We start from the raw sequence: 57,671 nt of genomic DNA on the forward strand, positions 1-57,671 counted from the left end.
TCGTGCCAGACATGAATGATTGAAATATCGTAAAAAAGATACTGCCATTGGTTGGTACTTTTCCTTTTTTCTTAATCTCCGAAGGCTTGATGCGTACCATCGCGTCATCATCAAATGCTGAAAATGAGTTATAAGCCTGATTAGCCAGTATATTTCTATCTGCCAAAAATAAAATGCGAGGCTGTCTTTTACCATCACGACTTAAAGTCCATCGACTGTAAAATAATTTCCAAGCAATCTGAAAGGCAATCGCCGTTTTACCCGTACCTGTAGCAAGGGTTAATAAAAGTCGGCGTTTATTTTGTGCAATAGCCTCTAAGGCATTCTTTATCGCAATTTCTTGATAATATCTTAATTGCCACGAACCTGATTTATCCTCAAACGGTATCAATGCAAATTTTTCTCGCCACTGGTTTAGGTCGCCATAAACCTCATCCCAAAGCTCATCAGGCGTTAAAAAATTATCAACTGTTTTTTCTTGCCCAGTTTTAAGGCAAATTTGATAAATGCTTTTACCATTGCTTGAATAAGTGTAATCCAGCCCTAATTTTTGAGCATAAAGTTTGGCTTGTGCCACGCCCTCGCCCACTTCTAGTTCATTATTTTTTGCCTCAACAACTGCTAATTTAATACCTTTATAAACCAAAATATAATCAGCAATCAATGGCTTTGCCCTGCCACCACCGACTTGTATTTTGCCATCAGTAATCTTACAGACATCCCGCTCACGCAAAATTTTCGACCCCTCAATCACACCCCAGCCACAAGCGGTAAGTTGTGGGTCAATTAATTCGGCTCTTGTTTCTGCTTCGTTCATAATGCTTATTCTAGCCTTGTTTTGTTACCATCAGCCAAATATTTTTGTTTTGAAATCACGCTTCTACCTAACTCTTTTTCAGTTTCCTTACGAGCATTTCCCGCAACTCCGCCCCCTCTTTTTGCTACATTTTTATTTTTGGCAAAGGTATTAGGCCTTTCTTCTTTTGAGATTTCAGTGGTTACTCGTTCGCCTAGCATGGCAAAAATTAACTCTAAATCGTCCATATTGTCTCGCAGATTGGCTTTTGATTTTTCAGGCAAGTTTTTAAAGTTTTTATACTCAGCGGGGGTCATACCAAAAGTGGCCTTAGATATTTCAGCGGTTAAAATCGCATAATCTTTTTGCTCGGTTATGCCTCGCTGTTGCCATTCATCCGTTAAATTTTGGCGAATAGCAATACCGCGCAAGCGTTTATCAATCCAATCTTTGGGGTAGCCTTTTTGCTCATAAATGGATTTCATTCGCTGTTGCGCCAGCTCTGGGTTTTCTATTTCATCTAAGCGTTCTTTGCCGACTTGGGCGAGCCATAGTTTAAAGGGTTCGGCTTTTTTGGAGGGAATGGATTGAATTAAGCGAAAAATATCTTTGGTATCGGCAACATCTGTTAATCTCATTTTTCCATCAGCGGAGAGCATTTTCAAACGGTTACAATTTGTAACCGTTTCATTTCCCTCTTTTACCAGCCTGTGTTTTAAAACTTTCCAGTAGTTTCTCGCTCCCTGATAGTCTTTTTGCTCAGTTAATATTTCAACAATATCAATGATAGAAAAAAACCATTTTTCCAGCTTTTTATCCCAATGGGTTCTGATTTTTTGGTTTTGAAACAGTTGTAATTTATATGGATTTTTCATAATTCTCCATTAAACGCTTTTTGTAAGATTGATTTTTTAAGTTCGGATAAGTTTGTAATTTTTTGCTGATAAATAATTTCTAGTTTTTTAGTTTGGACTTGTAAATAGTTGAGTTTTTGAATAATTTTCTGTTGTTCTTGAATAGGAGGAATTGGGATAGAAAAATTCCTTAAATCTTTTAAATATAAATGCTTAAGAGCAGCTCCCTTAGGTTTAATTTGCTTTTGAATTAAAGGTGAAATCAAAATATATTTCAGAAAAAGTGATATTTTTCTATTTATTGGCTTAATAAGAGCAAGAGACACAAAAATTGAAAACTCAATGTCTGTATCTATAATTCTAACAATACCAATCGTCCCATCTTTAGTAATAAGTATATCGCCCTTTTCTGGTCTTGTTCTTTTACAATATAACTCATGGTCTTCTTTTGATATGTAACTAACTTTATCAAAAGATATTCCATCTCCTTTTGTTAAATTATTTATTTTAAGAAAAGGAACTCCTTTAGATATGTAATTAGGCTTCTGATGCACTCCATCAGTTATTTTTGTGCAAATATCATTCAATTTTTTTTCTTCCCAATCATTGCCTTTATCCTTAAAAACATTATTCAAATAACTTTCAAATAATTCTTTGGCATTTTGTAAATTGGTTTTGGCGATGGCTTCTGCTTTGGTTATTTCTGCAAAGGTTTTATCAAGAATTGCCACGATGCATTTTTGTTCGGGGAGTGAGGGAAGTGGGATATTCAATTTTTTAAATTTCGCCATAGAGACACCGCCAATTATTCCTGTCATTTGACCTTGAAAGTCTTTTTGAAAATTATCACTAAAATAATAATAATAAATATACTTGTTGCTAATACCATTTTTTACAATTAAAGCGAACAGTTTATTTCCAAAGCAAACTTCTTGACTAGTAAAGCCAATTTTTCTACCAGCACTACCTCCTTCGGCACAAATTAAAGTTGTATTTTTTGGAACAAATCTAAAATTTTATTTTTCTTCAAAAGGAATACTAATGCCATTACTGTAATCAATTATATTTTCACAAGAAATATCTTTTGTTGCTATATAAGGCATTCCACCATTAATATTTAAGTATTTTTCCTTTTTAATAGTTGCGTTTATACTATTACCATTAAATATTTTACCTATATCTCCCAAGTTCTTAACTTCCCACCCTTTCGGCAACGGTTTATTTTCATTCATTATGATCACCCCGATAAAAAACCTCACCCATTCTGTCAATATGCTCTAAAAGGCTTGGGTTATTAATATTTTCAAATAACTGTATATCGCACAAATAAGGGAAATCACTTTCTATAATGTTGTCAATTAAATCCTCAACTTGGTGGAGACTCAGGTGGGTTTCTTTTAAAGTCAAATCTATGTCGCTATATTTTGTATAGGTGTCTTTGACCCTTGATCCATAAACAATAACTACTCCTGTTTTAAGATGTTTTTTAAAAATACTTTGTAGTATTTGTGTTTGAGCTGTGTTTAATCCAAAAGTCATTCGTTTAAATCTTGTTCTATAAAATCCAAATAAAGCGTCTCCAGATGAAAATAATAGGTATCTTGCAAAGCCTTTAAAACTTTATTAAAGTTGGCAAAGTTATAAGTATGGCTCATTAGGTTTCTATCGTTTATCATTGCCATCCAAATTTCTATATCACTGATGTATTGACTGTTGTAGGCTAGTTTTAATATAAATTTTGGGCTGATTTTATCTATAATAATGCCGTCTTCTTGCATTTTATCTTTGAGTGTTTTCCATGCCAATTCAAGGGTGAATTCAAAGCGTTTAATCAGCCCTTCTTTTTCTAAATCGGACAAAGTTAAAATATCTTCATTGTCTTCAATCACAAGTCGCAATAATGCAAATGCTTTTGAATAATTTTGAAATCTTAGCTTCCATCTAATGTCTTTTTTTTGGTTCATAATAATGCTTTAATTGTTTTCAATAGCTCCTCGCTTTCTTTATCTAATTTTGCCATATTTTCTAAAATTTCTTCGGGCGTTCTCAAGGGCGCTTCTTCGGGCGTATTTGGGTTTTTAACAGACAAATCAAAGGTCGTTTGGTCAATATCTTTGATAGCGACTGTCCATGAATTTTCGCTTTCGGCGTTGGTTTTTTGTAATCGGATAAAGTCGGCTAAATCTTGCTCATTAAGTGGGTTGGTTTTGCCTAGGTTTCTGTCTAAATTAAGCTGATAAAACCAAGTTTTTTGCGTGGCTTCGCCTTTGTTAAAAAACAACACCACGGTTTTTACCCCTGCCCCTGTGAATGTTCCGCCAGGTAAATCCAACACGGTGTGTAGATTACAAGCGCTCAATAATTCCTTTCTCAGGGCAATAGAGGCATTATCGGTGTTGCTTAAAAAAGTGTTTTTGATCACCACGCCCGCACTACCACCTGCTTTGAGTATTTTAATAAAATGTTGTAAAAACAAACTGGCAGTTTCACCCGTTTTAATTGGGAAATTTTGCTGCACTTCTGAGCGTTCTTTACCGCCAAAAGGTGGATTAGCAAGCACTATATCATAGCGGTCTTTTTCTTGAATATCGCTTAAACTTTCAGTCAGTGTGTTGGTGTGAATAATATTAGGAGCTTCTATTCCGTGCAAAATCATATTCATAGTGCCAATAATATAAGCGAGGGATTTTTTTTCTTTACCGTAAAAGGTGTTTTTTTGCAAAGTGAGGGTTTGCTTTGTGGAAAGATTAGCTTGATTAAGATAATTAAACGCTTCTACTAAAAACCCAGCCGAGCCAACTGCCCCATCGTAAACAGTGTTGCCTATTTTGGGTGAAACCACTTTAACAATGGTTTTAATCAACGCACGAGGTGTGTAATATTCACCACCATTGCGTCCAGCATTGCCCATGTTTTTAATTTTGCTTTCATATAAGTGACTCATTTCATGTTTTTCTTGGTGTGTTCTAAAATGCAACCCATCAACAAGTGTTATCACTTCTCGCAGGTTGTAGCCACTTTGAATGCGATTTTTTAATTCTGAGAAAATTTCGCCAATTTTGTATTCAATGGTATTGGCGCTTGTGGCTTGTGCTTTGAATTTTTTTAGATAAGGAAATAACGCATTATTAACAAAATCTAATAAATCATCACCTGTTAAAGCGTTATGGTCAACAGTGCCATTATCAAGTTTTGGTGCTGCCCAAACTGACCATTGAAATTGAGCGGAAATAATGGATTGATAGGTCTTTCCAGTAAGTTCGGCCGCTGTTTGCTTGTCTTGCTCTAAATTGGTTAAATATTTTAAGAACAATACCCATGAGGTTTGCTCTACGTAGTCTAGCTCACTGCCACAACCCGCATCTTTATGCAGAATGTCGTCAATATTTTTAAAGGTTTGTTCAAACATATTATTTACTGAATTAATGGTGGTAACAATTGCGCCTTATTTTAACCGACATGTAAATACAGAAATTTGTAAAATTTCGGAAATAATGGAAATGGGCTATTTTGTAGCACCAACGGTCAAAACAACCAGTTTATCCATGTTAATCAGTCGTGCGTAAGCTTTTTGGATGTCTTGTGTGCTAATTGGCTTTATTTTGTCGATAAAAGTGGCTAAAAAGTCCAAAGATAGGTCATAAAATCCAATAATGGATAGATAAGTAAGAATATTCGCATTACTTGCAACCTCTAATGCAAAACCACCAATGATATTATCCTTGCCATCTTGGAGTTTTTGCGCATCAATCGCATTATTTCTGAAATTTTTCAACGTTTCTAAAGCGATTGTTTTGGCTTCATTTGCTTGTGAATTTTTGGTTTGTAGTTTGATTAGGAATAATCCATTTGATTTCATCTTGCTAAAATAACTCACCACCGAATAAGCCAAGCCTTTTTTCTCACGCACTTCATTGCTCAATATAGAGCTTAAACCACTGCCACCCAAAATATGATTACCCAAATATAGTGCGTAATAATCAGCATGATGGCGATTAATCCCAGTTTGTCCAATCAACAAATGGGTTTGCTTAGAGGGAAACTCAATGTGAATATTGTGTGAGTTTTGCAGTTTTTTAACCAACGGATTTTTAGGTGCTTTTTTGCCCATATTGAGCCCATGAGAAATTTGGCGTGCAATTTGCTTGGCCTTGGTTTTGCTAATATCACCCACCAAAGCAATGGTAAGATTTTTGGCCACATAATATTGATGGTAAAAATTTTGTAAATCGGCCAACTGAATATCTTTGATACTATCCTTAGTGCCAATTTTTGAGTGAGCATAAGCATGACCAGCAAACACCAGTTGATTAAATTTTAAACTGGCTACTCGCCCAGGGCTTTGCTTAGCTGATTCAATGGCTTGATAAATTTGCTTCTTTTCGCGACTTAAATACGCCTGTTGAAAATCTACTTTAGCTATTACTTCACTAAAAAGTGATAACGATTGTCTCAAGACTGAATCTCTCGTTAAGCTACGCATTGAGATAATTGCCATATCTTTTAAACTGGCTGCTGAGAACTCACTACCGAGTGATTCAAACTGGTTGATAATTTGCTCTTCAGTCATGCTTTGAGTTGCTGTACCAATTAAGCCACTGGTTAGCGATGCAAGACCAAATTGTTCGCCATCACGACTACTGGCTGCATCAAACACAGCTGAAATATCAAGCATGGGCAGGCCTTTAGTTTGGGTGAACAATACCTTGGCACCTTCAGGCGTATACCACTGAGAAATATCAAGCTCAGCTTGCGCACTACCAATTAGCGATATCAATACAATTAATAATTTCATTAAAATCCTTGAGGTAGTAACTCTACCGTATTTACGTTGTCAAAATTTAAATACATGTTGGCGACATTTGATAAATCTTTATCGGTTACTTCGTTCATTTTGTCGACATATGTAAACATTTTATCAATACCAAGGCCAACTGTTTCTAGCATGCCTAAATAGTATGATTGTGTTGATATTTGATCCTGTTCAAAAACAAAATTAGCCTCTAATTGCGCTTTTGTACGCCTAATTTCATCTTTCAATAAATTAGGGGTTTTAATCAATTCTGCCACTTGTTGTTTAATGGCATCAATAATTGTGTTGTTTTCAATCCCTTGAGCGGCAATAAAACTAATGTTAAATTGAGTTTGATATTTATCATACAGTCGATAACTGACACTAATACTAGTAGCAATCTGACGATCTCTAACTAGAGTTTTTGATAAACCATTATCCAAAACATAGGCCAGCATTTCTAGCTGATATGCCTGCATTTTGTTTTTAGCACTGACCAAGCTTGGCACGTGAAATGCCATGGTATATAACGGTAACTTGGCTTTTACTTTAAGTTGTTTACTTTGTTTTATTAGTGCAATAGGCGGCTTATCTTTAAGCGTATCAATATTTGGATTAAACGCATAACTTGAAAAATATTGCTGCGCATAACCAATCACTTGCTTTGGATCAACATCACCCACAACAACTAGAGTTGCATTATTAGGCGCATAGTATTTTTCATACCAATTCCTCAAATCACTCAATCGATAAGTCTCAATATCAGCCTGAAAGCCAATCACAGGCGCATGATAAGCGCCCGATTCATCATAAGAAATAATACGCAATTGTTCAAATATTTTCGCATTGGGATTATCCTCAACGCGTAGTCGCCTTTCCTCAATGACCACTTGCCTTTCTTTATCCAGTTCACGATTAGAAAAGGTTAGATTGCGCATTCGATCAGCCTCCATCTTAATGGCTAATTCTAATTTTGAATTGTGCATTTTTTGATAATAAGCCGTATAGTCTTTAGAAGTAAAGGCATTTTCATCACCGCCATTTTTAGCAATAATGCGTGAAAATTCACCCACTGGATATTGGCGTGTACCTTTAAACATCATATGTTCAAGCATATGAGAAATACCCGTATTAGGCCTAGATTCATTACTAGCGCCCACTTTATACCAAAGCTGAGAGATAAATACTGGTGCCCTGCTATCAACTTTGACGATAATTTTTAGCCCATTTTTCAAACTTGCTTGAGTAATTCCTTCATAGGCAAGACCTATAACGGTAGTGTTAGAATTTGAAATTGCTTGGGCGCTTAAAAAAAAGGCTAGTAAAATTAGTATCTTCATAGTTCAATCATTATAGCGAGAAGCCTTGTTTAGTTTTTTTAAAAAAGACAAATCTACTAAAGTAGAAAAACCTCAATCTCTCAAAGAGCGTTTATTCAAATCACGAAAAAAACTCGGTTCAGGGTTGGCCTCTTTATTATTAGGTAAAAAAGCCATTAATGATGACTTACTTGATGAATTAGAGATGTTGTTAATCACCGCAGATATTGGCATTAACACGACAGATAAAGTGTTAGAATCTGTTCGTCAAAACGCTTCGCGAAAAATTTTAAAAGATTCAGATGGTGTTTATGAGTTTCTAAAAACCGAGCTTGCTAAACTCTTAATTGAGGACAACCAGCTTGATACCGACATCAATGGAACTTATGTTATTTTGGTAGTGGGTGTGAATGGCGCAGGAAAAACCACCACCATTGGTAAAATGGTCAAGCATTTTCAATCTCAAGGTAAATCTGTCATGCTGGCAGCTGGCGACACCTTTAGAGCGGCAGCAGTAGAACAGCTTAAAGTTTGGGGTGAACGCAACGATATTACCGTGGTTGCCCAATCAACTGGTAGTGATGCAGCCAGTGTTATTTTTGATGCGTATCAGTCGGCACAAGCTAAAAATATTGACATCTTAATTGCTGATACCGCAGGTCGGTTACACACTCAAGGTAATCTAATGCAAGAATTAGAAAAAATTAAACGTGTCATTACCAAGCAAAACGAAGCTGCTCCACACGAGGTGATGCTGGTTATTGATGGCGGTGCAGGGCAAAATGCAGTTAACCAGGCTAAAGAATTTAATAAGACGGTTAAATTAAGTGGCTTAAGCATTACCAAACTTGATGGCACCGCCAAAGGTGGTGTACTGTTTGCCATTTCTGATGAGTTAAAATTACCAATTCGTTTTATTGGTGTGGGTGAAGGTATTGATGACCTTAAGCTGTTTAATACAAAAGAATTTATCGATGCCTTATTTGACTAGCCAATAGTTGAGTAAAAGGCGCAGTTGCTTACAATTCAAATACCTGCTATGATTATGATTTCATGTGGCAAAAAATGTCATAATTACTTGAGGAGTAAATCATATGAGAGTTTTTTTCATTCTCAGTCTATTAATGTTATTAAGTCCTGTTCATGCTTCAGAGGCTTTATTTAATCAACATTTTAATGATTATTCAGAAAATTTAGATGATGCCAACGAGGCTGGCAAAGAGGGTATTTTTGTTTTCTTTTTTATGGATGACTGCCCCTTTTGTCAAAAAATGGAACGTCAAGTGCTGAATCAAGATTCGGTAACTAGCTATTTTAAAACTCATTTTTTAAACTACAAAGTGAATACCGAATCTGATTTGGAATTGGTGGATTTTGAAGGTAATGATACTGTTGAACGAGTATTTGCCAAACGCCATAATAGAATTGGTGCTACGCCAGTATTGGCTTTTTTTGATCTAAACGGTAAACGCGTGGTTAGGCGTACGGGTTTTGCCAACAAAGAAGAGTTTTTACTACTGGGAAAATACATGGTGGAAAAAGCCTACTTAGATGAAAACTTTGTTCGCTATAAGCGCAAACATCGATGAAAAAAACCATATCTCTGTTAATGTTAGCCCTCAGTGCAACTTGGATACAAGCATTGCCAAATCCGCTTAAATTAGATCAGGCTATTAAGATTTCTGCCAAAAAAAATCTATTTCAACAGCAGCAGCAACTTAATATTGATCATACCCAGCTACAATTGAATGATTTAAATAATCTTTATGGTACTGAAGCAACTCTTGACCTTGAGCTTGCTAGTCGTAGCAACTATAGCGCAGCTAGCAATAATTCCCATGCATTTGTTTATTTGAAAAAAACCCTATTTGACCAACAAATTGAAATCAATAAGTCTGCACAACTAAGTAATATTGCCAACGCTATCTCAACCCTAGAACAAATACAGCACGACAAAACGCTTGATATTATGCGTGGTTTTTTTGATGTCGTGTTGGCTGATATGACTTATGAAACTGCCTTAGAAAAACTAGCCATGGCCGCTATTCGAGAAGGTCGCGTTAAAGATGATTATGATGTGAAAGATGCATCAGAAGTGGAATTATTAGAAAAACAAACCCATACTCAGGTCAGTCAAATTGAACGAATTAAGGCTGAATCTGCACAAATTAAAACACGTGCAAAACTCGCTCAACTGCTCGACATCGATTATGCTAATCGCCCTGATGATGTGGTTAAACCCGATTATCGTCAACTTTTCAAAAAAGAAATTTTTGAATTCGAGCACTACCAACAAGCGCTTAATAACAACCTAAAACTCAAACAACTGCAACAATCCCTAACGGCCATTAAAGCTCAAATTTCACAAGAAAAAGACAACCTAGGTATTGTATTGAGTTCGAATGCCAGATTAGGTGATCAAGCTTATCAGCGTGAAAAAAATGGACATTGGCGTGTAGGTCTAAACCTCTCTATGCCTTTTGGAACAGATACCAAGCAAACTAATAAAATTTCAAAACTACAACTTAACGCCAGACAAAAACAACTTGAAATTGAGCAATATCAGCAAACAATAGAAGCAACAGCACTTGATTATTATTTAGCGCTTAAATCATTAAGACAAATTCATAAAGCGCTACTGATTGAGCTTGACTACCGAGACCTTTATTTAGAAAAAGCGCGTGCCAATTATGAAATGGAAATTAATAGCGATATTGGCCATGCCATGGTTAACGTCACCGACAGCGAACGAAAACTAGCTGAAAATGAATTTAACTACGTTATCACCCTTAAACAATTGCACCACCTCATTGGAGAAAATTATGAAATTTAACCATTATTTAACTGCTGGGATATTGCTATCAAGCACAGTTTTAGCGTTAGATATTTACCCTCAAGTAAGTGCCAATATTATTGAGATAAAAGCAGTTGGTGAAGCTGTAAAACCTGGTGATATTCTGGTTAAGCTTGATAATAGACAGGCCACACTCAAACTACAACATTTGCAAGTAATCCAAAAAATTAAACAACAAGCTTTTGATGATGCCGAGCGTGAATTCAACCAAACGCAAGAACTATACGATCGCATGGTGGCCTCTCATCGTGATGTGGATATTGCCAAAATCACTTTTGATGAGAAAAAACGTGAACTTGATGCGCATAACTTAACCATACAAATTCAGAAAATCGAGCTAGAAAAGTACCGTATCACTTCACCAATTTCAGGAACCATTAAAACAATACCTAATTCAAGAAATGCTACCAATCATTTTTCACCAAAGCCATTGTTAATTATTGAATAACAATCTATTTTATCGATTAATACCATCTGAATATTTCATTTTACTATATCGGTCTGTTCTAATATAATTCGTAGCACTATTACTTTGAATACTTAGTGGCTACTGCTAGCTACCAAGTATTGCTAATAACTATTTTTCCAATCGCATTACCTTGTTCAATTAGTTGATGTGATTGGGTGATGGTTTTTAATGTAATTGGCTTAAGTTGTTGCTTCATTATTGAGATGATGCGTTTTTGATCAATCAGTAGCGTAACTTCGTCTAATAGCTGATGTTGTGCAATCATGTCTTCTGTTTCAAACATAGGGCGTGTGAACATCATCTCCCAAACTAAGGTGATGCTTTTAGTCTTAAGTAAATTAAGATCATAAGCTTCTTACGTATTGGCTAGCAAGCAAATACTACCTTGAGGCTGGATTACTTCAAGCATATCTTTGAAGTAATCATCAGGCACACCCATGCATAAAATATAGTCTGGATTTATCAATGACTGCTGTTTGAATTGCTCAGCTAGATTTTGATGCTTTAGTACAACATCAGCGCCCAATTCTTCACACCATCTTTTTGATTCTGGCCGTGAAGCTGTAGTAATAACATTCATACCAATTATTTGTTTGGCAAGCTGAATCGCCATTGAACCCACACCACCTGCTGCACCAATCAATAATAAAGTTTTTTCCTTATCTTTTAAAGTGATTTTCAACCGATCAAATAACGATTCCCAAGCAGTAATACCAGTAAGCGGCAAGGCGGCAGCCTGAGCAAAATCAAGCGTTGTTGGCTTGAGTGCTACAATTCGCTCGTCCACTAATTGATGTGTAGCGTTGGATCCATCACGACTAATGTCACCCGCATAATAAACCTCATCATCGACGTTAAACAAATTTACCTTGTCACCAACAGCTTGCACAATGCCGGCACAATCAAAGCCTAAAATTTTAGCTTTACTACCTTTAACAACCGTTTGTTTAACTTTACTATCAATCGGGTTAATAGAAATTGCTTTAACCTCTACCAATAGATCTTGGCCCTGAGGCGTGTTAATCTGCTTATCAAACTCAACAAACTCACTGCCGTTATAGCCAATTGCTTTCATAGATTATTTGCGTGTATTTTTTTCAATACGAAGCATGGCCAGCATCATCACAAACATGATGAAAAATCCAAGTGCCACAGCAGCCATTAATAAAGAAATAAAGCCTGTCATTTGATCTACCCTAGCAGAACCCATTTTCATTAAATTTTGCTGCGCTTGATGATCTACCTGTTGGGCAAATTCTTGATCATGCCAATGTAGAAAATCATCAATATTTACTTGGTCGCCGCCCACGTTAACCAACTGCCTAGTCAGTGTTGCTAGTGACTCAATATAACTCAACTTAAGTGCTTGTGAATAATTACTGGCCTTGATTTTAATCATCACCTTAATTTTAAATTGAAGGTCAGATTGATCAATTACCCCTTTAGGCAATGATTGTAAATTAGTCATGATATGCTCAACTTGCTGATCAAATTCTTTACTAAAAACTGACTGAGATTCAATCGCTAATTCTGGCTGATTAAAATTACTCTGTAAGCTTAAGCTAATAGGATTTTGATATTTAGCCAACTCAATCACTGGGGTATTGATTTGATCAGTCGCTCTGCTGGATATTTTTTCATAACCAAACACACCTAAAAAAACAATCAAGGCTAACGACAGTAGTGCAAACAACAGGCCAATGCGTCGTACAATTAGAAAAAAATTATTTTCGATAAATTTCAACATAAGGCTTCCTTTATTTGGATATTTTCTTAAAAATTACATTCATTTTCTCAGCAAGCTCAAGATCTAACTCGCTAATACAACCCTGGGAATGGGTTGTTAAATCAACATCAACAAGCTTATAAACATTTGACCATTCAGGATGATGGTTCATTTTTTCCGCAACTATAGCCACTTGACTCATAAACTCAAAAGCTTGAACAAAATCTTGACATTCAAATCTTCTATGAAGTTTTTGATTAACAATTGACCAATCTGGTAATTGCTTTAAGATCTCTGAATGAATCATTATTAAATGTTTAGTATGTCTTTAGCACCCATCTCAATGAGCTTGTCAGCTAAAGTTGCTCCTAACAATTCAGCCTCATTCACCGGGCCCATTACTTGATGTTTCAAGATAACACCAGAATCAACATTACCCACTAGTCCCGTTAAGGTAATTTGCTCATTATCAATGGTTGCATAACCTGCAATTGGCACCGAACAACCGCCTTCTAAACGTGCATTCATTGCGCACTCAGCACTCACTCTATAAGTAGTTTGCTCATCAATTAACGGCTTAATTAATTCTAAAATTTCTTTGTCATCCTGACGAATTTCAATGCCTACTGCACCTTGACCGACTGCCGGTAAAGAATCAATTGCTGGTATTTCTTGCTTAATTCTATCTTCAAACTTAAGGCGAATAAGCCCTGCACATGCCAGAATAATAGCATCATATTCACCATCATCTAATTTTTTAAGTCGGGTATTAACATTACCGCGTAGGTCCAAAATCTCTAAATCTGGACGTCTAGCCTTAAGCTGAACAATTCGTCGCATTGAACAAGTGCCCACTTTAGCGCCTTGTGGCAAATCATTAATACTGTCAAAATTATTAGAAACAAAAGCATCAAATGGATTTTCACGCTTTAAAATTGCGCCAAGCTCAAATCCTGGTGGAATCTCATAAGGCACATCTTTCATAGAATGCACTGCAATATCTGCCTCACCCTCCATCATGCCAATTTCTAACTCTTTAATAAACAAGCCTTTTCCACCAATTTTTGACAAAGGAGAGTTTAAAATTTGATCTCCTTTGGTCATCATCTTTACTAAAACCACCTCAAGCTGAGGATGGTGCGCTTCCAGCCTAGCTTTAACGTGTTCTGCTTGCCAAAGTGCCAATGGAGATTTTCGAGTTGCAATTTTGAGGGTTTTATTCATGTTTCAAGGAGTTTGTATTAAAATAACGTTAATGTTTAGATTTTATCTATTAGTCAGCGTCTTTTTGTCAAATTTTGCTTTAGCGCAAGAATTAACTCTGCCGCCTGCAAAAAACCTCTTTATCGATTCGCAAAAAGTCTGGGAAAACCAAACTCCTATTTTAATAATGTTTTCCATTCCTGATTGTGGATATTGCAAAAAAGTCAAAGAAGATGTTATTGGCCCAATGGCTGACATGGATGAATACCAGAAAAAAATTATCATTCGCCATGTTAATGCCAATAGTTTTAATGAACTGAATAATTTTTACAACGAAGAAGTATCTCACAATGGGTTTTCTTTGAATAACGTCATTAGTTTTTTTCCAACCGTATTACTGGTTGATCAATATGGTGTTGCACTGGAAAAAATGGTTGGCGTTACTAACGAGGACTATTACTGGACGGATTTAGACGAATTAATCGATTCTGCGACTAACAAACTAATTAATAAAATGAAGGCAAAATTATGAGTGAACAAACTAACCAATCTTGGGGTGGACGTTTTAGCCAGCCTACTGACGAATTCGTCAAAATCTTTGGCGCTTCTGTCTTTTTTGACAAAATTCTAGCGCCTTATGATATTGCTGGCTCTCGAGCGCATACGATTATGTTGCAAGAAGTGGGTTTATTAACCGAAAATGAAAAAGATCAAATCCTAACGGGGTTAGACCAAATTTTAGTAGAGATCGATGCTGGAGAATTTGAATGGTCTGTTACGTTAGAAGATGTACATATGAATATCGAATCACGCCTAACCAAGCTGATTGGCAATGCAGGCAAAAAACTACACACAGGACGCTCTCGTAATGATCAAGTGGCAACAGATATTCGCCTATATTTACGTGATCAAGTTGATGGTATTCTTGCTGAAATTAATCGCTTACAATTGGCCTTACTTGACTTGGCTGAAAAGGAAGCGAACACTATCATGCCTGGCTTTACCCATCTTCAAGCAGCACAACCTGTTAGTTTTGGTCATCACATGATGGCCTATTTTGAAATGCTAACGCGCGATGCTGAGCGTTTGATTGATTGTCGCAAACGTATGAATTCTATGCCATTGGGTTCTGCCGCTTTAGCAGGCACTACTTACCCAATTAACCGTGAGCGCACTGCAGAACTATTAGGCTTTGATCGCATTTGCTTAAACTCTTTAGATGGCGTTAGTGATCGAGATTTTGCCATTGAATTTTTATCAACTGCAAGCATTATTATGATGCATCTATCACGCTTTTCAGAAGAGCTAATCTTGTGGTCAAGTGCACAGTTCCACTTCATTGAATTGCCAGATAGTTTTTGCACTGGCTCATCAATCATGCCACAAAAGAAAAACCCAGATGTGCCGGAGTTGGTACGTGGAAAAACTGGTCGCGTGTACGGTAATCTAACCTCTATGCTGACCATTATGAAGTCACAACCTTTGGCATACAATAAAGATAATCAAGAAGACAAAGAGCCATTATTTGACACAGTTGATACGCTTAAAGCCTGTTTGCGCGTGTTTGCTGACATGGTGCCAACCATTGAAACGCAACGTGACACCATGTACAACTCAACCAAAAAAGGCTACACTACGGCTACAGACTTAGCCGATTATTTAGTTAACAAAGGTTTGGCCTTTAGAGATGCGCACGAAGTGGTGGGTAAGTCAGTATCTTATGGCATTGAGCATCAAAAAGATTTATCAGAGCTTAGCTTAGAAGAGCTTCAAGCCTTTGATGATCATATTGAAAACGATGTATTCGAGGTGCTTTCTTTAGAAGGCTCACTCGCTGCACGAGACCATTTAGGCGCAACATCACCTAATCAAGTCAAGCAAGCCATTCAAACTGCTAGAAATAAACTGAAATAATGAAGCTTATTTTTGCAGGAACGCCTGATTTTTCAGTCGGCGTACTTGAGGCGCTACATCAAGCTGGACATGATATTATTGGCGTCTATACGCAACCAGATCGTCCCAAAGGTCGTGGTCAAATATTAACAGCCTGCCCTGTTAAAGAAAAAGCATTGGAGCTTAGTCTGCAGGTTTTTCAACCTGAAAGTCTGCGAGATACTGACACTCAAAAAGAGTTGTCCAACCTTGATGCTGAAGTCATGGTGGTGGTGGCTTATGGTCAAATCCTGCCTGTTGAAGTGTTACAAACCCCTAAATATGGTTGTCTTAATATCCACGCTTCATTGCTACCACATTGGCGCGGTGCCGCACCGATTCAGCGCGCCATTATTTCTGGTGACACGCAAACGGGTATCGGCATCATGCAAATGAATGAAAGCCTAGATACTGGTGATATATTACTGGAAAAAACTTGTGATATTTTACAAACGGATACAGCGCAATCTTTGCATGATAAATTGGCAATATTGGGCGCACAAGGTATTGTTGAAGCACTTGATAATATTGAGAAATTAACCCCAACCATTCAAGATGAAGCAGGTATTACTTACGCCAAAAAACTTAGTAAAGAAGAGGCTTGGATTGATTGGTCAAAATCAGCAGTAGAAATTAACCAACAAATTAGAGCGTTCAACCCTTACCCTGTTGCTCAAGCACATGCAAAAAGTGACAAATTCGATGATAAAGTTTTACGTATTTTATCTGCTTGTGTCATAGACCTTGCCTATGACGCAAAACCAGGAGAAGTGGTTGAATATGACAAAGGAGTTTGTATCGTCGCCACAGGTGACGGCACACTCAGTTTAAAACAAGTACAGTTAGCTGGCAAAAAAGCAGCTAATATTAAAGATTTTACCAATGCTTATAAATTAACAAAATTCAGCTGACGCCAAGCTTCATAAGCCACAATTGAAACGCAATTAGATAGGTTTAAACTTCTAGAACCCTCTTGCATGGGTAGAGTAATACCTGGATATTGATCCAAAATCTCTTGAGGTAGGCCGCGAGTTTCAGGCCCAAATAAAAATGAATCTCCCAATTGGTATTCAACCTGGGCATAATTTTGTGATACTTTCGAACTCACTGCAAACAAGCGCTCTGGCTTTGCTCTGGCTAAATAATCCTCAAAGTTCTCATACTCGACTACTTTGGCTAATTCTTTATAATCAAGCCCTGCGCGTCGAAGGCGTTTATCGGTAATCTCAAAGCCGAATGGTTTAATCAGGTGTAAATTCGCACCCATATTGGCACTCAAACGAATAAGACTGCCGGTGTTATTAGGAATTTCGGGTTCGAATAAGACTAAATTTAACATAATATTTTATTTTTGACCTTGAATATAGCAATATCATCCCATAGATAGGGTGTAACTTAAATAAAACAACAAACAAATCGATGAATATTGAAAAATTAACCTCTCAATTTCAACAAGACTTAAGCTCAGCACAGTCAATCGCAATTAGCCATAATAATAGTGCAATTGAAGGGCTTCATGTTTTAAGTGCTATGCTTAATGATAACGGCTCTAGTGTCAGTAATGCCTTAACAGCTGTTAAGGTAGAAACTAGCAAGCTAAAAACTCAAGTTGATTTAGAGATACAAAACCTGGCAGTTGTGAATAATCCCAATAGTGATATTGGCATTTCTCAAAGCTTATTACGCCTACTAACCTCAGCTGAAAAAATAGCAACCGATAAAGGAGATAGCTACCTATCGACTGAGCTATTTTTATTGGCAATTATTCAGGGCAATGATACAACTACAAAACTATTAAAAAATGCCGGTACTAATGAACAAGTGCTAACCCAGGCAATTAACACCCTTAGAGGAGGACAAAACGTGAACGAACAAAATGCAGAAACACAACGCGAAGCGTTAAACAAATACACCACTGATTTAACCCAAATGGCCATTGATGGCAAGCTCGATCCAGTTATTGGTCGTGATGGTGAAATTCGTCGTGCTATTCAAGTCTTGCAACGTCGTACTAAAAATAATCCGGTACTGATTGGTGAGCCAGGTGTGGGAAAAACTGCCATTGCCGAAGGCTTAGCTCAGCGCATTATTAATAATGAAGTGCCTGAAGGTATTAAGGGTAAGCGCGTATTATCATTGGATATGGCTTCATTGGTAGCTGGCGCTAAATACAAGGGTGAGTTTGAAGAGCGCCTTAAAGCCGTATTAAAAGAACTTGAAGCTGAGCAAGGGCAAGTCATTCTGTTTATTGATGAAATTCACACCATGGTTGGCGCCGGTGGTGGTGGTGCTATGGATGCAGGCAACATGCTTAAACCAGCACTTGCACGAGGTGACTTACACTGTATGGGCGCAACGACGTTAGACGAATACCGTCAATACATTGAAAAAGATTCAGCACTTGAACGTCGATTCCAAAAAGTGTTGGTTGATGAGCCAACACAAGAAGATACAGTCGCAATCTTGCGTGGACTTAAAGAAAAATACGAAGTGCATCATGGTGTTGAGATTACTGACCCGGCTATTATTGCTGCCGTTAACTACTCTACTCGCTATATTACTGATAGGCAACTCCCTGACAAGGCGATTGACCTAATTGATGAAGCGGCTTCACAAATTCGCATGGAAATTGATTCAAAGCCTGAGTCAATGGATAAGCTCGATCGTAAACTGGTTCAACTTAAGATTGAGCGCATGGCACTTAAAAAAGAGAAAGATAAGGCCTCTAAAGAGCGCCTTAAAGAGTTAGTATCGGTAATCAAAGAACTGGAAAAAAAATACGCCGATCTTGAAGAGATTTGGAAAAAAGAAAAATCTCAAGTTCAAGGTGCACAACACCTTAAAGAAGAGTTAGAGCAAGTTAAAGCTGAACTTGAAGCTGCCTCACGTAACAATGATTTGGCAAAAATGAGTGAGCTTCAGTACGGAAAAATACCCGAACTTGAGGCAAAAATTACTCAAGCAGAATCCGCTGACAATGAAGAAATGACCTTGTTACGCAACAAAGTAGGCGAAGATGAGATTGCTGAAATAGTTGCACGCTGGACTGGAATCCCGGTAGATAAGATGATGGAAGGCGAGAAAGATAAACTTTTACAAATGGAATCTATTATTCAGAAGCGTTTAGTTGGACAAAACAAAGCTGTTAAAGTTATTTCTGATGCGGTACGTCGCTCTCGTGCTGGGCTGTCTGATCCTAATCGCCCCGATGGTTCGTTTTTATTCATGGGCCCTACTGGCGTAGGAAAAACTGAGCTAACCAAAGCTTTGGCAGATTTCTTGTTTGATACTGAACAAGCAATTGTGCGTGTGGATATGAGTGAGTTCATGGAAAAACACTCTGTTTCTCGCCTTATTGGCGCACCTCCAGGCTACGTAGGTTACGAACAAGGTGGGGTATTAACCGAAGCAGTGCGCCGCAAGCCGTATTCAATTATTTTGCTAGATGAAGTTGAAAAGGCGCATCCAGATGTCTTTAATATTCTTCTGCAAGTGCTTGATGATGGTCGCTTAACCGATGGCCAAGGTCGTACAGTTGATTTTAAAAATACCGTAATCATAATGACTTCGAACTTAGGATCGCATCTGATTCAAGAGAACCCTGGTAAAGATATATCCGTTGAGCTAATCAAACTCGTAGGCGAACACTTTAGGCCAGAATTTGTTAATCGTATTGATGAAATTGTAACTTTCAATAGTCTGGGCAAAGAGCAAATTTCAGGTATTGCTAAAATACAAATTGAAATTCTAAAATCTAGATTAGCTGGTCTTGATCTCAAGCTAGATTTAAATAATGAAGCTATGAAAGTAATTGTTGATCGAGGTTATGACCCAGTGTTTGGGGCAAGACCGTTAAAACGCACTATTCAACAACTACTAGAAAATCCACTTTCTCAAAAAATTTTAGCAGGTGAATTTTTACCAGGAGCAACCATTAAAGCCAGTGTTGTTAATGATGAGATTGTGTTTTCTCAATAAGAAAATATTGGAAATAATGGAAATCAACCAACTTGGCACCGTCAAAGTGCCAAAAACTATTAAAAAATCCCCTTAACCGGGATTTTTTAATAGTTAGATCCTTATTTAAATGCTAGAAATAAGGCGATTTAAGAAAAACTCTAAGTATTTTTAAAAATTGACTGTTGTTAAAGCATTTATTGGTAAAAGTTATTGATATAATCAATCTTAATGGAAGATTACATCAAAATCATTAAAAACGGCCTTTGGACCAATAACCAAGCACTCGTTGCATTGTTGGGTCTATGTCCTTTACTGGCTGTAACTAATAACATTGTTAATGCGATTGGCTTGGGGCTTGCCACAACCTTTGTGCTAGTAGCTTCGAATGTAACTGTCTCTATTTTTCGCAATCAAATCCGCAAAGAAGTACGTATTCCTATTTTTGTATTGTTAATTGCCTCATTTGTGACTATTGTAGAATTATTAATGCAATCGTACTTCTATGATTTGTATTTAATTTTGGGAATTTTTGTACCTCTTATTGTGACCAACTGCGCAATTCTAGCTAGAGCTGAGGCTTATGCAAGTAAAAACACTTGGGGAAAATCAGCACTCGACGGACTAATGATGGGTATTGGATTTTCCGTTATTCTGATCGTACTTGGCGCTATGCGTGAGCTAATTGGCTCTGGCACCTTATTTGACCAATCAGCTCTGATTTTGGGCAGTCTAGGTGACACTCTCAGTATTACCGTGTTTGATGATTACCAAGGCACGTTACTGGCCGTCTTGCCGCCTGGTGCCTTTATCGGACTCGGGTTAATTGTTGCGCTGAAAAATTATTTTGATTTGAAAAAAGTTTAAAAAAAGAGGAGAGAAAATGAAAAAACTATTGGTTTTGTTTATAAGTGCGCTGGCACTTAACGCATATTCTGAAGGAGAAATTACTAAAGAGGTATTTATATCTCCCGGTGTAGTTTCTGTTGACATAAATCATCAAAATAAAGTGATTAAACTACAGCGTAATCAAGACAAAGATAATGAAATTTCTGATTTTTATCTAAAAACAACCCGTGGAAAAATACAATCCATGCATCCATTTACACCGCATTTAGTTGAAACCATTGGTGAACTTGATGTGATTAAATACGTTAAACAACGCTCAGCTGGTGATGAATCAATTCTAATCATTGATACTCGCACGCCTAATTGGCTAGTGTTTACCGGTGCCATCCCAACAGCCATTAATATTCCTTACACTAAATTTAAAAATAAAGAAAAAGCCATAGAAATTATGGAAGATCAGCTTGGTGTTCAAGTAGACGACGTGTATGATTTTTCTTATGCAAAAACGCTAATCATGTATTGCAATGGCATCTGGTGTGGACAAACCCCTGCTGCAGCCAAAGCGCTGCTTAAATATGGTTACCCAGCATCTAAGATTAAATATTACCGTGGCGGCATGAATGCTTGGAAATCTTTAGGATTAACAACGGTTAATTTATAAGTTTTGAAAACCATTCAAGATTATTTAAACAGTGGCGCAGTTGATATTGCGCCACTGTTGTCTCTAGTACTTAATCAAAGTAACGTTGAGTTAATCACCCAGAGTGATTACCAGCTAACGCCCACTGAAAAACAAAAACTGGATAGCTTTATTCAACAACGCATTGATGGTATGCCATTTTCATATATCAGTGGCACCAAAGGTTTTTATCATTTGGATTTCAAGGTAACTCCTGACACTCTAATCCCTAGACCAGAAACTGAGCTATTGATCGATATCAGTCTTGAATTATTTAGTAAAAATCAAAAATGTCATGTATTGGATTTAGGCACAGGTAGCGGAATTATTGCCATCACTTTGGCTGATATTAAGCCACGCTGGACATTATGTGCAACAGACTTTTCTCAAGCGGCACTCAAGGTTGCCAAAATAAATGCAACAACTGATATTGACTTTTTTCAAGGAAATTGGTTTGATGCAATCACCGATAAGCGTTTTAATTTAATTATCTCTAATCCTCCCTATATTAAAGATGAAGATTCTTATCTAAATGACTTAATTCATGAACCAATTAGTGCCCTAACTGCAGGAAAAGATGGTCTTAACGATATTCGAATTATTATCGATCAAGCGCCTAAATATCTTTTGAAAGATGGGTATTTACTACTTGAACATGGGCATGACCAGCAATCAAAAATTGTCAAATTATTATCTAAAAACTTTACTAATATTCAGACTTTCAAGGACTATAATTCCAACGACCGTGCCATTTTGGCGCAGGTTAAATAATACATATCTCAAGAGGAGAAAATATGAAAAAACTGATGCAATTATTTGCAGCGGCAGCACTCATTGTTACAGCTACAGGCTGTACTGATGACACTAGCCAATCTACAAATGCAACACAAGACAATAAAATTTACACTTTGACAATGGCTGAAACTTGGCCTAGCAACTTCCCAATTTTTGGCGATTCAACCAAGAAGTTTGCTCAATTAGCTAACGACATGTCCAATGGTCGCTTAGTGATTAAAATTGATTCAAAAAATAAACATAAATCGGCTTTAGGTATTTTCGATTTTGTAAAATCTGGTCAATATGATTTAGGCCATTCAGGCTCTTATTATTGGAAAGGCAAAGACATCAATACTTTGTTCTTTACCTCAATGCCATTTGACATGACTGCCACTGAGCAGCACGCTTGGTTTGAGTATGGCGGTGGCCAAGAATTAATGGATAAGGTTTATGCAAAACACGGCATGAGATCTATTATTGGCGGCAATACAGGCAACCAAATGGGTGGGTGGTTCAAAAAAGAAATTAATACAGTTGAGGATCTTCAAGGTCTGAAAATGCGTATCCCAGGGTTTGCGGGTGAAATTATGGCAGAAGTTGGCGCTAAACCAACTAACATCCCTGCAGGTGAACTTTATACAGCTCTAGATCGCGGTACAATTGATGCACTAGAATGGGTAGGTCCTTCGCTTGATTTACGCATGGGTTTTCATAAAGTTGCACCGTATTACTACACGGGTTGGCATGAGCCTGGTTCAGAATTACAATTCTTAATTAACCTTAAGACTTACGACTCTTTGCCAAAAGACTTGCAAACTATCCTAATTACTTCAATGAAGTATGCAGCGTATGATATGTTTGTACACTCTAACGATGAAAGTGCAAAGAACTGGGCAAGCATGAAAAAGGATTACCCTAGCATTCAAGTTAAGACATTCCCTAAGCCAGTATTTGATGCACTTAAGACTGCAAATAAAAAGCTGTTAGCTGAATTGTCTGCAAAAGATCCTTTGTCAAAAGAGATTATTGAATCAAGACACAACTATCTTAAAGATATTCGTGCTTGGACTCAGATCTCTGATCAGTCATACTTGAACTCTTTGAGTGACTAAGATTCGATCAACATACACCCGATGGCTAGAAAATCTAACTGTCGGGTTGTTACTATTGACCATCTTTAATGTCTTTATTGACGTCGTACTTCGTTACGTCTTTAATAATTCATCTATCGCCCTGCAGGAAATAGAATGGCACCTATTTTCTACGCTTTTTTTACTCGGAATTTCATACACATTACAAAGTGATGCGCATGTACGAGTCGATATTTTTTATGCCAACCTTACACAAAAAAAACAAGCCCTCATCAATATAACTGGCTTTGTTATTTTTATTCTACCCATTAGTTTATTAGTTGCCTATTACGGCATTGATTATTCTTTCAATGCTTTTGAGATTAGTGAAATTAGTGGTGATCCGGGTGGATTAACACACCGTTTTATTATTAAGAGCGTTATTCCTCTAAGTTTTATTTTGGTGATTATTTCTGGCTTTATTTTTGCACATGATAATTACAAAAACCTCAAAGGAGAAAACACATGATTGGCTTAATCATGTTTGGTGTAACACTCATGTTGCTCATGGTAGGCTTTCCAGTGGCGTTTACTTTTGCAGGTGTGGCTGTAATTTTCGGCACGCTAACTGAAGGCATTGATCTATTTGGTTTTATGCCGTATCGCATTATGAGCGTGATGCAAAATACCATTTTAATGGCAGTACCTTTGTTTATTTTTATGGGTATTGTTTTGCAAAAAACTCGCCTCGCCGAACAACTGCTTGAAGCCATGGGAGATTTATTTGGTGGTATTCGAGGCGGCTTGGCTGTGTCTACCATCTTAGTAGGCTCGTTACTTGCAGCGTCTACTGGCGTAGTAGGTGCAAGTGTGATTGCCATGGGCGTAATTTCACTACCCGTTATGCTCAAGCATAACTACAAAAAAACACTTTCAACCGGTGTTATTTGCGCTTCAGGCACACTGGGGCAAATTATCCCGCCATCAATTGTCTTAATCATCCTGGCGGATGTATTGGGTGTACCAGTGGGGGATTTATTTCGTAGTGCAGTGCTGCCATCTCTAGTGTTAGTGGGTAGTTATATTTTGTATGTATTGATTGTTGCTCATTTTGATAAAACTGCCGCTCCTACTTTTGAGAGTAAAAACAGTCACTTATCAAGTACTCAAAAATATCTCTTGGTAGCCAAGGCTATCGTTCCACCATTAACGCTGATTATTGCAGTGCTAGGTTCGATTTTTACTGGCATTGCCACGCCAACCGAATCTGCCTCTATTGGTGCTGTCGGTTCATTAGTTTTAGCACTCATCTACAAACGACTTAATTGGAATATGGTGCGAGAAGCTAGCATTGAAACGGTTAAAGTTACCTCAATGGTATTTGCAATTTTGGTGGGTGCAACCGCATTTTCAATGGTATTTACTTATACAGGTGGTGATACTTTGGTAGAAGAATTTATCATGAGCTTGCCTGCCAAGGAAATGAGTTTTATTTTGATTTCAATGCTCATTATTCTTATCCTAGGATTCTTCATTGACTTTGTGGAAATATCACTCATCATTGTGCCAATCTTCTATCCAATTGCTCTGTCACTAGACATTGACATGGAGTGGTTTGCAATTCTGATTGCCATGAATTTACAAGCCTCTTTCTTAACACCTCCGTTTGGATTTAGCTTGTTTTATCTCAAAGGTGTGGCGCCCGCTTCCATTAAAACAACCGACATTTACAAAGGGGTTCTGCCTTTTATTGTGATACAAGTCAGCGTCCTAGCCAGTATTATTATCTTTCCAGCGTGGTACGGATTTAACGGTTTTTAAGTAAGCTCTGTTTGAGTTTTTTGCTGTAAACAGAATCCACTTCACAGTATTTTTCTTGTTGAGTAAAGTAATCCTCTTCAACCCAAGTGCTCGATGCTTTAAACACAGGTGCTGTATTTTTGCCCGTTTGCACAACAGTGTTATCCGTATAGATCGTAACTTTATCATCCATGTAAAAAATCTCTTTATCGGCAAATACATTAGCCGATAAAGTTATAAATCCCACAAACAATATTTGAATATTTACCCTCATAAGTCTATTCTACAACAAAACAGATAAAAGTCTTAATAATTCACTTTTTACAAGTATTTTGCCTTTATGCAAGGCATTTTCAATGTGATCGAGGGAATGTGGATAAACCACATGACTGAATGAACAGAGAAAATAACACGGCAGAAAAGTAAAAGACGCCGTAAAAAAGGAGAAGTCAGTCTATAAGCCGGGTTCTGTAATAGATAGTCATTCATCTACGCGCATTGTCACCAACACACTTTAGCACTCTACCCGCTACCTTATGCGAGCCGCATCAATGGTAGCCTATTTGAGCTTGCTCCAAGTGGGGTTTACCTTGCCACGGTTGTTACCTTCCGCGCGGTGCGCTCTTACCGCACCTTCTCACCCTTACCTATCGAAATAGGCGGTTTAAATCTCTGCAGCACTTTCCATTAGGTCACCCTACCTAGCTGTTAGCTAGCACTTTGCTCTATGGAGCCCGGACTTTCCTCTGACAGGTAAACCTGCCAGCGACTATCCGACCAACTTCAAATGCTAATTATACTAGCTAAGTACTGTCATGGCTATACTCACGTAGAATATCAACCACTTGAACTTTATAAGATTTGTACCACTGCTGTTGACCTAACTCTTGAGCTTTTAGATGTGTTGGATCCTGTTTCCAGCGCTGTATTTTCTCTTGAGAGTCCCAATAAGAAATAGAAATTTCTTTGCCTTTTTTAGAAACTGAAATGAAATCTATACAACCGTATTTGTCTGCCAATGCTCTTACTTCATTAGCAAATTTATAATACGCTTGCGGTAATTCACCCACTTCCGCTGTAAAAATAACTGCAATCATTTTAGGTGGATTTGCAAATTTTAAAAAATATTATGAATGTTGTTTCCGTCACTATTCACCGCTACGGTTACTGGCATATTTTCCACTTCAAATTCGTAGATTGCCTCCATACCCATTTCTGCAAAAGCTATTTTTTTAGCTTTTTTAATAGATTTAGAAATCAAATAGGCCGCACCGCCGACTGCAATTAAATAGCTAGCCTTGTGTTTTTTAATACTAGCAACCGTCTGTTCGCCGCGTTCTGCTTTACCAATCATGCCTAGAATGTTGGTATTTTCAAACATCATGTCAGTATATCGATCCATTCGAGTGGCCGTTGTTGGACCGGCAGGACCAATCACTTCATCACCCACTGCATCTACTGGGCCAACATAATAAATAAATTTATTATCAAAATCCACGCCTTCAGGTAGGCCTTCGCCATTATCAAGCATTTTTTTAAGTCTTGCATGTGCTGCATCACGACCAGTAATAATGGTGCCAGTTAGTAGTAAAGTGTCACCAATATTCCAATCAAACATTTGCTCGCGAGTGAGTGAGTTTAAATCAACTTTTTTATAGGCTGAATAGTCCATCTCTAAATCAGGGTAAATATCCATATCTACTTTAGGTAGTTGTGCCACGCCTGAGCCATCCAATGAAAAATGCAGGTGACGTGTCGCCGCACAATTTGGAATCATTGCTACCGCTTGAGAAGCGGCGTGAGTTGGGTAATCTTTAATTTTGACATCTAGTACCGTCGTTAATCCACCTAAACCTTGCGCACCAATACCAAGTTTGTTAATTCGCTCTAACAGTTTTAGACGCATTTTTTCGATATTGGTCGGGTTGGTTTTTTGTGCAATATCGGTAATATCAATTGGATCAAGTAAACTTTCTTTAGCCATAAGCATGGCCTTTTCAGCTGTACCACCCACACCAATACCAATAATACCTGGTGGACACCAACCTGCACCCATGGTCGGAATCATATCAAGCACCCAATCGGTTACACTTTCAGAAGGATTTAAAATGGCAAATTTAGCTTTATTTTCAGAGCCACAACCTTTCGCTGCAACAATGATATTAAGCTTATTTCCTTTGACCACTTTATGGTGAATAACTGCCGGCGTGTTGTCTTTGGTGTTTTCTCTTGAAAATAGAGGGTCTTTGACAATTGATGCGCGTAGTGGATTATCTTCAAAAGTAAAGGCACGTCTAACCCCTTCATTAATCATTTCATCCAAAGATAAATTCGCCTCCCAAGAAACATCCATACCTACTTCAACAAAGACATTAACAATACCTGTATCTTGGCATAACGGACGCCTGCCCAATGCTGCCATTTTTGAGTTAATTAAAATCTGTGCAATGGCATTTTTAGCTGAATCGTGCGTTTCTTTTTCATGGGCTTTTGTCATAGCCTGAATAAAGTCAGGCGAATGGTAATACGAAATATATTGCAATGCATTGAAAACACTCTCAATCACGTGTTCTTGCTGAATTTTCATATTTGTACCGCCTTTAGGATTGTTGTATTTTCGCCAATAATTTATAGTATTATATCTCTTTATTTCATCAATAATTAATCAGGAATTTTTATGTTTGGTTTTTTCAAAGCCCAAAGTCTTTCAATTGATTTTTTCAAAGCCCGAAGTCTTTCAATTGATTTAGGCACCGCTAATACGCTCATTTATATGGATGGTCAGATCGTCCTAAACGAGCCCTCAGTGGTGGCCATTCGCCATGACAGAGGCTCAATGGAGGCTACTATTATTGCCGTTGGTCAGGATGCTAAAAACATGCTGGGTAGAACGCCTGGTTCAATCGAGGCAATTCGTCCAATGAAAGACGGTGTTATTGCTGACTTTAAAGTCACTGAAAAAATGCTACAGCATTTCATTCGTAAAGTATTGCGCTCTGGTTTTTTCTCACCCAGCCCAAAGGTACTAATTTGTGTTCCTTGTGGTGCCACTCAAGTTGAACGTCGTGCTATTAAAGAAAGTGCGGTTGGTGCAGGTGCGCGTGATGTATATTTAATTGAAGAGCCAATGGCTGCAGCACTTGGTGCTGGTATGGCAATTGAAGAAGCTTCTGGCGCGATGGTGATCGATATTGGCGGTGGTACAACAGAAATTGCTATTATGTCTTTAAATGGCATTGTGTACTCTGACTCATTGCGTGTTGGTGGAGATGTATTTGACGATACCATTGTTAGATTTGTACGTAGAGAGCACGGCATCATTATTGGCCCTGCTACGGCAGAACAAATCAAAGAGAAAGTGGGCTCAGCCTTTAAAAGCAGTGCGGTTAAAAAGATTGGGTTCAGAGGTAGAGATGTTGCCAAAGGCATTCCAGTTAGTCTTGAAACCACCAATACAGAAATTCTTGAAGCATTACAAGAGCCGCTAAAAACTATTATTAGCTCTGTAAGAACAGCACTAGAAAAAACGCCACCTGAATTAAGCTCTGATATTGCTGAAAATGGCTTAGTACTAACGGGTGGTGGTGCTTTATTAGATGGTCTTGATAAACTTATCAATCAAGAAACCAACTTACCAGTGCGTATTGCTGATGATCCATTAACATGTGTTGCACGTGGTGGTGGTGTTGCTCTTGATATGATCAGCAAACACAACATGGGGTTCTTAGCAGCCGAATAAATAAAATTGTCAGCCAATCAGAATAAAAAACAATGAACTTTTTTAAAATTTTTATCCCAGTTATTGTTGCCATATTTTTAATTCTGTTTGATTATAAGTTTTCTTATTTAAACCAACTAAGGCAAAATGTTGCAACGCTAATATCACCCATTTATATGGGTGTTAGCTTGCCAGGAAAACTCTACATCTGGATTAATGAACAAGGCACTTCTAAAGATCAGCTTCTAAATGACAAACGAAATCTAAATTCTGAACTGTTGGAGCTTCATGCTAGACTGCAACAAACTGACGCATTAATTTTAGAAAATAAAAAACTCAATGCCTTACTTGAGTCGAGCTACACATTACAACAAAGGACATTTACTACCGCTAGAATTGAACAAGTTAGTCGCTCTCGATTAAAAAAACAAATCACCATTAACAAAGGTAGTAATGAGCATTTAAAAATTGGACAAGTGGCATTAGGCGCCAATGGTGTTGTTGGTCAAATTATCGAAGTGACGCCCACTAACGCTAGCATCTTAATGGTAAGCGATCCAACTCAGCATATACCAGTTAAAAATTCTAGAAATGGTATTCAGGGTATTAGCCAGGGTGTGGCTGAAAATCAATTTCTAACTCTGGTCAAATTTATTGAATCTGATTTAGATATTCAAATTGATGATATTTTTCTCACCAGTGCTCTGGGCGGAAAATTTCCAGATGGCTATCCATTGGGAAAAGTTACTCATGTTGAGCACCATGTAGATGAATCGTTTTTGCGCATTGTATTGGAGCCCATTCAAAAAACTCAAAACTTGGAGTTTGTCATCATTTTGGATCAACAATGAATACTCAACGACCTTACCTTTTCTTAATCAAAATAACCTTATTCTCACTTATTCTTAGCGCATTACCTTTTAACGAAGCTGTTCTTGATAGCTCACCCTTTTGGATGCTTTTATTGTTTAGCTATTGGCTGATCTACTTCCCGGTTCGAGGCGGTCTTTTTACTGCATTAATATTAGGTACGTTATTAGATATCTTGCAAGGGGATATTCTGGGACAAAATGCCTTGGCATTAATTTTAGCCAGTCTATTTATTAACAAAGTTAAGCAGTCTTTCTTTGTGTCTAATTTAAGCACTCAACAAGTTTATATATTTGTCGCTGGCAGTATTTACTTCTGCCTTTTCTTTGCAACACATATATTGATACATGGCTTTAATGATAATTACTATTTGTTATTGTCACCATTAACCGGTGCAATTGCTTGGCCAGTTGTAAGACTCCTGCTAAGCAAATGTAAACACCAGTAGCTATGGATAGTATTAGCAATCCTCATCTTGAAAGCTCACTTTTATCATCACGATTAAAGCTGGCATTAATTTTCATTTTCTTGCTCACTTCAGCACTACTCATACGCATTTACAATCTTCAAGTAATAAATCATGACTTCTATCAAGAAGAAGCGCTTGGCAATCAAATGCGTAGTTTGCCCATTGTGCCAAATCGAGGCAAAATTTTTGATCGAAATGGTCAAATTTTAGCAACTAATAAACTAACTTATCAACTCACACTCACCCCTGAAAAAGTTAAAAATATCAGTAAAACGCTGCTTCAACTGAAACAGTTTGGACTAATTGACGATAAAGATATTAAAACTTATTATAAAAATAGAAAGCATTTTCGACAATTCCACAACATTCCCATTAAGTATAATCTAAACAAAGTCAAAGTAGCTGAATTTTTAGTTAGCAATCAGTTTCCAGGTGTAGACATTGAATCGTATTTTCATCGTGTTTATCCACACGATTCTTCTGCTGTACACGCACTTGGCTACGTTTCTAGGATGAACAAAAAAGACACGCTGCTATACGATAGAGAAAATTATTCAGGCACTTTATTTGTCGGTAAAGTTGGTATTGAAAAGCAATATGAAACCCTTCTGCACGGACAAACTGGTGTCAAACAAATTGAGCGTAATGTAAGTGGTCGTATTGTCGATACCAAAATAATTACGCCTGCCGTTTCTGGCAAGAACTTGTATTTAAGTCTTGACCTAGACATGCAGAAAAAAGCTGAATCTGTGCTTAAAGGTAAGCGTGGCTCTATTGTTGTAGTTAATGTAACTAGTGGCGAGGTGTTAACTTTGGTTAGTACGCCAACTTACAATCCAAACTGGTTTGTTAATGGTATTTCTCATGCTAACTATAAACTATTACAAACCTCTAAAGACATTCCTCAGCTTAATCGTGCCATTCAAGGGCTTTACCCACCTGGGTCAACCATCAAGCCCATGGTTGCATTAGCGGGTCTTGAAGAAGGTATTATTACCAACAAGAGTAAAACATTTTGTCCAGGTTATTACAAGCTTCCAAATTTCAAGCGAAAATTTAATGACTGGAAACGCACTGGCCATGGTCATGTCGATGTCAAAGATTCAATTGCGCAATCTTGTGATGTATTCTTTTATGATTTGGCCAATAAAATGGGTATTGATCAATTACACAAAAATCTAGTTTTATTTAACTTTGGTCGTAAAACAGGTATTGATATCCCTGGCGAAAAAGGCGGCATCATGCCTTCGAAATCTTGGAAAAAAATCAATCGTGACGAGCCTTGGTATCGAGGCGAAACCCTAATTGCTGGTATTGGTCAAGGATTCATGACATCTAGCCCATTGCAACTTGCCGTTGCTACCGCCGCACTTGCCAATAAAGGTCAGATATTTCAACCAACACTACTTAGAGCCACTCAAGCTCCAGGAAGCTCGATCGTAACAATAGATAACAAGCGTAGTAAACAAATACCCATTAAAGATATTCACAACTGGGAAGACGTCATTGATGGCATGAAAATGACCATTTATGCGCCCAAAGGTACAGCTAGAAAACTTAACAAAGGCTTGACCTATACCTTAGCTGGAAAAACAGGAACCGCCCAAGTTTTTGGCTTAGATGCTGAAGAGCAATACATTGCTGAAAAATATGAAGAAAAGCTACGTGATCATGCACTCTTTACTGGCTTTGCGCCGATTGAAAACCCTCAAATTGCCATTGCCATTATTGTTGAAAATGCAGGTAGTGGTAGCTCAAAAGCAGCGCCATTAGCACGCCAAGTGCTTGATGTTTACTTTAACAAGCAAGCAACTAACCAATCGCTTGACGCAACAATTCTTCATCAATAGGAAATTTCAGCATTACATCCATTCTGTATCGAGCTTTTAATTGATCCAACTGAGGTTGGTTAAGTTCATCATATAAAATCACGATTTTGGCTTGAGGTGAATTACCTTCTAAAGTTGCGAGTAAAGACTCAATGTTGCTCACTCTATCTCTAAATTCAGGATTATGACTAAACTCTGCCACTAGTACTTGGTAGTTATTTTTCTTAGCCAATTTTGTTGCCTTACGCTGAGAATCCTCAAAATCAACCTTAAACCCTTGCTCAACAAACATTGGAGTAAAATCTTCAAAACCACCCTCATCAACAAAAAACAATAAGCTTTTATTCATATTAACATTCCATAACTTATAAGCCTAGCTTATAAGTTTTACCCTTATGAACAAGATAAAATTGCTGCTTAAATTCGGCAAATCTATTATTCTCAATCGCTGCTCGCATCTGTGACATTAAATCTTGGTAGTAATATAAATTATGTGTGGTATTAAGTCTGGCACTTAAAATTTCATTTTTTCGTTGTAAATGATATAGGTAAGACTTTGTATAATTTTGGCAAGTATAACAACCACAACGATCATCAAGTTTTGAGACGTCAAGCTTGTATTGAGCGTTGCGAATTTTAACAATACCCGCTGATGTAAACAAATAGCCGTTACGTGCGTTACGCGTTGGCATAACACAATCAAACATATCTACGCCACGCTCAACTGCTTCTACTAAATCACTCGGTGTGCCTACGCCCATTAAATATCGCGGTTTGTCAGCAGGAAGCTGACTTGGAAGATAATCCAATACTTTAATCATTTCTTCTTTTGGTTCGCCAACACTGAGGCCGCCAATGGCATAACCATCAAAGCCGATTTCAATCAATGCTTTAGCAGATTCTTGGCGTAATTCTTTAAACATACCACCCTGTACAATACCAAATAAGGCATTAGGATTGTTGAGCTTAGTATGTTCAGATTTTGAGCGTTTTGCCCAACGAAGTGACAACCGCATTGACTGATCGGCAGTTGACTTGTCAGCAGGATAAGGCGTACATTCATCAAAAATCATAACAATATCCGAGCCTAATTTATACTGAATCTGCAAGGACTCTTCAGGGCCCATAAAAATTTTATCGCCATTTTTAGGCGATCGAAACTCAACCCCCTCTTCGCTAATTTTTCGCATAGCGCCCAAACTAAACACCTGAAAACCACCAGAGTCTGTCAATATTGGACCTTGCCAATGCATAAAATTATGCAAATCACCGTGCGCTTCGATTACGTCTGTGCCTGGCGTAATAGCCAAATGAAAAGTATTGCCTAAGATGATTTGTGCGCCTAGGTCAATCACCTCTTCAGGTGTCATGGCTTTAACTGTGCCGTAAGTACCTACTGGCATAAAAGCAGGTGTTTGCACTTCTCCACGCTCAAAAACCATGGTGCCACAACGAGCCTTGTTATCTGTATTTTTTAGTTCAAATTTCATGTTTGCTTTAATAGTATTGGTTATTCAGAAGGCTGAGTTTCGATTTGTAATTTCCAAAGTTTAGCATATTCGCCTTTAGCTTTTAACAACTCATCATGTGAGCCACTCTCCTGAATGCCCCCATTACCAAGGACGATGATTTTATCACTATCTACAATGGTAGATAATCGATGCGCAATAACTAACGTTGTATGCTTTTGGCTAAGTGAATTTAAAGCATCTTGTACCATCTGCTCAGAATAAGAATCAAGCGCTGAAGTAGCTTCATCAAAGATCAAAATTGGTGGATTTTTAAGTAGCACTCGAGCTATCGCTAAGCGTTGTTTTTCACCACCTGATAATTTAAGCCCACGCTCACCTACGAGTGAGTCGTAGCCCTGTGGCAATTGCTCAATAAACTCATCAATAAAAGCTAACTTAGTGGCATTTTTTACTTCTACTTCAGTGGCATTTTCTTTACCATAAGCGATGTTGTAATAGACACTTTCGTTAAACATGACCGTATCCTGAGGCACAACACCCATAGATTTTTGTACTGAACTTAAATCTAAGTGCTTGATATTTTGACCATCAACTAGAATTTCACCAGACTCAACGTCATAAAACCTAAATAGTAATTTAGCTAAGGTAGATTTGCCCGAGCCTGAAGCGCCGACAATAGCAACTTTTTGACCTGGATTAATATCAAAACTAATATCTTTTAATACTGGATTTTTTCCAGAATACGCAAAAGTAACGTTTTTAAATTCAATCTTTCCTTGCTTAACTTTAAGTAAAGGTGCATTTTTATCACTACTGATTTTTGGCTTTTTATCAAGTAAATTAAACATATTGTTCATGTCGATAAAATTATGTTTAATTTGTCGATAAACAATACCTAATGAGCCTAATGGCATAAATAACTGCAATAACAATGCCTGAATCATAATCATGTCACCAAGGCTTAACTGCTGATCTACCACTCCTTCAGCCGCCATAATCAATACCATGGTTACACCCACTGCAATCACTGCACCTTGGACAAAATTAAGTGCTGTCATTGAAGTAAAACTTTTGGTAGCGACATTTTCCCAGCGTGTCATGGTGTTTTCATAACGCTTAACTTCAAAATCTTCACGGTTAAAATACTTAACCGTTTCGTAGTTAATTAAGCTATCCACCGCATTTGTATTTGCCTCTGACTGCATGTCATTCATTTGATAACGATACTTCATGCGCCAAGTGGTAATCGCAAGTGTTAAGCCAATATAAAACACCACAGTTGCCAATGAAATTCCGGCAAAAAATACATCGTAATTAATCCAAAGCAGTCCAATAACTAAGCAAATTTCAAAGAATGATGGCAAGATATTAAACACAAAAATACTTAATAATGTAGAAACACTTTGCGTGCCACGATCAATGTCTCGAGTAATGCCACCAATACGTCGATCTAAATGAAAAGATAAATCCAATGTATGTAAGTGCTTGAACACGCCCAATGCAATAAGATGCATAGCATGATAGCGAACCTTGGCAAAAATAGCATCTCTTAGCTCGTTAAATAATGAGCTAGACAGTCTTAACAGTCCATATGCAAATAACAAACCTAATGGCAAAATCAGCACTGCATTTGTCTGATCTAACGTATCGACAATTCCTTTGAGAACAACTGGAACAGCAACATTGGCTAACTTGGCAGCGACCAAAAACAATGTAGCAAAAATAACACGGGTACGCATTGCCAATAAATATGGCAGCAACTTCCTTAAAACCTTTATATCTTGGGTTTTAAAATCGTAAGCTTGAGTTGACTTATTAGTACCGCGCATCGTTCATTGGATGATCTTCTGGCACGATAGCACCTTTTTCAAGTGCAATTTCTACAATTTCATTAGCTCGAAATTTGTCTGGATTTTGCAATAACTCTTGCTGCCAAAAGGAGTGCATTTCACACATTTGTGGATGCGTATGATTACACCCTAAAATATGAAACGAGCAACCACCTACTTTCCAAGGGCCATCTCCAGTTATCTCGCCTTCGATCAAATGAATACTATAAGTCGGATCTTTTTCCCAGAAAAGTTCAAAATACAATACCCCTTGAGGGTGTTGAAATAGATTTTCAATAACACGCACCTCCCCATTCGGATACTTAATATACAGTGGCGAACGCATAGACAGCAATTTATGCGGTTTTAAATGATTCACTGATGTGCTCAAAATTAAATCCTCTTGATTGTAAAAAACGCTGCTGCTTGGCTTTTTCTTTAAAGTCAATTGGCACTTGTTTACCAAATTTACGTTCGCGTATATTGCGTGCTAATGTATAAAAATCATAGCCTGATAAATCAAACTGATCAATGCCGCGCTGTTTTAAATCAACGATAATTTTAATTGGACCCTTACCTTGATTAAAACGCATTTGAATAAAATCAGCTGAAAATCGCACATCACTTTGATAGTTTTGCTCTATTAAAGTATCGATCGACGATTCAATATCGCTCTCATCAAATTCTTTAATAGTAAGCTTTTGTCTTAACTCAAAAACCGAATGCTCGCGCCTGACCAGCAGCTGCATTGCAGCTGCATAACATTTTTTCTTATTTGGCGTCGTCACTGTCACTCATGAGCTTTTCACGAATTTTAGTCTCAATGCTTTGGCTTAATTCCTTATGCTCAATCAAGTAATCACGTGAGTTGTCTTTACCTTGACCAATTCGAACACCTTCAACACTATACCAAGCGCCTGCTTTTTCAACAAAGCCATGCTTAACACCCAAATCAATAATTTCACTTTCACGAGAAATACCTTGGTTGTATAGAATCTGGAATTCAGCTTGCTTGAAAGGAGGTGCAACTTTATTTTTCAATACTTTTACGCGTGTCTCATTACCTAGAATTTCATCGCCTTTCTTGATTGCACCAATGCGACGAATATCAAGACGCACTGAAGCGTAGAACTTTAGCGCATTACCACCTGTTGTGGTTTCTGGGTTGCCAAACATAACACCAATCTTCATGCGTAATTGATTAATAAAGATTACCATGGTGTTAGTTTTCTTAATATTTGAGGTTAACTTTCTTAGCGCTTGTGACATTAATCTAGCTTGCAAGCCCATGTGTGATGCACCCATTTCACCTTCAATTTCTGCTTTTGGTGTTAATGCAGCAACCGAATCAATAACAATAATATCAACACTACCAGAACGTACTAGCATATCGGTAATTTCCAACGCCTGTTCGCCCGTATCAGGTTGAGAAATTAAAAGCTCGTCAGTATCAACACCTAAGCGTTTAGCATATTGCGGATCTAGCGCATGCTCAGCATCAATAAATGCAGCAGTACCACCAAGCTTTTGCATCTCAGCAATAACGTGTAGAGTTAAGGTTGTTTTTCCTGAAGATTCTGGGCCATAAATTTCAATCACTCTGCCTTTTGGTAGGCCGCCAATACCCAAAGCAATATCCAAACTTAAACTACCGGTAGAAATAGCCTCGATATCTGTCTGCGCACCTTCGTCACCCAAGAACATAACTGAACCCTTGCCAAACTGTTTGTCAATCTGTGCTAAAGCCACCTTAAGTGCTTGTTTTTTCTGTTCATCCATGTTGTTTCTCCTAGGTAAAATGCAATTAATTAATCACTAATTATATCTGAAATATGGCGGCATTTTTTTCTATAAATGACACTCAAAATATGGGCTTGGCACTTAAGCTTGCACGCCAAGGAATACATGGTGTTGGCGCCAATCCTATGGTTGGCTGTGTGATTGAAAAAAATGGAAAAATAATCGCTCAAGGCTATCATCAAACTTATGGTGAAGCGCACGCTGAAATCAATGCCTTAAATCAGATTGGCCATCAGGCGCATGATGCTACTTTGTACGTTACTTTAGAGCCTTGTTCGCATCAAGGAAAAACACCACCCTGCGCTCAAGCAATTATTGATTCAGGTGCTGCCAATGTTATTATCGCCACACCCGACCCCAATCCTTTGGTGGCTGGACAAGGAATGGCTATACTTGAGGCTGCTGGCATTAATGTAAAAATTGGATTATTGAAAGAACAAGCCATCAACCTTAATCGCGGCTTTATTAAGCGCATGAAAACTAAACATCCTTTTGTGACTTGTAAAATTGCCATGAGTCTAGATGGAAAAACCTCTATGAGTTCTGGCGAAAGCAAATGGATTACCGGTGAAAGTGCCAGGAAAGATGTGCAAAACCTTAGAGCCAGTTATCAGGCTATCATGACTGGATCAGGTACAGTAATTACAGACAATCCATCAATGACATTACGCCAACAAAATGTCGATTTTTCACCATTGCGAGTTGTAATTGATGGCAAAAATAAAATTACTGATAGTGCGTTAAATATTTTTTCAAGTGATGCACCTACTCAAGTGTTTAACACTAACAACACTCAAACAGATGATAATGGCAAGCTTGATTTAACCAATGTCTTGCAGCAACTTGGTGATCAAGGTATTAACTCAATCTTATTAGAGGCCGGCCCAGGCTTAATTGGCGCCATGATTAAAAATCAACTGATCGATGAGTTTATTATTTATACCGCACCTATACTGATGGGCAGCAGCGCCAATTCAATGATGCAGTTGCCGATTGAGCATATGAATGAAAAAACAGAACTCAACATTAGTGATTTACGCATGGTTGGCAACGACATACGCATTACTGCTACAATCAAATCATGAGTAGCCTTACCAATAAACGAATCATACTGGGTGTTAGTGGTTCTATATCCGCCTATAAATCACCCGATATTGTTAGGCGATTGCAAGATCTTGGCGCTGAAGTGCGTGTTATTCTTACTGCCGGTGGCGCTAAATTTATCACTGAATTATCACTTCAGGCTATTTCTAAAAACAAAGTTCACAATAACTTATGGGATAAGGACGCTGAATTATCCATGGGGCACATTGAGCTCGCCAAATGGGCTGATTTAATTTTAATAGCGCCAGCGAGTGCCAACACCATTGCCAATATTGCCAATGGTAAGGCTTGTGACTTACTAACCAGTGTCATTTTGGCTAGTACCGCCAAGCTAATGATTGCGCCAGCAATGAATCAGCAAATGTACCAAGCGAATGCATTGCAAACTAATTTAGATATTCTAATATCACGCCAAGTATCCATTATCCAACCAGAATCAGGTGTGCAGGCTTGTGGAGATACCGGCCTTGGACGGTTGCCAGAATCCAGTGATATTGCCAATCAAGTTGCCAAACAATTCGAAACCACTCAATTAAGCGGTAAAAACGTTTTGGTTACTGTTGGTGCCACAATAGAGCCAATCGACCCCGTGAGATATATTTCCAACCACTCTAGTGGAAAAATGGGTATGGCTCTGGTTGATCGCTGTATAGAGATGGGCGCTAAGGTTACTTGTATTTACGCAAATATCAGCATTCCACTAAACGACAAGGCGCTTAACATCCAAACACTCAGTGCAGATCAAATGCATGAATCTGTCATGAGTCATATCAATCAACAGCAAATTTTTATTGCAGTTGCTGCAGTAAGCGATTACAGGGTAAAAAATCTAAGCAATCAAAAAATTAAAAAATCTTCGGATAATTTGATTTTAGAGTTAATCCCTAATAAAGACATTTTGGCAGATGTTTGCAAACTCAACAAAAAACCTTTGTGTATTGGCTTTGCAGCAGAGACGCAAAATATCTTGGAAAATGCCCAAATTAAGCTAAAAAATAAGGCTTCTGACGTCATTATTCTAAATGATGTCTCTAGTGATGAAATTGGCTTTAATTCTGATAAAAATCAAGTGATTTTCATCAGTCAAAATCAGCAACAAAATATCGCTAAAAATAGCAAAATAAAGATTGCAGATAACATTCTCAAAATCTTCATTAAAGAGTTCTTATAAACACCAAAAAACAGCGTTAAATCAACACCCATTCGAGTTACTCACAAAACTGTGGATAACTCTGTTAATATCTCTATTAAATGTATCAAAAACGTTGATGTATTGGTCTTTCTTATGGTTTTGAATAAAAACTAATCAGTTGTTTTTTTTAATTAAAAATCAATGGGTTATAATTTTATAGATAAAGCCATAATATTAGAAAACTCTCATTAACACTCGTAAACACATAACGGAGGAAAACTATGCGTGTTTCACGTGTTAAACCAAGGGTTTCACGATATATTAGACGATCATTAAACCGTAATTTAACAAGTGTTAATTTTTTGAATTATTAAGCCTTAATTATGCTATTTCTTACCCTTAATTTTTTGCTTGGAATTATGGTGTTTTCAACTAAAAACACCCTATCATTATCAATATTTGAAATAAGTTTGTTTTTTGCCTTATTATTAGCTGTTTTAGTCACTTTTAGGCGTCAAAAATCCATTGCAATAAACTTAGTGCTTTTTATGCTTGGTTTTGTCTGGATGGGACTATTTTCCAATCAAACTTTACAAATCAATATTGATGAAAAATTCTTCAATACGACTATTAACGTTATCGGCACTATTGAAGATATTCCCAAAGTTGGCAATAATAAAACTCAATTTATTTTTAAAGCCTCTTCTCCTTTTAAGGCCAAACTTAAACTATCTTGGTATGAAAAATCTAGAGTAAAAATCCATAGTGGCGATCAATGGAAATTTCTAATCAAAATCAAACACAACAATAGTTACCAAAATAAAGGTGGCTTTGATTACGAAAAGTGGTTATTTTTTAAACAATTTGATGCCACTGGCTATGTCAAAAAAAGCGATTCAAACCAACTTTTAGCGCCAAATACTGGCCTTTCGATTGATTTAATTCGCCATAAAATTCAGCAACGATTAGTTGATTCAATCTCACAGTTAGAATTTATAGGCGTGATTAATGCTTTGATTATTGGTGATAGATCGCTGGTTAACAATGATCACTGGGAGTTATTCAAATCCACTAACACCACACATCTAAGTGTTATTTCTGGATTACATATTGGTTTAATTTCAGGGTTTATATTTTTATTCTCTAGTTTTCTATGGCGCCAATGTAGGGCTTGCACACTTAAACTACCTGCGTCAGTTATTGGTGCTTATTTTGGATTATTTAGCGCCTTTAGTTATGCGCTAATTGCTGGGTTTTCAATCCCCACGCAACGAGCATTTATCATGGCAAGCGTGGTTTTTTTATCGATTATCTTGCGTCGAAATCATAATGGCTGGCAATTGTACGGTAGTGCGCTATTATTGGTTCTTGTGTCAAACCCACTAAGCGTTTTTAGCGTTGGATTTTGGCTGTCTTTTTATGTCGTGGCAATTATTATTTATGGTGTCAAACAACATCAAAACAAGCATTGGCTATTTCGTCTTTTATACATTCAACTACTTATTAGCTTATCCACCATACCGTTAATCGCTTGGTTTTTCTCCTCAGGATCTATTCTTTCGCCTATTGCCAATATCATCGCTATTCCTGTCTTCAGCTTTATTACAACACCTTTTTCATTGTTTGGCATTATCTTAAGCTATGCCCAACTAGACTGGTTAAGTGGATTTGTTTTTTCAGTAGCCAACCAATCTCTAATTTATTTATCAATTTTTCTACATTATTTACAGTCTTTTGAACTTAACCAATGGCAATACACACCGGTATCAGCTAGTGCACTGGTGTTACTTATTATCTCCATATTGATTGGCTTGCTACCCAGTGCATTAAAACTCCGACAAGTCGCGCTAATTTTAGCTATCGTGGCCTTGTTTCAACCTCATCAACAGCTCAAGCAAGGTGAAGTTGTTATTACCACACTAGATGTAGGTCAGGGGCTTGCTCAGGTTGTTCGCACCCAAAACCATGTATTGATGTTTGACACAGGTGCACGCTATCGCTCTGGTTTTAATATGGGTGAGGCAGTCATTGTGCCTTATCTACAAACTCAACAAATTGATGCTATTGATTTATTAATCATCTCTCATGGTGATAATGATCATATAGGCGGACTTGATAGTCTTTTGAAAAAAATATCAGTCAAACAAATTATCAGCTCTGTGCCTGAAAAAATTTCAACTAATTCAGATCTATGCAAAACCAAACCATCCTGGAAATGGGATGGAGTTGATTTTCAAATGCTGAATACCACTCATGATTTCAACGGCAACAACGCCTCTTGCGTGCTTAAAATTTCTACTTCGAAACACTCAATAATATTAACAGGTGATATCGAAAAGAAGGCCGAACAGCATTTAGTCAACATTTGGGACAAACAACTCAAGGCGGATGTATTAATCAGTCCACATCATGGTAGTAAAACCTCTTCTAGTGAGTTGTTTTTAGCTACTGTAGCACCTAAACTGGTGATTATCTCAAGCGGCTACAAAAATCGATTCAACCACCCTGCCAAAATTGTCATCGATCGATATAAAGCGCACAACATAGTCATATCGAATACTAATTGCTCTGGTCAAATTGATGTGGCATTAAGCCAAGAAATAACCATTACTCATTATCGACAAGCTCAAAAACGCTATTATTGGCGACAGTGCGAGTAACTTTCTAGTGGTAATGAATCTTGCTAGATTGAGATTTTGTTAGCGTATTAATTGCTTCTACCAATTCTTGATCAGGATTAACTTTAAGATCTTTACTTAGCGGAATACTGCCTTTTAAACGTTTTGTGTTATAAGAAATTTTCACCGGGCAAGTGCCTTTATGCGCTTGTAACAATTCGCCTATTTTAGGAAAAATTGATTGTTGTTGTGCATCGAGTTTAATCTCAAAACCCTTAGCATAATTCATTTTAACGTCGTTGATATTCTCAATTTTATCAACAATAACTTGCCAACCATCACGGTAATCATCTCGTTGAATTTTTCCAGAAATAACAACCACGTCATCAACAATAAGCTTGTCACTCACCGTACCTAATACTTTAGTAAACACCACTGCGTTTAATGATATTTGTCCATCTTCAATACTGACAATAGCAATTTGTCCACCTTTGCGTGTAGGCATATAGCGCAATTCAGAAATCAATGCTAGAACGCGTACTTCTTTATTATTTCTAAATTGTATTTGACTTGGTAGTGTGGCACTAATATGCTTGACATCAGCCTTATATTCATCTGTCGGATGATTATAAAAATAATAACCCATCACCATTTTTTCAAACTGCAGTCTCTGTCTAAAGGATAATTCAGGCGCATTCATGTAATGCACTTCATATTCTACGTGCTCGGCAACTTCAGCAAACAAACCACTCTGACCACTAGAATGATCATTCTGGCGTTGTTCAGCTTGTTTAACGGCAAAAGGATATGTTTTAATTAAACTCGCCCTATCGATACCAAATACATCGAATGCACCACTATAAATCAAGGCTTCCATTGCACGTCTATTCAAATAACGCTTTTGGATTCTAACGCAAAAATCAAACAAATTTTTAAACACGCCATTAGCCTCACGTTCAACCATAAGTCGCTCAACCAGCGCCTCACCCACACCTTTTATGGCACCAAGCCCATAAACAACCGTACGATCATCAGCAATGCTAAATTGATAATCAGATAGGCAAACATTAGGACCGTTAACTTTTAGTCCCATTTGACGAATCTCTCCCACCGTAAATGAAACACGGTCAGTATCATCCATCATGCCTGATAATACTGCCGCCATAAATGGCGCAGGATAATGAGACTTTAACCAAGCAGTGTGATAAGACACATAAGCATAAGCCACTGAATGTGATTTATTAAAACCATAGCCTGAAAATTTATCAATTAGGTTGAAAATTTCATTGGCTTTTTTTTCATCAATGTCTTTTTCAGCCGCACCCTCAACAAACACGCTACGCTGACGATCCATCTCTTCAACTTTCTTTTTACCCATGGCTCGGCGCAATAAATCCGCACCACCCAATGAATAACCCGCCATAACTTGGGCTGATTTCATTACTTGTTCTTGGTATAAAAATACACCATTTGTCGGCTCAAGAATTTCTTTAAGCATTGGGTGTGGGTACTTAACTTGAGCGCCATGCTTTACATCGATATAATCATCTACCATGCCGGCATCTAACGGACCCGGACGATAAAGCGCCAACATGGCAACAATATCTTCAAAACTATCTGCTTGTAATTTCTTCAAATAACTACGCATACCATCAGATTCCAGCTGGAAAACACCGGTAGTATCACAACGCTGTAAAAGCTCATAAACTTTTTCATCATCTAATGGCAAAGCATCAAGGTCAATTTTTTCATCACTCAATCCTTTAGCTTCAATCATTTTGATAGCTTTGTGAATAACCGTTAAGTTAGATAACCCTAAGAAATCAAACTTAACCAGGCCTACTGCTTCTACATCGTCTTTATCGAATTGCGAAACAACGCCATCATCTTCACCAGAGCCTTTATAAACCGGGCAAAAGTCACTAATCTTACTCGGGGCAATAACAACACCGCCAGCATGTGTTCCAACATTTCGAACCACACCTTCGAGTTTTTTAGACAGATTCATTAAATCAGTTACCGCTTCTTCAGATTCATAGCGCGCTAATAAATCTGAAGAGCCGCCTTCAGAATCAGGCATTAATGCTTTAGAGAGTGTCATCTTTAAATCATTCGGAATCAGCTTAGAGATTTTGTCACTAAAGCCATAAGGATGGCCTGATACACGGCCAACATCTCGCACCACACCTTTGGCCGCCATGGTGCCATAGGTGATAATTTGAGATACTTTTTCACGGCCATATTTTTTAGCCACGTAGTCAATTACTTCATCACGTCTGTCGGTACAAAAATCGATATCGAAATCTGGCATTGAAACACGCTCAGGATTCAAAAATCGCTCAAACAACAATTCATGCTTGATCGGATCAACATTAGTAATACCTAGCACATAAGCCACTAATGAGCCAGCACCAGAGCCACGACCAGGACCAACTGGAATATCATTCTCGCGAGACCATTTAATAAAGTCTGCCACAATTAAAAAGTAGCCTGGAAAATCCATCTGAATAATCACATCAAGCTCAAACTTAAGGCGAGCATCATACTCATTACGATCAATATCTAAATTTTGTAAGCGGAAATTTAGACCTTGTTCTGATTCCAATGTGAAAAATTCAGCAATACTCAAACCTTCTGGAATTGGAAAATCTGGCAGATAATTTTTCTTATGCAATTCAAAATGAAGATTACATCGTTGTGCAACTTGTTGAGTATTTTGCAAAATTTCAGGTAAGTCAGAAAACAACTCATGCATTTGCTTGGGTGACTTTAAATACTGTTGATCAGAGAAATGTCGAGTGCGCCGAGAATCATCCAACAAACCACCTTGAGTGATGCAAACACGTGCCTCATGTGCATCAAAATCAGTTTGATTAACAAACTGGACATCATTAGTGGCAATAGCCGCAATATCTAATTCTAGTGCTAAATTAATACATAAGTGTAAATGCCGCTCATCATGCTCTCGAGAAGTTCGTTGTACCGATAAATAATATCGATCAGAAAATATACCTTGCCAAAATTGAGCTTTTTGTTTGGCCTCTGGTAACTGATTCGACAAAAGGTATTTGGCCACATCACTATATACCGGCGTAGCAATCAACAACAAGCCCTGATTATGCTCACACAATTGATCTTCGCTAATACTTACGCCTTCAACAGATTGACCCTGCATATAAGATAGTGAAATTAATTCAGAAAGGTTTAAATAACCTTGATGATTTTGACACAACAATAAAGCTGAATGAAACTCACCTTCTTCATTGCGAATATTTATTCGTGCACCAAAGATAGGCTTGATATTGGCAGCCGTTGCCTTTTGATAAAATTTTACTGCTGCGTATAAGTTAGATTCATCTGTCAGTGCGACACTACTCATACCTAATTCAACCGCTTTGTCGATTAATTTTGGAATACGCACCAGTGAATTAATTACTGAAAATTCACTTTGACAATGTAGATGGCAAAAACCTAACTCAGACATATAAATTTAATAAAATCACTTTGTATAAAAATTAATTATTCATTCATTTTACAAGTCTCAATTCACTTACTTTTGGCAAATAAATTTTATTTTGACTTTCTTCAGACGAAAAAATACCCCAATTAAGGGGTATTTTTTAGCAAATTTTCTTTTCGTTAGAAAAGAGGACCTGCACTCATAGCCAAAGGAGTTTGCGCCGTAGCGTTAACTGTTTGAGTGTGAGCTTTGTTAGCTAAAGCCACTGCAGCAGCAGTTTTACCTGCAGCATGTAGTTTTTTAGCTTCTTTAATCATCTTACCTGTATCACGCCAAGCCATGTCTACTGCTAAATTGGCTTTGTAGCCAGTTTCAGCAGCTTTAATAGCTGACTTGAATGAATCAGATGATCCGTTGTTCCAGTTATGCGGTCCGTCTAGAAAATCAGCCTGAGCTGTTAAAGCGAATACTGATAAAGCGATTATTAATAATTTTTTCATCTTTATTCTCCTATTATTTTCTGTAACGAGCGTCAGTGATCTCAAGACCATTACTCATCGCTTGATGGAAGAACTCCATGTTACGGTAAGTTTCAGTTTGAGCCTTTAACGGCTTAGCACGCATGTTTTTATAACAACCACCATAACGACGGTGCAGTGTACCCATTCCAGACCACTTCGCACGATACATTGGTACGTGTGTCGTATGACCTAGCGCAGGTGATAAGATATCAGCACGTGCCTTTTTAGATGCGTTGTAAACATGACAATCTGCACAAGACATATTAAACTGGCCACGCTTAGCGTAGAAAGTCGCCTTACCTTTAGCGTATGCAGCTTTTGCACCAGCAGACTCAACAATTACATTGATCTTTTGACCAGCTGCTTGATCAGAAATCCATGCACTAATGCGGGCAATCTTGCCTTTACTAGAGCCTAGTTTCTTACCAGTTTGCTCGTTATAACATCTCTTGATTTCACCCTCAAGTGTTACCACTTGTTGAGATTTTTCATCAAAGTATGGATGCTTTACACGGGCTACCGCTGGATCTGCAAGTGCAGTACACTTGTTAAGACCATATTTTAAGTACTCTGCGCCGCCTTTTTCAACAGCATCTTCATACGGTGGAATACCATCTAAAATTTCTTCAAATTGCTCTCTTGAGCCTTCATCAACAGCATATACGCCATTAGTGTAGTCTGCAAATTCAACATTTGGAAGAATTGACTTAAAGTGGCCAACAAGGGCTTTGCGATCAGACTCCATATCTGCAATTGCAGATGTGGCGCCAACCATCAAACCTAAACTGACTACTGCAGTTATTAGTTTTTTCATTGTTCTCTCCTCAATAGATAAAAGTTACTTAGACTTAGCAGTCGCAGAACCTGTCTTACCATTGTTATCTTTATAAGTAAGCTCGATTGTGTCGCCTTTAGCGCCAGCAATATGAAACTTAAAGTATGGATTTTTAGAAATAGTAGCGCCAATATCAGCATCCACCACAACATTACCATTATGCGAAACAGTCATGTGAGTGATGTGGTTTGCAGGTACTAACTTACCTTTCTTTTTACGTTGTCCAGTTTCCATAGGGTGCGTAATAAGCGCCTTAATACCGATAACACCTTTTCTAGCCTTTGGCTTTAATTTAATTTTTCCCATTATATATTCTCCTAATTATTATGATTCGTTACCGAATTAACCGCCACAGCCGCCAATCGTTACTTTAACTTCTTGAGCAACTTTAGTTGTTGTACCGCCAGCAGTTACTAAAGCCTCTACTGGAGAAGTTTTACCCATCTTGATACGAGTAGAAACATAACCGGTAGCAGCACCTGATAAGTTAAACGACGCCGCTAAAGGTGTTGAGTTATTTACAACAAAGAAAGAGATGTTAGTCACACCATCCATCTTAGAAGCATCTACCGTCATTGGTACAACTGCACCGTTCTCAGCGATCTTAGGCGCTTTGAATTTAAATGAACCTTTACCTGCACCAGCAGATGAAGCACCTGCTGCATCAGATACAGCTTTAAAGTCTGCAGAGTTTGCAAATACCATTGTTGGCGTTAGTAAGCCTGCGCCTACTGCCGTTGCAACTGCAGAACCTGCCATTGCACTTTTTAGAAATAATCTTCTTTTCATCTTTTTCTCCTTATTTAGAATAAATGTAATCTGTAATCTGATCAATCTGCTTTTCAGTTAGCGCTTGATGCTTGCCGAATGGAGGCATGATTGAATTTGGATTTAAAACTGTCGGATCCCAAATTTGAGCTCTTAAAACAGCCTTATCTGGAAATCTTGCTTTCATTGCAAGCAATGGTGGACCGATATTTCCTGGTAGATTTCCACCTGGAATCATATGGCATGCTAGACAGTTGCCTAATTTACGACCGAAAGTGACCTCTTCGCCCGTCATCTCTTTGGCACCAGCTTCAAGCGGCATTATAAATAATGCTGCTAAAGCGGCTACCGCTGAGATAGAAGAAATGGTTTTCTTCATGTTTCTCTCCTCTTTATATAAAAAATAACAAGCCCCACGTAAGGAACTAACCTTACTAAGAGGTTCATGATAACCGTATATTAATTTTAATGCAACACTTTTATAAAACACTAATATAGATTAGTATTTTTAGCTATTAGACTTGCTTTGCCGCCTTTATTAGCGCTTGAGCCTTATGCATGGTTTCGTCCCATTCAGATTGGGGCACTGAATCATGCACAATACCTGCACCTGCTTGCACGTACAGCACTTCATCCTTAACCACAGCAGTACGAATAGCAATTGCCATATCCATACAACCATGCCAAGATAAGTAGCCAATAGCACCCGAATAAATATTACGCTTGAGCGACTCAACTTCATTAATAATTTCCATAGCACGTACTTTCGGTGCGCCACTTAATGTGCCAGCAGGAAAAGTTGCCTTGAGTACATCCATGGCACTAACCTCTTCTTTTAGATCGCATTCAACATTGGAGACAATATGCATTACATGGGAATAGCGCTCAACAAACATTTTATCGGTTAACTTAACACTACCTGTTTTTGCGATACGCCCGAGATCGTTCCGGCCTAAATCAATCAGCATTAGGTGCTCGGCTATTTCTTTTTTATCCGCTAGCAATTCTTTTTCAAGTGCCAAGTCTTGCGCCGCATCTTTTCCTCGTGTACGGGTACCTGCAATTGGACGAACAGTTGCACGTCTACTTGAATCTACTCGCGTAAGAATCTCTGGCGAAGAACCAATAATATCAACATCACCCAAATTTAGATAATACATATATGGTGATGGATTAAGCCTTCTAAGCTGGCGATATAACTCAACTGAAGGTGCTTTATATGGTGCACTAAGACGTTGTGAAGGCACCACTTGCATAACATCACCTGCAATAATATATTGCTGAATGCGCTTAACTACTTGTTTATAATTTTTCTCACCAAAACTTGATTTAAAATCATCCGTTTTTAAATGATCTGACTGATAAACCTCTTTTACTAACGGCTTATCAATTTGAGCCTCTATCTCATCAAGACGCTGAAGGGCTTGCTCATAGCTATGCGTTTCAGGATTAATATGCGTTAATAAAAAGGCCTTATTGGCTAGATTGTCAAACACTACTAAATCGTTTGATACCATTAGCAAGATATCGGCAATATTTAGTTCATCTTTAAGGTTAATGTTTTTAAGTTTTGGCTCTATATAGCGAACAATTTCATAGCCAAAGTATCCAACCAAACCACCATTAAACTCTGGCAAATCATTAATAACAGGCACTTTAAATTGCTGTTGGTAACTTTCAATCCATGCCAGTGGATCTTCAACCTTGATACGCTTAACCACCACCCCATCTTGCTCAATCTGGATTTCATAATCAAAGACTTTAATAACTGTTTGAGCATGCAAACCAATCATGGAGTACCGACCCCATTTTTCACCACCTTGTACTGACTCGAACAAATAGCTATAAGTATTATTAGCAAGCTTTAGATATAAACCTAAGGCGGTATCTGTATCAAGAACAACTTCTCTGAATACTGGAATGTGGTTGTAGCCTTGATTAACATAGGCATTAAAACTTGTTTTGTTCATAAGCGCATTTTAACGGATTTTTAGATACAAGAACACCCCTAAAAGTCCATGGTGGTATATAGCTGTCCATAAAAAAACCGCATCATAAAATGATGCGGTTTTAGTTTAGCTAGAGGCTCAGAATTACTCTGAAGTCTCCTCCGCTTCACTTAGCTCCACTGCTAATGCCATTTCTGCATCTGCAGCCTGAACCATCGTTTCAGCGCGTTTAGCACGTTTCTGCTGATGGTACTTAAAGCCTGTTCCTGCTGGAATCAAACGACCAACAATTACATTCTCTTTCAAGCCTTGTAGTGTATCCACACGACCTGTTGTAGACGCTTCAGTCAACACTCGAGTTGTCTCTTGGAAAGAAGCGGCTGAGATGAATGATTCGGTTGCTAATGAAGCTTTAGTAATACCCATTAGTAAGCGCTGGTAAGTTACCAAACTTTTGCCTTGAGCAGTTAATTGCTTATTCGCTTCAATCACTCTTACGTATTCAGCTGTTTCACCATTTACAAAACTAGAGTCACCCGCATCAAGCACTTCAACTTTACGAAGCATTTGCTTAACGATAACCTCAATGTGCTTGTCAGAAATATTTACACCTTGTAGGCGGTAAACATCCTGAACTTCTTTAACCACATAGTTTGCTAATTTCTCAACACCCAATAAACGCAAAATATCATGCGGATTAGATGGGCCGTCAGAAATTACATCACCTTTTTCCACAGTTTCACCATCAAAGACATTGATTTGACGCCATTTATGAATCATCATTTCAGTGGCTTCACCATCAACAGAAGTAATGATCAAACGATCCTTACTCTTCGTAGAATTACCAAAACTAATAACGCCTGTCTCTTCTGCAAGAATTGAATGATCTTTAGCTTTACGCGCTTCAAATAAATCAGCAACACGTGGCAAACCACCGGTAATATCACTTGTCTTCGATTGATCTTTAGGAATTTTAGCAAGCACTTCGCCTGCTGAAATTACTTGATTATCTTCCAAATGGATCTTAACCATTGACGGTAAGTAATGCGTTGACAATGTAATTTCAGAATCACTCTCTTCAGCCATCTTAATCATTGGCTTTAAGCCTTTCGCTGCAGCAGATCTTTCTTCTTCAGCAATCATTTCAAAGAATGTTAAACCTGTCAATGGGTCTGTATTTCTATTAACTGTAATGCCTTCTTCAAAATCAACAAATACAACTCGACCAGCTTGCTCTGTAATAATTGGATGTGTATGCGGATCCCAATCTGCAATTTTTTCTTTAGCAGAAACCTTTCCACCTTCTTGAACGTGAACTATAGCACCATATGGAATCTTGTAGCGCTCCACATCTTGGCCTTTAGTATTTCTAATAGTCACAACAGCAGTTCTAGAAATAATAACCAGATCATTGTTATCATTTTTAATAGACTTAATATTTTCAAAATGCGCCGTACCATTAACATTAACATTGATACTGCTTACTGCTGTAGAGGCAGATGCTGCGCCACCAATATGGAACGTACGCATAGTTAACTGTGTACCAGGCTCACCAATTGATTGTGCAGCAATAACGCCAACTGCTTCACCAACACCGATCTTATGTCCACGTGCCATGTCATTACCATAACAACTTGCACAAACGCCATAGCGTGTATCACAGGTAATTGTTGAACGAACTTTGATTGATTCAATACCTAACTCATTAATTTTGTCAGAGTTGCCAAGAGTAATTAGATGGCCCTTTGGTACAAATATATCATATGTATCAGGAATTAACACATCTTCAGCAACCACACGACCTAATACCGCCGCACCTAATGTTTGCACGATGTTACCACCGTTAATAACAGCTTTCATCATCATGCCGTTTTTAGTACCACAATCTTCTTCAGTAATCACTAAATCTTGCCCAACATCAACTAAACGACGCGTTAAATAGCCTGAGTTAGCTGTTTTAAGTGCTGTATCAGCTAGACCTTTACGAGCGCCGTGTGTGGAAATAAAGTATTGCATGTTATTCAAACCTTCACGGAAGTTTGACGTAATTGGCGTTTCAATAATTGAGCCGTCTGGCTTTGCCATCAAACCACGCATACCAGCAAGCTGTCTCATCTGTGCAGGTGAGCCACGAGCACCAGAATCAGCCATCATATAAACAGAGTTAAATGAAGCTAGCTTTTCAGTTTTTCCGTCTTTAGTTTCAAAATCTTCAAAACCAATTTCATCCATCATCGCCTTGGCAACTTTTTCTGAAGTGCGAGACCAAATATCGATCACTTTATTGTAGCGCTCGCCATCTGTAACAACACCTTTAGAGAACTGATCTTGAATATCTTTAACTTGTGCTTCTGCATCATCGATCATGCCAGCTTTAGAATCTGGAATGGTCATATCATTTGAACAGAAAGAAATACCTGATTTAGTTGAGTATTGGAAGCCCATGTACATCATTTGGTCAGCAAACATAACCGTTTCTTTTAATTCCTGCGTGCGGTAACAAACATGAATTAAATTAGACACAACCTTTTTAGAAATTGCCTCATTAATCAAATCAAACGATAAGCCGTTTGGTAGAATTCTTGAGAAAATTGCACGGCCCACTGTCGTATCTACAATACGCTTAGAACTCGGCTCGAATTTTCCTGCTTCGTTTTTAACGTAATCTTGGGTTCTTAATTTGATATTTGCATGAAGTGTTACATGGCCAGCTTCATAAGCATTCAAAGCTTCAGCAGGTGATGTAAATACCATGCCTTCACCTTTTTGATTAATCTTATCACGCGTCATGTAGTACAAGCCCAAGATAACGTCTTGAGAAGGTACAATGATTGGATCGCCTGATGCCAGGTGTAACACGTTGTTTGATGCAAGCATTAATGTTCTTGCTTCTAACTGAGCTTCTTCAGATAATGGCACGTGTACCGCCATTTGGTCGCCGTCAAAGTCTGCGTTAAATGCACCACATACTAATGGATGTAATTGAATCGCCTTACCTTCAATTAGTAATGGTTCAAACGCCTGAATACCTAAACGGTGGAGTGTTGGTGCACGATTCAATAGAACTGGGTGTTGATGCACTACCTCTTCTAGAATGTCCCATACTTCTGGTAATTCAGCTTCAACCATTTTCTTAGCAGCTTTAATTGTAGATGCCAAGCCTTTAGCTTGAAGACGGTTATAGATAAATGGCTTGAATAATTCTAACGCCATTTTTTTCGGTAAACCACACTGGTGAAGCTTAAGATATGGACCACAAACAATTACTGAACGACCTGAATAGTCAACTCGCTTACCTAGTAAGTTTTGACGGAAACGACCCTGCTTACCTTTAATCATATCTGAAATTGATTTCAGGGGGCGACGGTTATTACCCATCACTGCACGACCACGACGACCATTATCAATTAATGAGTCGACCGCTTCTTGTAGCATACGCTTTTCATTACGAACAATAATCTCTGGCGCATCAAGCTCTAATAAGCGCGCTAAACGATTATTACGGTTAATTACACGACGATAAAGATCATTAAGATCAGACGTTGCAAAACGACCACCATCTAACGGCACTAATGGACGTAGATCTGGCGGAAGGATTGGCAATACTTTTAGAATCATCCATTCAGGTTTGTTACCTGATTTAATTAATGAATCGATTAATTTAAGACGCTTGTTGTACTTCTTAAGCTTAGTTTGAGATTTAGTATTAAGACTATCTTCACGTAAGTTTGCCGCTTCTTTTTCAAGCTGCATATCTGCCAATACATCTTGGATTGCTTCTGCACCCATCTTAGCTTCAAACTCATCATCGCCATATTCGTCAAGCGCATCAAAGTACATTTCTTCAGTTAATAACTGCTTGTGTACTAACGGTGTTGAACCAGGATCTGTTACTAAGAATGCTTCAAAATATAAAACACGCTCAATATCCTTAAGCGTCATATCCATTAATAGCCCCAGGCGTGAAGGTAGAGACTTAAGGTACCAAATATGTGCAACAGGCGCTGCTAATTCGATATGGCCCATACGCTCACGACGAACCTTTGAAAAGGTAACTTCAACACCACACTTCTCACAGACAACATTGCGGAATTTCATGCGCTTGTATTTACCACATAAACACTCAAAGTCTTTCATTGGACCGAATACTTTCGCACAGAACAAACCTTCTCTTTCAGGTTTGAACGTACGGTAGTTAATGGTTTCAGGTTTTTTAACCTCACCATATGACCATGAACGAATCTTCTCGGGAGAAGCTAGGCCAACTCTAATTGCATCAAAATCTTGCTCTTTATTTTCTTGCTTTAATATAGCTAATAAATCTTTCACTGTATTCTCTCCTAATTAGTGTTGCTCAAGCTCAACGTCGATACCTAATGATCTAATCTCTTTGATTAGTACATTAAACGACTCTGGCATAACAGATTCTGTGATGTTTTTACCATCAACAATACTCTTGTACATCTTTGCACGACCAGCAACGTCATCAGACTTAACCGTTAACATTTCACGCAATGTGTGTGCAGCACCATAAGCTTCTAATGCCCATACTTCCATCTCACCAAATCGTTGCCCACCAAACTGTGCCTTACCACTGAGTGGCTGCTGTGTGACTAATGAGTAAGGACCTGTAGAACGAGCATGCATCTTATCATCTACTAAGTGATTTAGCTTCAACATGTGCATATAGCCAACTGTAACTGGACGATCAAACGCGTCACCTGTACGGCCATCGTATAATTGTTCTTGACCTGATTCTGGAAGATCAGCAAGCTTAAGTAGAGACTTAATATCATCTTCTTTAATACCGTCAAATACTGGTGTTGCCATTGGTACACCTTCTCTCAGATTTTTAGCTAATTCAATAATCTCTTCGTCGCTAAATGCACTGAAATTTTCTTGTTTACCGTATGAGTTGTATACCTTGTCTAAGAACGCTCTAATTTCAACAACCATTTCGGTACGCTTTTCATCAAGCATTGCTGCAATCTTATATCCTAAGCCTTTTGCTGCATAGCCTAAATGAACCTCAAGCACTTGTCCAACATTCATTCGAGATGGAACACCTAGTGGATTTAGCACAACATCAACCATTGAACCATCTTCTAAGTAAGGCATGTCTTCAACTGGAGAAACGCGCGAGATAACACCTTTGTTACCATGACGTCCAGCCATCTTATCACCAACTTGAAGCGTTTTACGCGTTGCCACATAAACTTTAACCATCTTCATAACGCCTGGTGGTAATTCTGCACCTTCGCTAATCTTGGCCTTTTCTTCTTCTAAGAACTTGTCAAATTCAACTTGCTTGGCTTTAGCTTGTTTAACCAATACTGCAACTTCTTTATTGATAGCAGCATCTTCAACTTTGATTTTAGCAATGTCTTTATTGTCAAGTTTTTTCATCAACTTAGCATTAAGCTTTTCGCCTGCCTTGATATCGCCAACAGCCTTTGTAATTACATTACCAGAAAGCTTCAATCGAATACGACGGAAGATATCACCATCAATAATGCCGAATTCATCATCAATATCTTTCTTAACTTTTTCTAAACGATCCGCATCAATACTTAACGCTCTTGAATCTTTTTCTACACGATCACGGGTAAATACTTGAACATCGATGACTACGCCTGATTTAGAAGCGCCAATTCTTAATGATGAGTCTTTAACGTTATTAGCCTTTTCACCAAAGATTGCGCGTAATAACTTTTCTTCTGGAGATAGTACAGTTTCGCTCTTAGGGGTTACTTTACCCACAAGAATGTCGCCACCCTTAACTCGTGCACCCACATAAACCACACCCACTTCATCTAGCTTGGCAAGTGCAGATTCACTAACATTTGGAATATCAGCTGTAATTTCTTCTGGACCTAATTTAGTGTCACGAGAATAAGCAGTTAATTCTTCAATATGAATCGTTGTGTAACGATCATCCTTAATAACTTTCTCTGAGATTAGAATAGAATCCTCAAAGTTGTAACCATTCCACGGCATAAAGGCAATCTTCATGTTTTGACCTAATGCTAATTCACCAAGGTCAGTTGAAGGGCCGTCAGCAAGAACATCACTTTCAGCAACTTTGTCACCCACTTTAACTAATGGTTTTTGATTAATACAAGTGTTTTGGTTTGAACGTGAATACTTAGTTAGATTATAAATGTCAACACCCAATTCACCCGCTTTAGCTTGCTTAGAGTCAACACGAATTACAATACGTGACGCATCAACAGCCTCAACAACACCTGCGTGTTTTGCAGTGACACAAACACGGGAATCTGTCGCAACAACGCGTTCAATACCTGTTCCAACTAATGGCTTTTCAGCACGTAGTGTTGGTACTGCTTGACGTTGCATGTTTGAACCCATCAATGCACGGTTAGCATCGTCATGCTCTAAGAATGGAATCAAGGATGCTGCAACCGAAGAGATTTGTTTAGAGTCAATATCAATTAGCGTTACTTCGCCAGAATCAACTAATACAAATTCATTCTTATGGCGGCATGAAATTAGATCATCTTGCAACTGACCTTTGTCATTTACTGTCGCATTTGCTTGCGCGATTGTATGAGTAATTTCATCAATAGCAGAAACATAAATAACTTCACCTGTTACTTTGCCTTTCTTAACAATCTGGTAAGGGGTTTCTAAAAAGCCATACTCATTAGTTTTAGCATAAACAGCTAAGGTATTGATTAATCCAATGTTCGGACCTTCTGGTGTTTCAATTGGACACAGGCGACCATAATGCGATGGATGAACATCACGAACTTCAAAACCAGCGCGCTCACGCGTCAAGCCACCAGGACCTAAAGCAGAAATACGGCGTTTATGCGTGACACCAGATAAAGGATTCACTTGATCCATAAACTGTGATAATTGAGAAGATCCAAAGAATTCTCTAACTGAAGCCGAAACAGGCTTAGAGTTGATTAAGTCTTGTGGGGTTAATTCGTCAGTTTCAGCTAAGTTTAAACCTTCTTTAACTGCCTTCTCAACACGAACCAAACCAATTCTAAATTGATTTTCAATCATTTCACCAATCGCTCTTACACGACGGTTAGCCAGTGTATCTACATCGTCAACCGAATCGTTACCGTCTTTAATGTTGATTAATAATTTAATAACACTTAAGATGTCGTCATTAGTCAGAACATACTCGCCAGTTTCAGACTCAATACCTAAACGACGGTTTAACTTCATGCGTCCTACTTTTGAAAGATCATAACGTTCGTTTTTAAAGAAAAGATTATTAAATAATAGGTTAACAGCATCTTCAGTTGCGGGCTCACCAGGGCGCATCACATGATAAATACTCATGCGCGCTTGGATTTCTGTTTCAGTTTCATCTAAACGAAGTGTATCTGAAATATAAGCGCCAGTCTCCGATTCGTTAATATACAAAACGTTAAACTTTTTAATTTTATTAGATATTAATAACTCTAATACATCTTCAGAAATAACAGTATTAGTAGCGACTAGAATTTCACCAGTTTCAGTGTCAATAATGTCATTTGAAATAACTTTATCAATTAAAGTTTCTAATGGCGCTGTAATTACTTTAATACCTGCAGCGGTAAGCAATTTAATGTGTTTGGCAGTAATACGACGATTCTTTTCAACAATAACATCTTTGCCAGCAAGAATATCAAACTCAGCAATCGTGCCACGTAAGCGCGACGGGTTAATACCTAAATCACATGACTTAGCCTTCATCTTAACCGATGAAGATTCAAAGAATGTATTTAAAATTTCATCGCTTGATAGACCCATTGCACGTAGCAATGTTGTTACTAGTAGCTTACGACGACGATCGATTCTAACAAATAAATGTTCATGATGATCAAACTCAAAATCTAACCATGAACCACGGTATGGGATGACACGTGAAGAGAATAAGATCTTACCTGAAGAATGCGTCTTACCCTTATCGTGCTCAAAAATAACACCAGGCGATCTATGTAGTTGAGAAACCACAACACGCTCAGTACCATTAATAACAAACGTACCTGTTGTTGTCATTAATGGTAGTTGGCCTAAATAAACATCTTCTTCGATGATCTGCTTAACTTTACGTTTTTTCTTTAGCGTAGAGCCGTTTTTATCAAATAATACTAGGTTAAGTTTAACGCGCAATGTAGAAGCAAAAGTTACACCACGTAACTTACATTCTTCTACGTTAAACTTAGGCTCTTGTAATTCATAATCAACATACTCAAT

At 37.9% G+C, this 57,671-nt stretch carries 53 protein-coding genes, 1 other RNA gene and 1 pseudogene (1 of these 55 running past the window's edge); 21 read left to right on the forward strand and 34 right to left on the reverse strand.

All coding sequences use genetic code 11. The annotated features are described in order from the left end of the window. The 9 genes and pseudogenes from BTHERMOSOX_RS00005 to BTHERMOSOX_RS00045 all read right to left on the reverse strand — a co-directional run. Nucleotides 1-817, reverse strand: an 817-nt coding sequence (locus BTHERMOSOX_RS00005) for a DEAD/DEAH box helicase family protein (RefSeq protein WP_138118373.1), incomplete at its 3' end; no start/stop codon positions are given. A gap of 5 nt (nucleotides 818-822) precedes the next feature. Then, nucleotides 823-1,671: a BRO-N domain-containing protein gene (locus tag BTHERMOSOX_RS00010; protein WP_138118374.1), complete on the reverse strand. Its 849-nt coding sequence runs from the start codon at nucleotides 1,669-1,671 to the stop codon at nucleotides 823-825. Next, the gene (locus BTHERMOSOX_RS11890) at nucleotides 1,668-2,204 is read right to left on the reverse strand and encodes a restriction endonuclease subunit S (RefSeq protein ID WP_283204830.1); all 537 of its coding nucleotides are present in this window, start codon (nucleotides 2,202-2,204) and stop codon (nucleotides 1,668-1,670) included. Before BTHERMOSOX_RS11890 ends, BTHERMOSOX_RS00010 begins: the two co-directional genes overlap by 4 nt. Nucleotides 2,205-2,351: 147 nt before the next feature. Then, nucleotides 2,352-2,882, reverse strand: a pseudogene (locus BTHERMOSOX_RS12010) (restriction endonuclease subunit S); the annotation flags it as partial. Next, nucleotides 2,875-3,189 (reverse strand): nucleotidyltransferase domain-containing protein, encoded by a 315-nt coding sequence (locus BTHERMOSOX_RS00025; RefSeq protein WP_138118377.1) that lies wholly within the window; start codon nucleotides 3,187-3,189, stop codon nucleotides 2,875-2,877. The pseudogene BTHERMOSOX_RS12010 and the gene BTHERMOSOX_RS00025, both read right to left, overlap by 8 nt. Next, a complete protein-coding gene (locus BTHERMOSOX_RS00030; RefSeq protein ID WP_138118378.1) occupies nucleotides 3,186-3,614 on the reverse strand; it encodes a nucleotidyltransferase substrate binding protein in 429 nt (142 codons plus the stop codon). Before BTHERMOSOX_RS00030 ends, BTHERMOSOX_RS00025 begins: the two co-directional genes overlap by 4 nt. After that, complete coding sequence (locus BTHERMOSOX_RS00035) at nucleotides 3,611-5,059, reverse strand: class I SAM-dependent DNA methyltransferase (RefSeq protein WP_138118379.1); 1,449 nt, start codon at nucleotides 5,057-5,059, stop codon at nucleotides 3,611-3,613. Before BTHERMOSOX_RS00035 ends, BTHERMOSOX_RS00030 begins: the two co-directional genes overlap by 4 nt. Nucleotides 5,060-5,155: 96 nt before the next feature. Further along, complete coding sequence (locus BTHERMOSOX_RS00040) at nucleotides 5,156-6,445, reverse strand: M16 family metallopeptidase (RefSeq protein ID WP_138118380.1); 1,290 nt, start codon at nucleotides 6,443-6,445, stop codon at nucleotides 5,156-5,158. Beyond that, nucleotides 6,445-7,782, reverse strand: a complete 1,338-nt coding sequence (locus BTHERMOSOX_RS00045; RefSeq protein ID WP_138118381.1) for a M16 family metallopeptidase — start codon at nucleotides 7,780-7,782, stop codon at nucleotides 6,445-6,447. The genes BTHERMOSOX_RS00040 and BTHERMOSOX_RS00045 overlap by 1 nt, the downstream gene beginning before the upstream one ends. A 25-nt stretch (nucleotides 7,783-7,807) precedes the next feature. On the opposite strand from BTHERMOSOX_RS00045, the gene ftsY reads away from it, so the two are divergent. The 4 genes from ftsY (at nucleotide 7,808) to BTHERMOSOX_RS00065 (ending at nucleotide 11,063) form a co-directional block, all read left to right on the forward strand. After that, on the forward strand, nucleotides 7,808-8,752 hold the full coding sequence (ftsY, locus tag BTHERMOSOX_RS00050; RefSeq protein WP_138118382.1) for a signal recognition particle-docking protein FtsY: 945 nt from the start codon (nucleotides 7,808-7,810) through the stop codon (nucleotides 8,750-8,752). 103 nt (nucleotides 8,753-8,855) lie between these two features. Continuing rightward, a complete protein-coding gene (locus BTHERMOSOX_RS00055) occupies nucleotides 8,856-9,350 on the forward strand; it encodes a thioredoxin family protein (protein ID WP_138118383.1) in 495 nt (164 codons plus the stop codon). Next, entirely contained in the window at nucleotides 9,347-10,594 is a 1,248-nt protein-coding gene (locus tag BTHERMOSOX_RS00060) for a TolC family protein (protein WP_138118384.1), read from the forward strand. The genes BTHERMOSOX_RS00055 and BTHERMOSOX_RS00060 overlap by 4 nt, the downstream gene beginning before the upstream one ends. Next, nucleotides 10,584-11,063, forward strand: a complete 480-nt coding sequence (locus BTHERMOSOX_RS00065) for an efflux RND transporter periplasmic adaptor subunit (protein ID WP_138118385.1) — start codon at nucleotides 10,584-10,586, stop codon at nucleotides 11,061-11,063. The genes BTHERMOSOX_RS00060 and BTHERMOSOX_RS00065 overlap by 11 nt, the downstream gene beginning before the upstream one ends. A 109-nt stretch (nucleotides 11,064-11,172) precedes the next feature. On the opposite strand, the gene BTHERMOSOX_RS00070 is transcribed toward BTHERMOSOX_RS00065, so the two are convergent. The 5 genes from BTHERMOSOX_RS00070 to hemC are packed head-to-tail and all read right to left on the reverse strand — an operon-like array spanning nucleotide 11,173 to nucleotide 14,034. Beyond that, nucleotides 11,173-11,385, reverse strand: a complete 213-nt coding sequence (locus BTHERMOSOX_RS00070) for a hypothetical protein (protein ID WP_138118386.1) — start codon at nucleotides 11,383-11,385, stop codon at nucleotides 11,173-11,175. Between the two features lie 54 nt (nucleotides 11,386-11,439). Further along, nucleotides 11,440-12,159, reverse strand: a complete 720-nt coding sequence (locus tag BTHERMOSOX_RS00075; RefSeq protein ID WP_138118387.1) for a zinc-binding alcohol dehydrogenase family protein — start codon at nucleotides 12,157-12,159, stop codon at nucleotides 11,440-11,442. Between the two features lie 3 nt (nucleotides 12,160-12,162). Next, nucleotides 12,163-12,831 carry a hypothetical protein gene (locus BTHERMOSOX_RS00080; protein WP_138118388.1) on the reverse strand — a complete coding sequence of 223 codons (669 nt, stop codon included), beginning with the start codon at nucleotides 12,829-12,831 and terminating at the stop codon, nucleotides 12,163-12,165. 10 nt (nucleotides 12,832-12,841) lie between these two features. Further along, nucleotides 12,842-13,117 carry a 4a-hydroxytetrahydrobiopterin dehydratase gene (locus BTHERMOSOX_RS00085; protein ID WP_138118389.1) on the reverse strand — a complete coding sequence of 92 codons (276 nt, stop codon included), beginning with the start codon at nucleotides 13,115-13,117 and terminating at the stop codon, nucleotides 12,842-12,844. A 2-nt stretch (nucleotides 13,118-13,119) separates the two neighbouring features. Further along, nucleotides 13,120-14,034 carry a hydroxymethylbilane synthase gene (hemC, locus tag BTHERMOSOX_RS00090; RefSeq protein ID WP_138118390.1) on the reverse strand — a complete coding sequence of 305 codons (915 nt, stop codon included), beginning with the start codon at nucleotides 14,032-14,034 and terminating at the stop codon, nucleotides 13,120-13,122. Nucleotides 14,035-14,065: 31 nt separating this feature from the next. Here hemC and BTHERMOSOX_RS00095 point away from each other — a divergent pair, with 31 nt between their 5' ends. From BTHERMOSOX_RS00095 to fmt, 3 genes are read left to right on the forward strand one after another with little or no spacing between them, the layout of a single operon-like run. Next, nucleotides 14,066-14,545 carry a thioredoxin family protein gene (locus BTHERMOSOX_RS00095; protein WP_171004595.1) on the forward strand — a complete coding sequence of 160 codons (480 nt, stop codon included), beginning with the start codon at nucleotides 14,066-14,068 and terminating at the stop codon, nucleotides 14,543-14,545. Further along, nucleotides 14,542-15,927 (forward strand): argininosuccinate lyase, encoded by a 1,386-nt coding sequence (gene argH, locus BTHERMOSOX_RS00100; RefSeq protein WP_138118392.1) that lies wholly within the window; start codon nucleotides 14,542-14,544, stop codon nucleotides 15,925-15,927. Before BTHERMOSOX_RS00095 ends, argH begins: the two co-directional genes overlap by 4 nt. Next, on the forward strand, nucleotides 15,927-16,856 hold the full coding sequence (gene fmt / locus BTHERMOSOX_RS00105; RefSeq protein WP_138118393.1) for a methionyl-tRNA formyltransferase: 930 nt from the start codon (nucleotides 15,927-15,929) through the stop codon (nucleotides 16,854-16,856). Before argH ends, fmt begins: the two co-directional genes overlap by 1 nt. Here fmt and BTHERMOSOX_RS00110 read toward each other — a convergent pair. Continuing rightward, nucleotides 16,832-17,284: a tRNA (cytidine(34)-2'-O)-methyltransferase gene (locus BTHERMOSOX_RS00110; protein WP_138118394.1), complete on the reverse strand. Its 453-nt coding sequence runs from the start codon at nucleotides 17,282-17,284 to the stop codon at nucleotides 16,832-16,834. The genes fmt and BTHERMOSOX_RS00110 overlap by 25 nt on opposite strands. Nucleotides 17,285-17,364: 80 nt before the next feature. On the opposite strand from BTHERMOSOX_RS00110, the gene clpB reads away from it, so the two are divergent. From clpB to BTHERMOSOX_RS00145, 7 genes are all read left to right on the forward strand, one after another. Further along, nucleotides 17,365-19,923 carry an ATP-dependent chaperone ClpB gene (gene clpB, locus BTHERMOSOX_RS00115; RefSeq protein WP_138118395.1) on the forward strand — a complete coding sequence of 853 codons (2,559 nt, stop codon included), beginning with the start codon at nucleotides 17,365-17,367 and terminating at the stop codon, nucleotides 19,921-19,923. Nucleotides 19,924-20,133: 210 nt separating this feature from the next. Then, a complete protein-coding gene (locus tag BTHERMOSOX_RS00120; RefSeq protein ID WP_138118396.1) occupies nucleotides 20,134-20,769 on the forward strand; it encodes an electron transport complex subunit E in 636 nt (211 codons plus the stop codon). A 16-nt stretch (nucleotides 20,770-20,785) separates the two neighbouring features. Then, entirely contained in the window at nucleotides 20,786-21,412 is a 627-nt protein-coding gene (locus tag BTHERMOSOX_RS00125; RefSeq protein WP_138118397.1) for a rhodanese-like domain-containing protein, read from the forward strand. Between the two features lie 3 nt (nucleotides 21,413-21,415). Next, a complete protein-coding gene (gene prmC / locus BTHERMOSOX_RS00130) occupies nucleotides 21,416-22,201 on the forward strand; it encodes a peptide chain release factor N(5)-glutamine methyltransferase (protein ID WP_138118398.1) in 786 nt (261 codons plus the stop codon). A gap of 23 nt (nucleotides 22,202-22,224) precedes the next feature. After that, nucleotides 22,225-23,319 carry a TRAP transporter substrate-binding protein gene (locus BTHERMOSOX_RS00135; RefSeq protein WP_138118399.1) on the forward strand — a complete coding sequence of 365 codons (1,095 nt, stop codon included), beginning with the start codon at nucleotides 22,225-22,227 and terminating at the stop codon, nucleotides 23,317-23,319. Further along, nucleotides 23,312-23,806 carry a TRAP transporter small permease subunit gene (locus tag BTHERMOSOX_RS00140; RefSeq protein ID WP_249360555.1) on the forward strand — a complete coding sequence of 165 codons (495 nt, stop codon included), beginning with the start codon at nucleotides 23,312-23,314 and terminating at the stop codon, nucleotides 23,804-23,806. Before BTHERMOSOX_RS00135 ends, BTHERMOSOX_RS00140 begins: the two co-directional genes overlap by 8 nt. Next, the gene (locus BTHERMOSOX_RS00145; RefSeq protein WP_138118400.1) at nucleotides 23,803-25,098 is read left to right on the forward strand and encodes a TRAP transporter large permease; all 1,296 of its coding nucleotides are present in this window, start codon (nucleotides 23,803-23,805) and stop codon (nucleotides 25,096-25,098) included. Before BTHERMOSOX_RS00140 ends, BTHERMOSOX_RS00145 begins: the two co-directional genes overlap by 4 nt. Here the strand turns inward: BTHERMOSOX_RS00145 and BTHERMOSOX_RS00150 are convergent. From BTHERMOSOX_RS00150 to BTHERMOSOX_RS00165, 4 genes are all read right to left on the reverse strand, one after another. Then, on the reverse strand, nucleotides 25,085-25,324 hold the full coding sequence (locus BTHERMOSOX_RS00150; protein WP_138118401.1) for a hypothetical protein: 240 nt from the start codon (nucleotides 25,322-25,324) through the stop codon (nucleotides 25,085-25,087). The genes BTHERMOSOX_RS00145 and BTHERMOSOX_RS00150 overlap by 14 nt on opposite strands. A gap of 194 nt (nucleotides 25,325-25,518) precedes the next feature. Beyond that, an RNA gene (rnpB, locus tag BTHERMOSOX_RS00155) (RNase P RNA component class A) lies at nucleotides 25,519-25,862 on the reverse strand. 18 nt (nucleotides 25,863-25,880) lie between these two features. Then, the gene (locus BTHERMOSOX_RS00160) at nucleotides 25,881-26,174 is read right to left on the reverse strand and encodes an antibiotic biosynthesis monooxygenase family protein (RefSeq protein ID WP_138118402.1); all 294 of its coding nucleotides are present in this window, start codon (nucleotides 26,172-26,174) and stop codon (nucleotides 25,881-25,883) included. Nucleotides 26,175-26,194: 20 nt separating this feature from the next. Further along, nucleotides 26,195-27,664 (reverse strand): fumarate hydratase, encoded by a 1,470-nt coding sequence (locus tag BTHERMOSOX_RS00165; RefSeq protein WP_138118403.1) that lies wholly within the window; start codon nucleotides 27,662-27,664, stop codon nucleotides 26,195-26,197. 90 nt (nucleotides 27,665-27,754) lie between these two features. On the opposite strand from BTHERMOSOX_RS00165, the gene BTHERMOSOX_RS00170 reads away from it, so the two are divergent. Genes BTHERMOSOX_RS00170 through mrdA form a run of 4 tightly spaced genes read left to right on the forward strand, consistent with a single transcriptional unit; the run spans nucleotide 27,755 to nucleotide 31,984 of the window. After that, nucleotides 27,755-28,816 carry a rod shape-determining protein gene (locus BTHERMOSOX_RS00170; protein ID WP_138118404.1) on the forward strand — a complete coding sequence of 354 codons (1,062 nt, stop codon included), beginning with the start codon at nucleotides 27,755-27,757 and terminating at the stop codon, nucleotides 28,814-28,816. A gap of 32 nt (nucleotides 28,817-28,848) precedes the next feature. Then, nucleotides 28,849-29,646: a rod shape-determining protein MreC gene (mreC, locus tag BTHERMOSOX_RS00175; protein WP_138118405.1), complete on the forward strand. Its 798-nt coding sequence runs from the start codon at nucleotides 28,849-28,851 to the stop codon at nucleotides 29,644-29,646. Further along, a complete protein-coding gene (gene mreD, locus BTHERMOSOX_RS00180; RefSeq protein ID WP_138118406.1) occupies nucleotides 29,643-30,113 on the forward strand; it encodes a rod shape-determining protein MreD in 471 nt (156 codons plus the stop codon). Before mreC ends, mreD begins: the two co-directional genes overlap by 4 nt. A gap of 2 nt (nucleotides 30,114-30,115) precedes the next feature. Next, complete coding sequence (mrdA, locus tag BTHERMOSOX_RS00185) at nucleotides 30,116-31,984, forward strand: penicillin-binding protein 2 (RefSeq protein WP_138118407.1); 1,869 nt, start codon at nucleotides 30,116-30,118, stop codon at nucleotides 31,982-31,984. Here mrdA and BTHERMOSOX_RS00190 read toward each other — a convergent pair. From BTHERMOSOX_RS00190 to recA, 6 genes are read right to left on the reverse strand one after another with little or no spacing between them, the layout of a single operon-like run. Then, complete coding sequence (locus tag BTHERMOSOX_RS00190) at nucleotides 31,947-32,312, reverse strand: hypothetical protein (RefSeq protein ID WP_138118408.1); 366 nt, start codon at nucleotides 32,310-32,312, stop codon at nucleotides 31,947-31,949. The two genes, mrdA and BTHERMOSOX_RS00190, sit on opposite strands and share 38 nt — an antisense overlap. Nucleotides 32,313-32,328: 16 nt before the next feature. Beyond that, nucleotides 32,329-33,453 carry a tRNA guanosine(34) transglycosylase Tgt gene (tgt, locus tag BTHERMOSOX_RS00195; protein WP_138118409.1) on the reverse strand — a complete coding sequence of 375 codons (1,125 nt, stop codon included), beginning with the start codon at nucleotides 33,451-33,453 and terminating at the stop codon, nucleotides 32,329-32,331. 20 nt (nucleotides 33,454-33,473) lie between these two features. Further along, the gene (locus tag BTHERMOSOX_RS00200) at nucleotides 33,474-35,264 is read right to left on the reverse strand and encodes an ABCB family ABC transporter ATP-binding protein/permease (protein WP_138118410.1); all 1,791 of its coding nucleotides are present in this window, start codon (nucleotides 35,262-35,264) and stop codon (nucleotides 33,474-33,476) included. Beyond that, nucleotides 35,251-35,655, reverse strand: coding sequence for a hypothetical protein (locus BTHERMOSOX_RS00205; protein WP_138118411.1), 405 nt, complete (start codon nucleotides 35,653-35,655; stop codon nucleotides 35,251-35,253). Before BTHERMOSOX_RS00205 ends, BTHERMOSOX_RS00200 begins: the two co-directional genes overlap by 14 nt. Then, entirely contained in the window at nucleotides 35,621-36,058 is a 438-nt protein-coding gene (locus tag BTHERMOSOX_RS00210) for a regulatory protein RecX (RefSeq protein ID WP_428992031.1), read from the reverse strand. The genes BTHERMOSOX_RS00205 and BTHERMOSOX_RS00210 overlap by 35 nt, the downstream gene beginning before the upstream one ends. Beyond that, nucleotides 36,036-37,043, reverse strand: coding sequence for a recombinase RecA (gene recA, locus BTHERMOSOX_RS00215; protein ID WP_138118413.1), 1,008 nt, complete (start codon nucleotides 37,041-37,043; stop codon nucleotides 36,036-36,038). Before recA ends, BTHERMOSOX_RS00210 begins: the two co-directional genes overlap by 23 nt. 53 nt (nucleotides 37,044-37,096) lie before the next feature. Between recA and ribD the strand changes: the two genes are divergently transcribed. The 3 genes from ribD to BTHERMOSOX_RS00230 all read left to right on the forward strand — a co-directional run bounded on the left by ribD (nucleotide 37,097) and on the right by BTHERMOSOX_RS00230 (nucleotide 41,960). Next, nucleotides 37,097-38,149 (forward strand): bifunctional diaminohydroxyphosphoribosylaminopyrimidine deaminase/5-amino-6-(5-phosphoribosylamino)uracil reductase RibD, encoded by a 1,053-nt coding sequence (gene ribD / locus BTHERMOSOX_RS00220; protein WP_138118414.1) that lies wholly within the window; start codon nucleotides 37,097-37,099, stop codon nucleotides 38,147-38,149. Further along, nucleotides 38,146-39,339 (forward strand): bifunctional phosphopantothenoylcysteine decarboxylase/phosphopantothenate--cysteine ligase CoaBC, encoded by a 1,194-nt coding sequence (gene coaBC, locus BTHERMOSOX_RS00225; protein WP_138118415.1) that lies wholly within the window; start codon nucleotides 38,146-38,148, stop codon nucleotides 39,337-39,339. Before ribD ends, coaBC begins: the two co-directional genes overlap by 4 nt. A gap of 344 nt (nucleotides 39,340-39,683) precedes the next feature. Continuing rightward, on the forward strand, nucleotides 39,684-41,960 hold the full coding sequence (locus tag BTHERMOSOX_RS00230; protein ID WP_138118416.1) for a DNA internalization-related competence protein ComEC/Rec2: 2,277 nt from the start codon (nucleotides 39,684-39,686) through the stop codon (nucleotides 41,958-41,960). Between the two features lie 4 nt (nucleotides 41,961-41,964). On the opposite strand, the gene dnaE is transcribed toward BTHERMOSOX_RS00230, so the two are convergent. The 9 genes from dnaE to rpoB form a co-directional block, all read right to left on the reverse strand. Next, on the reverse strand, nucleotides 41,965-45,402 hold the full coding sequence (gene dnaE, locus BTHERMOSOX_RS00235) for a DNA polymerase III subunit alpha (RefSeq protein WP_138118417.1): 3,438 nt from the start codon (nucleotides 45,400-45,402) through the stop codon (nucleotides 41,965-41,967). A gap of 155 nt (nucleotides 45,403-45,557) precedes the next feature. Continuing rightward, nucleotides 45,558-45,878: a hypothetical protein gene (locus BTHERMOSOX_RS00240; protein WP_138118418.1), complete on the reverse strand. Its 321-nt coding sequence runs from the start codon at nucleotides 45,876-45,878 to the stop codon at nucleotides 45,558-45,560. 13 nt (nucleotides 45,879-45,891) lie between these two features. After that, a complete protein-coding gene (soxA, locus tag BTHERMOSOX_RS00245) occupies nucleotides 45,892-46,713 on the reverse strand; it encodes a sulfur oxidation c-type cytochrome SoxA (RefSeq protein ID WP_138118419.1) in 822 nt (273 codons plus the stop codon). Between the two features lie 24 nt (nucleotides 46,714-46,737). Then, nucleotides 46,738-47,040 carry a thiosulfate oxidation carrier complex protein SoxZ gene (gene soxZ / locus BTHERMOSOX_RS00250; protein ID WP_138118420.1) on the reverse strand — a complete coding sequence of 101 codons (303 nt, stop codon included), beginning with the start codon at nucleotides 47,038-47,040 and terminating at the stop codon, nucleotides 46,738-46,740. Between the two features lie 36 nt (nucleotides 47,041-47,076). After that, nucleotides 47,077-47,523: a thiosulfate oxidation carrier protein SoxY gene (soxY, locus tag BTHERMOSOX_RS00255; protein ID WP_138118421.1), complete on the reverse strand. Its 447-nt coding sequence runs from the start codon at nucleotides 47,521-47,523 to the stop codon at nucleotides 47,077-47,079. A gap of 10 nt (nucleotides 47,524-47,533) precedes the next feature. Further along, the gene (gene soxX / locus BTHERMOSOX_RS00260) at nucleotides 47,534-47,881 is read right to left on the reverse strand and encodes a sulfur oxidation c-type cytochrome SoxX (protein ID WP_138118422.1); all 348 of its coding nucleotides are present in this window, start codon (nucleotides 47,879-47,881) and stop codon (nucleotides 47,534-47,536) included. A 136-nt stretch (nucleotides 47,882-48,017) separates the two neighbouring features. After that, the gene (gene trpE, locus BTHERMOSOX_RS00265; RefSeq protein WP_138118423.1) at nucleotides 48,018-49,472 is read right to left on the reverse strand and encodes an anthranilate synthase component I; all 1,455 of its coding nucleotides are present in this window, start codon (nucleotides 49,470-49,472) and stop codon (nucleotides 48,018-48,020) included. Nucleotides 49,473-49,595: 123 nt separating this feature from the next. Next, complete coding sequence (gene rpoC / locus BTHERMOSOX_RS00270) at nucleotides 49,596-53,780, reverse strand: DNA-directed RNA polymerase subunit beta' (RefSeq protein ID WP_138118424.1); 4,185 nt, start codon at nucleotides 53,778-53,780, stop codon at nucleotides 49,596-49,598. Nucleotides 53,781-53,795: 15 nt separating this feature from the next. Continuing rightward, nucleotides 53,796-57,671: the 3' portion of a DNA-directed RNA polymerase subunit beta gene (gene rpoB / locus BTHERMOSOX_RS00275; RefSeq protein WP_138118425.1), read on the reverse strand. The gene runs 207 nt beyond the window's last position; only the last 3,876 of its 4,083 coding nucleotides appear in the window; the start codon falls outside the window, past its right edge; it ends in the stop codon at nucleotides 53,796-53,798.

This window comes from Bathymodiolus heckerae thiotrophic gill symbiont, from assembly GCF_900128515.1.
Lineage (GTDB): Bacteria > Pseudomonadota > Gammaproteobacteria > PS1 > Pseudothioglobaceae > Thioglobus_A.

Bases quoted from the DNA above. Each gene is read 5' to 3' on its own strand.
- BTHERMOSOX_RS00010 (WP_138118374.1), bottom strand. From the start codon at position 1,671: ATGAAAAATCCATATAAATTACAACTGTTTCAAAACCAAAAAATCAGA.
- BTHERMOSOX_RS00025 (WP_138118377.1), bottom strand. From the start codon at position 3,189: ATGACTTTTGGATTAAACACAGCTCAAACACAAATACTACAAAGTATT.
- BTHERMOSOX_RS00030 (WP_138118378.1), bottom strand. From the start codon at position 3,614: ATGAACCAAAAAAAAGACATTAGATGGAAGCTAAGATTTCAAAATTAT.
- BTHERMOSOX_RS00035 (WP_138118379.1), bottom strand. From the start codon at position 5,059: ATGTTTGAACAAACCTTTAAAAATATTGACGACATTCTGCATAAAGAT.
- BTHERMOSOX_RS00040 (WP_138118380.1), bottom strand. From the start codon at position 6,445: ATGAAATTATTAATTGTATTGATATCGCTAATTGGTAGTGCGCAAGCT.
- BTHERMOSOX_RS00045 (WP_138118381.1), bottom strand. From the start codon at position 7,782: ATGAAGATACTAATTTTACTAGCCTTTTTTTTAAGCGCCCAAGCAATT.
- BTHERMOSOX_RS00055 (WP_138118383.1), top strand. From the start codon at position 8,856: ATGAGAGTTTTTTTCATTCTCAGTCTATTAATGTTATTAAGTCCTGTT.
- BTHERMOSOX_RS00060 (WP_138118384.1), top strand. From the start codon at position 9,347: ATGAAAAAAACCATATCTCTGTTAATGTTAGCCCTCAGTGCAACTTGG.
- BTHERMOSOX_RS00065 (WP_138118385.1), top strand. From the start codon at position 10,584: ATGAAATTTAACCATTATTTAACTGCTGGGATATTGCTATCAAGCACA.
- BTHERMOSOX_RS00070 (WP_138118386.1), bottom strand. From the start codon at position 11,385: ATGATGTTCACACGCCCTATGTTTGAAACAGAAGACATGATTGCACAA.
- BTHERMOSOX_RS00075 (WP_138118387.1), bottom strand. From the start codon at position 12,159: ATGAAAGCAATTGGCTATAACGGCAGTGAGTTTGTTGAGTTTGATAAG.
- BTHERMOSOX_RS00080 (WP_138118388.1), bottom strand. From the start codon at position 12,831: ATGTTGAAATTTATCGAAAATAATTTTTTTCTAATTGTACGACGCATT.
- BTHERMOSOX_RS00085 (WP_138118389.1), bottom strand. From the start codon at position 13,117: ATGATTCATTCAGAGATCTTAAAGCAATTACCAGATTGGTCAATTGTT.
- hemC (WP_138118390.1), bottom strand. From the start codon at position 14,034: ATGAATAAAACCCTCAAAATTGCAACTCGAAAATCTCCATTGGCACTT.
- BTHERMOSOX_RS00095 (WP_171004595.1), top strand. From the start codon at position 14,066: ATGTTTAGATTTTATCTATTAGTCAGCGTCTTTTTGTCAAATTTTGCT.
- argH (WP_138118392.1), top strand. From the start codon at position 14,542: ATGAGTGAACAAACTAACCAATCTTGGGGTGGACGTTTTAGCCAGCCT.
- fmt (WP_138118393.1), top strand. From the start codon at position 15,927: ATGAAGCTTATTTTTGCAGGAACGCCTGATTTTTCAGTCGGCGTACTT.
- BTHERMOSOX_RS00110 (WP_138118394.1), bottom strand. From the start codon at position 17,284: ATGTTAAATTTAGTCTTATTCGAACCCGAAATTCCTAATAACACCGGC.
- clpB (WP_138118395.1), top strand. From the start codon at position 17,365: ATGAATATTGAAAAATTAACCTCTCAATTTCAACAAGACTTAAGCTCA.
- BTHERMOSOX_RS00120 (WP_138118396.1), top strand. From the start codon at position 20,134: ATGGAAGATTACATCAAAATCATTAAAAACGGCCTTTGGACCAATAAC.
- BTHERMOSOX_RS00125 (WP_138118397.1), top strand. From the start codon at position 20,786: ATGAAAAAACTATTGGTTTTGTTTATAAGTGCGCTGGCACTTAACGCA.
- BTHERMOSOX_RS00135 (WP_138118399.1), top strand. From the start codon at position 22,225: ATGAAAAAACTGATGCAATTATTTGCAGCGGCAGCACTCATTGTTACA.
- BTHERMOSOX_RS00145 (WP_138118400.1), top strand. From the start codon at position 23,803: ATGATTGGCTTAATCATGTTTGGTGTAACACTCATGTTGCTCATGGTA.
- BTHERMOSOX_RS00160 (WP_138118402.1), bottom strand. From the start codon at position 26,174: ATGATTGCAGTTATTTTTACAGCGGAAGTGGGTGAATTACCGCAAGCG.
- BTHERMOSOX_RS00165 (WP_138118403.1), bottom strand. From the start codon at position 27,664: ATGAAAATTCAGCAAGAACACGTGATTGAGAGTGTTTTCAATGCATTG.
- BTHERMOSOX_RS00170 (WP_138118404.1), top strand. From the start codon at position 27,755: ATGTTTGGTTTTTTCAAAGCCCAAAGTCTTTCAATTGATTTTTTCAAA.
- mreC (WP_138118405.1), top strand. From the start codon at position 28,849: ATGAACTTTTTTAAAATTTTTATCCCAGTTATTGTTGCCATATTTTTA.
- mreD (WP_138118406.1), top strand. From the start codon at position 29,643: ATGAATACTCAACGACCTTACCTTTTCTTAATCAAAATAACCTTATTC.
- mrdA (WP_138118407.1), top strand. From the start codon at position 30,116: ATGGATAGTATTAGCAATCCTCATCTTGAAAGCTCACTTTTATCATCA.
- BTHERMOSOX_RS00190 (WP_138118408.1), bottom strand. From the start codon at position 32,312: ATGAATAAAAGCTTATTGTTTTTTGTTGATGAGGGTGGTTTTGAAGAT.
- tgt (WP_138118409.1), bottom strand. From the start codon at position 33,453: ATGAAATTTGAACTAAAAAATACAGATAACAAGGCTCGTTGTGGCACC.
- BTHERMOSOX_RS00200 (WP_138118410.1), bottom strand. From the start codon at position 35,264: ATGCGCGGTACTAATAAGTCAACTCAAGCTTACGATTTTAAAACCCAA.
- recA (WP_138118413.1), bottom strand. From the start codon at position 37,043: ATGGATGAACAGAAAAAACAAGCACTTAAGGTGGCTTTAGCACAGATT.
- ribD (WP_138118414.1), top strand. From the start codon at position 37,097: ATGGCGGCATTTTTTTCTATAAATGACACTCAAAATATGGGCTTGGCA.
- coaBC (WP_138118415.1), top strand. From the start codon at position 38,146: ATGAGTAGCCTTACCAATAAACGAATCATACTGGGTGTTAGTGGTTCT.
- BTHERMOSOX_RS00230 (WP_138118416.1), top strand. From the start codon at position 39,684: ATGCTATTTCTTACCCTTAATTTTTTGCTTGGAATTATGGTGTTTTCA.
- dnaE (WP_138118417.1), bottom strand. From the start codon at position 45,402: ATGTCTGAGTTAGGTTTTTGCCATCTACATTGTCAAAGTGAATTTTCA.
- BTHERMOSOX_RS00240 (WP_138118418.1), bottom strand. From the start codon at position 45,878: ATGAAAAAATTATTAATAATCGCTTTATCAGTATTCGCTTTAACAGCT.
- soxA (WP_138118419.1), bottom strand. From the start codon at position 46,713: ATGAAAAAACTAATAACTGCAGTAGTCAGTTTAGGTTTGATGGTTGGC.
- soxZ (WP_138118420.1), bottom strand. From the start codon at position 47,040: ATGGGAAAAATTAAATTAAAGCCAAAGGCTAGAAAAGGTGTTATCGGT.
- soxY (WP_138118421.1), bottom strand. From the start codon at position 47,523: ATGAAAAGAAGATTATTTCTAAAAAGTGCAATGGCAGGTTCTGCAGTT.
- soxX (WP_138118422.1), bottom strand. From the start codon at position 47,881: ATGAAGAAAACCATTTCTTCTATCTCAGCGGTAGCCGCTTTAGCAGCA.
- trpE (WP_138118423.1), bottom strand. From the start codon at position 49,472: ATGAACAAAACAAGTTTTAATGCCTATGTTAATCAAGGCTACAACCAC.